At 45.8% G+C, this 57,671-nt stretch carries 36 protein-coding genes and 2 pseudogenes; 25 read left to right on the top strand and 13 right to left on the bottom strand.

What is annotated here, in order from left to right; all coding sequences use genetic code 11:
• Window positions 1-101: 101 nt before the first annotated feature.
• The 3 genes from FHS60_RS08395 (at window position 102) to FHS60_RS08385 (ending at window position 1,633) form a co-directional block, all read left to right on the top strand.
• Window positions 102-1,169: a hypothetical protein gene (locus FHS60_RS08395; RefSeq protein WP_183697610.1), complete on the top strand. Its 1,068-nt coding sequence runs from the start codon at window positions 102-104 to the stop codon at window positions 1,167-1,169.
• Window positions 1,170-1,200: 31 nt separating this feature from the next.
• A complete protein-coding gene (locus FHS60_RS08390; protein WP_183697607.1) occupies window positions 1,201-1,353 on the top strand; it encodes a hypothetical protein in 153 nt (50 codons plus the stop codon).
• A gap of 124 nt (window positions 1,354-1,477) precedes the next feature.
• The gene (locus tag FHS60_RS08385; protein ID WP_183697604.1) at window positions 1,478-1,633 is read left to right on the top strand and encodes a hypothetical protein; all 156 of its coding nucleotides are present in this window, start codon (window positions 1,478-1,480) and stop codon (window positions 1,631-1,633) included.
• A 570-nt stretch (window positions 1,634-2,203) separates the two neighbouring features.
• Here FHS60_RS08385 and FHS60_RS08380 read toward each other — a convergent pair.
• From FHS60_RS08380 to FHS60_RS08365, 4 genes are all read right to left on the bottom strand, one after another.
• Window positions 2,204-3,754: a peptide MFS transporter gene (locus FHS60_RS08380; protein ID WP_183697600.1), complete on the bottom strand. Its 1,551-nt coding sequence runs from the start codon at window positions 3,752-3,754 to the stop codon at window positions 2,204-2,206.
• Between the two features lie 189 nt (window positions 3,755-3,943).
• Entirely contained in the window at window positions 3,944-4,324 is a 381-nt protein-coding gene (locus FHS60_RS08375; RefSeq protein ID WP_183697597.1) for a GxxExxY protein, read from the bottom strand.
• Between the two features lie 38 nt (window positions 4,325-4,362).
• A complete protein-coding gene (uvrA, locus tag FHS60_RS08370) occupies window positions 4,363-7,224 on the bottom strand; it encodes an excinuclease ABC subunit UvrA (protein ID WP_183697594.1) in 2,862 nt (953 codons plus the stop codon).
• A 100-nt stretch (window positions 7,225-7,324) separates the two neighbouring features.
• Window positions 7,325-8,032, bottom strand: a complete 708-nt coding sequence (locus tag FHS60_RS08365; protein ID WP_183697590.1) for a T9SS type B sorting domain-containing protein — start codon at window positions 8,030-8,032, stop codon at window positions 7,325-7,327.
• Window positions 8,033-9,042: 1,010 nt separating this feature from the next.
• On the opposite strand from FHS60_RS08365, the gene FHS60_RS08360 reads away from it, so the two are divergent.
• Window positions 9,043-14,592: an alpha-2-macroglobulin family protein gene (locus tag FHS60_RS08360; RefSeq protein WP_183697587.1), complete on the top strand. Its 5,550-nt coding sequence runs from the start codon at window positions 9,043-9,045 to the stop codon at window positions 14,590-14,592.
• Between the two features lie 766 nt (window positions 14,593-15,358).
• Here the strand turns inward: FHS60_RS08360 and FHS60_RS08355 are convergent.
• Window positions 15,359-15,946, bottom strand: a complete 588-nt coding sequence (locus FHS60_RS08355) for a septal ring lytic transglycosylase RlpA family protein (protein ID WP_157575317.1) — start codon at window positions 15,944-15,946, stop codon at window positions 15,359-15,361.
• 467 nt (window positions 15,947-16,413) lie between these two features.
• On the opposite strand from FHS60_RS08355, the gene FHS60_RS08350 reads away from it, so the two are divergent.
• The 8 genes from FHS60_RS08350 (at window position 16,414) to FHS60_RS08315 (ending at window position 33,329) form a co-directional block, all read left to right on the top strand.
• On the top strand, window positions 16,414-17,331 hold the full coding sequence (locus FHS60_RS08350; protein WP_183697584.1) for a helix-turn-helix transcriptional regulator: 918 nt from the start codon (window positions 16,414-16,416) through the stop codon (window positions 17,329-17,331).
• Window positions 17,332-17,541: 210 nt separating this feature from the next.
• Window positions 17,542-17,823 (top strand): hypothetical protein, encoded by a 282-nt coding sequence (locus tag FHS60_RS08345; protein WP_183697581.1) that lies wholly within the window; start codon window positions 17,542-17,544, stop codon window positions 17,821-17,823.
• Window positions 17,824-17,929: 106 nt separating this feature from the next.
• Window positions 17,930-19,465 carry a 2,3-bisphosphoglycerate-independent phosphoglycerate mutase gene (gene gpmI, locus FHS60_RS08340; RefSeq protein ID WP_183697579.1) on the top strand — a complete coding sequence of 512 codons (1,536 nt, stop codon included), beginning with the start codon at window positions 17,930-17,932 and terminating at the stop codon, window positions 19,463-19,465.
• Window positions 19,466-19,636: 171 nt separating this feature from the next.
• On the top strand, window positions 19,637-22,681 hold the full coding sequence (locus FHS60_RS08335) for a beta-N-acetylhexosaminidase (protein ID WP_183697575.1): 3,045 nt from the start codon (window positions 19,637-19,639) through the stop codon (window positions 22,679-22,681).
• Window positions 22,682-23,906: 1,225 nt separating this feature from the next.
• A complete protein-coding gene (locus FHS60_RS08330; protein WP_183697573.1) occupies window positions 23,907-26,885 on the top strand; it encodes a SusC/RagA family TonB-linked outer membrane protein in 2,979 nt (992 codons plus the stop codon).
• A gap of 20 nt (window positions 26,886-26,905) precedes the next feature.
• A complete protein-coding gene (locus tag FHS60_RS08325; RefSeq protein WP_183697570.1) occupies window positions 26,906-28,390 on the top strand; it encodes a RagB/SusD family nutrient uptake outer membrane protein in 1,485 nt (494 codons plus the stop codon).
• Between the two features lie 30 nt (window positions 28,391-28,420).
• Entirely contained in the window at window positions 28,421-29,680 is a 1,260-nt protein-coding gene (locus FHS60_RS08320; RefSeq protein ID WP_183697567.1) for a hypothetical protein, read from the top strand.
• Window positions 29,681-30,512: 832 nt separating this feature from the next.
• Window positions 30,513-33,329, top strand: a complete 2,817-nt coding sequence (locus FHS60_RS08315; RefSeq protein ID WP_183697564.1) for a M6 family metalloprotease domain-containing protein — start codon at window positions 30,513-30,515, stop codon at window positions 33,327-33,329.
• 101 nt (window positions 33,330-33,430) lie between these two features.
• On the opposite strand, the gene kbl is transcribed toward FHS60_RS08315, so the two are convergent.
• Window positions 33,431-34,618, bottom strand: coding sequence for a glycine C-acetyltransferase (kbl, locus tag FHS60_RS08310; protein WP_009347762.1), 1,188 nt, complete (start codon window positions 34,616-34,618; stop codon window positions 33,431-33,433).
• 209 nt (window positions 34,619-34,827) lie between these two features.
• Here kbl and FHS60_RS08305 point away from each other — a divergent pair, with 209 nt between their 5' ends.
• The 13 genes from FHS60_RS08305 to FHS60_RS08245 all read left to right on the top strand — a co-directional run bounded on the left by FHS60_RS08305 (window position 34,828) and on the right by FHS60_RS08245 (window position 51,117).
• A complete protein-coding gene (locus FHS60_RS08305; protein WP_183697561.1) occupies window positions 34,828-35,784 on the top strand; it encodes an NAD-dependent epimerase/dehydratase family protein in 957 nt (318 codons plus the stop codon).
• Between the two features lie 432 nt (window positions 35,785-36,216).
• Entirely contained in the window at window positions 36,217-36,669 is a 453-nt protein-coding gene (locus FHS60_RS08300) for a division/cell wall cluster transcriptional repressor MraZ (protein WP_183697558.1), read from the top strand.
• Window positions 36,666-37,592, top strand: coding sequence for a 16S rRNA (cytosine(1402)-N(4))-methyltransferase RsmH (rsmH, locus tag FHS60_RS08295; RefSeq protein ID WP_183697555.1), 927 nt, complete (start codon window positions 36,666-36,668; stop codon window positions 37,590-37,592). Before FHS60_RS08300 ends, rsmH begins: the two co-directional genes overlap by 4 nt.
• 81 nt (window positions 37,593-37,673) lie before the next feature.
• Window positions 37,674-38,162 (top strand): FtsL-like putative cell division protein, encoded by a 489-nt coding sequence (locus FHS60_RS08290; protein ID WP_009347767.1) that lies wholly within the window; start codon window positions 37,674-37,676, stop codon window positions 38,160-38,162.
• On the top strand, window positions 38,159-40,774 hold the full coding sequence (locus FHS60_RS08285; protein ID WP_183697552.1) for a penicillin-binding transpeptidase domain-containing protein: 2,616 nt from the start codon (window positions 38,159-38,161) through the stop codon (window positions 40,772-40,774). The genes FHS60_RS08290 and FHS60_RS08285 overlap by 4 nt, the downstream gene beginning before the upstream one ends.
• A gap of 6 nt (window positions 40,775-40,780) precedes the next feature.
• Window positions 40,781-42,238 carry a UDP-N-acetylmuramoyl-L-alanyl-D-glutamate--2,6-diaminopimelate ligase gene (locus tag FHS60_RS08280; RefSeq protein ID WP_183697550.1) on the top strand — a complete coding sequence of 486 codons (1,458 nt, stop codon included), beginning with the start codon at window positions 40,781-40,783 and terminating at the stop codon, window positions 42,236-42,238.
• A gap of 35 nt (window positions 42,239-42,273) precedes the next feature.
• Window positions 42,274-43,545 (top strand): phospho-N-acetylmuramoyl-pentapeptide-transferase, encoded by a 1,272-nt coding sequence (locus FHS60_RS08275; protein WP_183697547.1) that lies wholly within the window; start codon window positions 42,274-42,276, stop codon window positions 43,543-43,545.
• Window positions 43,546-43,576: 31 nt separating this feature from the next.
• Window positions 43,577-44,908, top strand: a complete 1,332-nt coding sequence (murD, locus tag FHS60_RS08270) for a UDP-N-acetylmuramoyl-L-alanine--D-glutamate ligase (RefSeq protein WP_183697544.1) — start codon at window positions 43,577-43,579, stop codon at window positions 44,906-44,908.
• Window positions 44,909-44,937: 29 nt separating this feature from the next.
• Window positions 44,938-46,194: an FtsW/RodA/SpoVE family cell cycle protein gene (locus FHS60_RS08265; RefSeq protein WP_009347772.1), complete on the top strand. Its 1,257-nt coding sequence runs from the start codon at window positions 44,938-44,940 to the stop codon at window positions 46,192-46,194.
• A gap of 30 nt (window positions 46,195-46,224) precedes the next feature.
• Window positions 46,225-46,929, top strand: a complete 705-nt coding sequence (locus FHS60_RS08260) for a peptidylprolyl isomerase (RefSeq protein ID WP_183697541.1) — start codon at window positions 46,225-46,227, stop codon at window positions 46,927-46,929.
• A gap of 504 nt (window positions 46,930-47,433) precedes the next feature.
• Complete coding sequence (locus FHS60_RS08255; protein ID WP_183697538.1) at window positions 47,434-49,263, top strand: AMP-dependent synthetase/ligase; 1,830 nt, start codon at window positions 47,434-47,436, stop codon at window positions 49,261-49,263.
• Window positions 49,264-49,336: 73 nt separating this feature from the next.
• Window positions 49,337-50,458 (top strand): peptide chain release factor 2, encoded by a 1,122-nt coding sequence (gene prfB / locus FHS60_RS08250; protein WP_183697535.1) that lies wholly within the window; start codon window positions 49,337-49,339, stop codon window positions 50,456-50,458.
• Between the two features lie 185 nt (window positions 50,459-50,643).
• Window positions 50,644-51,117: a CYTH domain-containing protein gene (locus FHS60_RS08245; RefSeq protein WP_183697531.1), complete on the top strand. Its 474-nt coding sequence runs from the start codon at window positions 50,644-50,646 to the stop codon at window positions 51,115-51,117.
• A 42-nt stretch (window positions 51,118-51,159) separates the two neighbouring features.
• On the opposite strand, the pseudogene FHS60_RS08240 reads toward FHS60_RS08245, so the two are convergent.
• The 7 genes and pseudogenes from FHS60_RS08240 to FHS60_RS08210 form a co-directional block, all read right to left on the bottom strand.
• Window positions 51,160-51,351, bottom strand: a pseudogene (locus FHS60_RS08240) (transposase); the annotation flags it as partial.
• Window positions 51,352-51,409: 58 nt separating this feature from the next.
• Window positions 51,410-51,781 (bottom strand): annotated as a pseudogene (locus FHS60_RS10370) (cysteine peptidase family C39 domain-containing protein); the annotation flags it as partial.
• A gap of 116 nt (window positions 51,782-51,897) precedes the next feature.
• Complete coding sequence (locus tag FHS60_RS08230; protein WP_183697525.1) at window positions 51,898-54,780, bottom strand: porin family protein; 2,883 nt, start codon at window positions 54,778-54,780, stop codon at window positions 51,898-51,900.
• A complete protein-coding gene (locus tag FHS60_RS08225) occupies window positions 54,731-54,958 on the bottom strand; it encodes a glycosyltransferase family 2 protein (RefSeq protein ID WP_183697522.1) in 228 nt (75 codons plus the stop codon). The genes FHS60_RS08230 and FHS60_RS08225 overlap by 50 nt, the downstream gene beginning before the upstream one ends.
• Window positions 54,959-55,309: 351 nt before the next feature.
• Complete coding sequence (locus tag FHS60_RS08220) at window positions 55,310-55,987, bottom strand: hypothetical protein (RefSeq protein WP_183697519.1); 678 nt, start codon at window positions 55,985-55,987, stop codon at window positions 55,310-55,312.
• Between the two features lie 223 nt (window positions 55,988-56,210).
• A complete protein-coding gene (locus tag FHS60_RS08215; RefSeq protein WP_183697516.1) occupies window positions 56,211-56,606 on the bottom strand; it encodes a membrane lipoprotein lipid attachment site-containing protein in 396 nt (131 codons plus the stop codon).
• The gene (locus FHS60_RS08210; protein WP_183697513.1) at window positions 56,603-57,205 is read right to left on the bottom strand and encodes a DUF4840 domain-containing protein; all 603 of its coding nucleotides are present in this window, start codon (window positions 57,203-57,205) and stop codon (window positions 56,603-56,605) included. The genes FHS60_RS08215 and FHS60_RS08210 overlap by 4 nt, the downstream gene beginning before the upstream one ends.
• Window positions 57,206-57,671 lie beyond the last annotated feature (466 nt).

The raw sequence follows: 57,671 nt of genomic DNA, 5'->3' as shown, positions 1-57,671 counted from the left end.
TCCTTACATTTGCAAATAGATAATGCTTTATCTTGTTTATACAACTCATTGGATTGGAACAAAAAAAGAAAACTATTTAAACCTAATAAATAAAACCGATTATGAAGAAGTTTTACAACTTAAAGATGATGCTCCTTGTTGCTCTTTTGAGCCTCGTTGGAGTGAGTGCTAATGCTCAAGAAGCAAAAATGACATTTGAGCAAACGTCTGATACAGCGGGAACTTTGACAGATGCTCCAGAAGGTGTTACAGCAACTTTTAAAAATACTTACAAAAGCAATAAGATTCAGGTGACATCAGGTAAAAAAATGACCTTGACCATAAAAGGCTTGTCTGCTGAGTACACTGTTTCTGGAATATCTGTACATGTTCGTACGAATAAGGAGACAGGCAAAGGTTCTGTAACAGCTACATTGGGAGGTACTACTATTGGTACTCTTTCTATTACTCCGATGGGAAAAGCTTGGCAACGTAAGAGCCTTAACGTAACTCCTACAATAGCAGGTGCAGATTTGGTAATTGAAATTAAAGCTACTCAAAATTCTGTCTACTGTGATGAGTTTGTTATTACTTATTCAAAAAAGGAAAAATCAGTCTCTGTAAACATCGGTGCAACAGGTTATTCAACTCTCTATTATAGCGATCGTGCACTCGTTGTTCCTGCAAATGTAGAAGCATACACTTATAAAGTAGTAGGTGACAAGCTGGAAGAAAGCTATGTTTACAATGCTGGTGAAACAATTCCTGCAGCTACTGGCGTAGTGCTCAAGGCTGCTGCGGGCGAATATACTTTTGCTGCTTCTCAGAAAGCTGGCGATGTAGATGCAGATAACCTGCTCAAGGGTTCTGACGAAGCTGAGCAGACAACAGGTGGTGCTGTTTACTACAAGCTCTCTCTGAATAAGGCTGGCGATGCTAATTCTGTAGGTTTCTACTATGGTGCTGCAGATGGTGCTGCTTTCACTAATGGTGCTCATAAGGCTTATCTCGCCCTCCCTGCAGCAAGTGGTGTACGCGCTTTCCTCTTCAATGAAGGCACCATTACCGGCATCCAAAACGCAACAACTAACAGTGCTGCTACGCAGGTTTACGACCTCCAAGGTCGCCGCGTTCAGAGCGCACAAAAGGGCCTCTATATTATCAATGGTAAGAAGGTTCTCGTTAAGTAAGAAGTATAAATAGCTAAATCTTATAAAGAATATGAAGGTATATATCAAACCAACATCTGTTGAATACAGTATTTTTGTAGAAACTAGTCTGATGCTCTCTAAGCATGAAGAAGAAGGTGGCGAACAGCTCACTCGCGACTATGGTTCATGGGGTGATGAAGACTGGAGCGAAGACGAATACTAAGCTCTAAAGTCTCTACAACTTTAGCTTGTAGGACATCTTTACAAATATTCTAAGAAAGGAGACGCATCATTGATGCGCCTCCTTTTTGCATGATAGTACTCCCCTAAACGAACGATAAAGTGGGATGGTAGCAATATATCGAGGAGGCGAGGAGCAAACCGAATTAGCTGCTGTGCGACACCGCCGGTGTCGGAAGATGGGGGAGAGTCACTTCTCCACTTCTCCACGGGTGATGCCCAAGCAGAGCGAGGGTGAACCCGTGGGTAAAGGACTACATTAACTTCCGACGCAGGAAGCGTCGCACTGAAAGCGTTGATGGAGTGTTCTCTATCTCTCCCCACCAGGAAAAAACTCGTTTTTTGTTGTCACGTTGTCACAGCGGAGGGAATACGTTGATAGATAGGTAGTTAGCGGTGTGACAATGAAAAATTTTGTTGTCACACTGTTGTCACTTGTCGTCACGCGCGTAACAGTTATGTTTTCAGTGAGTTATGCTTAAAGTGTGACAACGTGACGGCGTGACAACGGAAAAATATAAACTGGGGAGGAGCGTTTCTTTTTATTCTTCTCTTTTTTCCTTATTGCGTTTGAATGTGCAATAAGGATGTCAGCTCACGCCCTTATTGTATTCTCAAACGCAATAAGGGTATTTACAGTTTTCAGTATCTCTGTGTTTGTTCCTCCAGCGGATGTTTCAGAGAAGCTTCATTAGTCAAGCTTCTTAACAAATCTATCCGCAAAACCTATATTCAGATTTTGCGGATAGAGAGTTTTATGCAGCCGTGGATTCACGGCGAAAGCACGACAGATAGAGATGCTGCTTTGTGGGCAGCATTCTCTATGACCTTTATTAAGCCGTCATTTTGTTGAGTTTCTTCAAGAGCGCGAACATCACGAGGGCGCTGATAAGACAGAGTGCAATCAGAATGCCCCAGTTGTACATCAGAGGGATGCGATTCCAAAGCATGGAGGGGATAGAGCTTAGGTAGTTACCAATGGCTGTTGCCACAAACCAGCCGCCCATCATCATACCCTTGTATTTGGGAGGAGCCACCTTGCTCACAAAGGAGATACCCATGGGGGAGAGTAGCAACTCGGCCAGAGTGAGGGTGAAGTAGGTAGAAATCAACCAGCTCGGTGAGAGGATGCTTTGTGTCTTGTCGCCCAAGTCCATCGGAGAAATCAAGTTGGTAGACGCCAATGTGATGACAGCGAAGCCCACTGCTGCCACGAACATACCCAAAGCAATACGTGCGGGAGCGCTCACCTCGTGACCCTTCTTTGCCAAGAAACCGAAGAAGAGCATGCTAAAGGGTGTCAGTGCAACGACGAAGAAGGGGTTGAACTGTTGGAAGTCGGACGGCTGCGACATGGTGGGATCTTCCATGTTCATGAAGAGAGCGATAGCTCCAGCCCATGCTGCCAGCGTGACAACACCGCAAAGCACCTTGTTCTTTCCCGTCTTCGCTTGGAAGGTACCGATACCTGTGTACACAGAAAGCGCAATCAAGGCCAAGCTGAAGATGTTGAACCAGATACGCATCGAGCCAGATACGGAGAGGTTGGTGTATTTCTTAGCAAAGAAAGTCAGTGCAGAACCGTTCTGGTGGAATGCCATCCAGAAGAAGATAACCACGCCGAAGACAAGCAGGAGGGCAACAATGCGGTCTCTGGTTTGTTTCGGAGTGAGTTCTTCCACTTCCTGCTTAGATTCCTTAGCCTGTTTAGCAGTGATGTCAGCATGTTTGAACCAGCCGCGGAAGGCAAAGTACACAACGGCGGAGAAAATCAGCGAAATACAAGCCACACCGAAGCAAAGACCGTAGGCACCATATAACGCCTTGAGATAAGCCGGATTCTGGTTCGCTGCATCATAAACGAAGCCATACTGACCTAAATAGAGATTCGTAATCCATTTGGCCATTGAGGGGGCAAACATAGAGCCGAGGTTGATTGCCATATAGAAGAGGCTAAAAGCTGAATCGCGGCTGGATGCGTACTGCGGGCTGTCGTAAAGATTACCTACTAAGACTTGGAGATTACCTTTGAAAAGACCCGTACCCAGCGACACGCAAGCGAGACCTGCAAACATCGCAATTTTGCCCATTTCATCGGCGCCTGTCGGGATTGCCAGTCCGAGATATCCAAGGAACATAGTGGCGAAACCGAGGGTGACACACTTGCCGTAACCAATCTTATCGGCCAGCATACCTCCGAGGAGTGGAGCGAAATACACTACAGCGAGGAAGATGGCGTAGACTTGTCCTGCTTCTGACTCTGTCCATCCAAACTTGGCCTGCATGAAAAGCGCGAAGATGGCAAGCATCGTGTAATAGCCGAAGCGCTCGCCTGTGTTGGCCAAAGCCAACGCATACAATCCTTTTGGTTGATTTTCAAACATACTTTGTTTTGTTGTGGTTAGTAATTATTTTGAGTTGATTTGTTATTGCTAAAGTGAGGCTTTTTAGCCCACGAATTTTCACGAAAATAACGAAAGTTTACGAATGCAGTATATTTTTTTACGAATGTACTTGATTTTTGTGGATTTACACAAGAGTTCAAGGGGATTTGAAGGAGAATAGGCGAAATATTAGTTTAGAATTTTTTTGAAGTGAAGGCGACTTTCTCCGAAGTTTATAAGTAATCCACATTTGCAATGAGTTGCTTTTAAGTAGTTGATGACTTGGGCTGTATGTTCTGGGCACAATTCTTCTGTAGCTTTAATCTCAACTATGATTTTGTCAAAGCAAAAGAAATCGGCGATGTAGTGTTTTTGAAGAATAAATCCGTCGTAATCAATGCTTAGTCCTTTTTGAGCTTCAAATGGAAGTTCTAACTTCGTGAATTCAATGGAGAGAGCTTCTTGATAAACAGCTTCTAAGAAGCCATTACCTAATTTGTTGTGAACATTATAGGCATCTCCTATAATCTGGTGGCATTCATTCCAGAATATTTTATCGTTTTCCTCCATTTCTTATCTTTTGTATCAGAATTTCGTGTTGTTTCGCCTTATTTGTGTCCTTTCGTGGGCTTCGATAAGAGCAGGGTAGCCTCCAATTCCTCCTTCAGAAACTTCGCGGTGTACCCTTTACCTTGTTTCACGACTTTTTCGGGAGTGCCGGTAGCCACTACACTGCCACCGCCACGGCCGCCATCGGGGCCCATGTCTATGAGGTAGTCCGCTGCCTTGATAACGTCCAAGTTGTGCTCAATCACGATGACCGTATTTCCACGCTCCACGAGGCGATTCAATACATCGAGCAGTACGCGGATGTCCTCGAAATGAAGCCCCGTAGTAGGCTCGTCGAGGATGTAAATGGTCTGCCCCGTGTCGCGCTTGCTCAGTTCTGTTGCCAGTTTAACACGCTGACTCTCGCCACCAGAGAGCGTCGTGCTGCTCTGCCCCAGTTTGATGTAGCCAAGGCCTACGTCCTGCAACACCTTTATCTTGTGCAGAATCGTGGGTACGTTCTCGAAGAACTCCACCGCGTTGTTGATTGTCATGTCCAGCACATCGGCAATGCTCTTACCTTTGTAGCGCACTTCAAGCGTTTCGCGGTTGTATCTCTTACCATGACACTCCTCGCAGGGCACGTAAACGTCCGGTAGGAAGTTCATCTCGATGGTTTTGTAGCCGTTGCCCTTACATGTTTCGCAGCGACCGCCCTTCACATTAAAGGAAAAACGCCCCGGCTTGTAGCCACGCATCTTTGCCTCGGGCAGTTCCACGAATAAGTTGCGAATGTCGGAGAATACACCCGTATAGGTTGCCGGATTAGAGCGTGGCGTGCGTCCCAGCGGACTCTGATCCACTGCCACCACCTTATCCACATTCTCGATACCCACCAGTTTTTCGTACTCCAGCGGGTTGCGCAGAGAGCGGTAGAAGTGTTGCGAGAGGATAGGTAGGAGCGTATCGTTGATGAGCGTAGATTTTCCAGAACCAGAAACGCCCGTCACGCAGATTAGCGTACCCAGCGGAAAATCTACTTTGACGCCTTTCAGATTGTTACCCTTCGCCCCGATGAGGCGCAACGTCTTTCCATTGCCTTTCCTGCGCTTAGCAGGAATTTCTATGGCGCGTTGACCGTTCAGATAGTCCGCCGTCATGGTGTTGCGGTGCAACATTTCTTTCGGTGTACCTTGGTAAACCACTTCTCCACCCAGTCGGCCAGCGCGTGGCCCCATGTCTACGATATAGTCTGCCGCCAGCATCATATCCTTATCGTGTTCAACGACAACTACCGTGTTGCCGATATCGCGCAGCTCTTTCAGCGAATCAATCAAGCGCACATTGTCGCGCTGATGCAAACCGATGCTCGGTTCGTCAAGGATGTAAAGCACATTGACCAGTTGCGACCCGATTTGCGTAGCCAAACGGATGCGTTGACTCTCTCCGCCCGACAGCGTCATCGTGGCGCGCGACAGCGAGAGGTAGTCAAGTCCCACGTTGAGTAAGAACTTGAGGCGCGTGCGTAGTTCTTTGCAGATTTCGTGCGCAATGGACGCATTGCGTGTGTCCAAGCGTTCTTCCACACCTTCCAGCCATTCGTAGAGCTGACTGATGTCCATGTGGCTCAGTTCTGAAATGTTCTTGCCGTCGATGCGGTAGGAGAGCGCCTCCTGGTTGAGGCGCTGGCCGTGGCAGGTTGGGCACACAGCTTCGCGGGAGAACTGCTCCGCCCATTTCTGTGCGGCCGCCGTCATTTCCGCATCGGCCATTTGGCGGATGTATTTCACCAATCCATCGAAGTCTACATAATGATCGTCCGTTGTATGCATGATGGAGCCTGGAATATGTAAGCGCTCCGTTGTCCCATTGAAGATGTCGTCCATTGCCTCGTCGGGAATCTTCTCGATGGGAGTTTTTAGTGTGCAGTCGTATTTCAGCAGTAGCGCTTCTATTTCCCAGAATATAAGTGCATTACGGTATTTCCCCAGCGGAGCCAGACCGCCATCGCGAATACTGAGTTTCGGGTTGGGCACTACTTTTTCGCGGTCGATCACACTGATGTAGCCCAGTCCCTTACACTTCGGGCAAGCACCCTGTGTAGAGTTGAACGAGAAGTTGTTAGGAGCAGGTTCACGATAGGAGATACCCGAAACAGGATCCATCAAGAGTTTGGAATAGTAGCGTGCTTCGTTCGTGGCGTTGTCCAGCACCTGGATGAGGCCTTGTCCTTGTTGCATCGTGGCGCGAACACTCTTTTCCAATCGCTCACGATCCTTTTCTTGCACCGCCAGTTTGTCCACCACCACTTCTATATCGTGGTTTTTGTAGCGGTCCACTTTCATGCCGCTCACCACCTCCTTCAGTTCGCCATCTACGCGCACCGTGAGAAAGCCCTTTTTGCGGACGCTCTCGAAGAGTTCGCGATAGTGTCCCTTACGGCTGCGTACGAGCGGAGCAAGTAGGTACACCTTGTGCCCTTCGTAGCGTTCGAGGATAAGGTCCACTACTTTCTCCTCCGTATATTTCACCATTTTCTCACCACTCACATAGGAGTAGGCCGTACCCGCTCGTGCAAAGAGCAGACGCAGAAAATCGTAGATTTCCGTCACCGTTCCCACCGTAGAGCGGGGATTCTTGTTCGTCGTCTTCTGTTCGATAGAGATAACTGGGCTGAGTCCCGTGATTTTGTCCACATCTGGGCGTTCCAGATTGTCGAGGAAATTGCGAGCATAAGCCGAGAACGTCTCGATATAACGCCGCTGACCTTCGGCGTACAACGTATCGAAAGCCAGCGAACTCTTGCCCGAACCGCTCAGGCCTGTGATGACACTGAGCGAGTGGCGCGGGATGCGCGCATCTATATTTTTCAGATTGTGGACGCGAGCGCCCCATACTTCTATCCAATCTTGTTGATCCATGTCTTAGGATTGTTTTCTCTTTGTTTTAGTTTGCTGTTTGGCAGAATCGTCCGCCCGTTGTGTTTCTCAAAGCTATTTGACTCTTTACTGTTTCTGCCCCTTATGGGGTTATGCCGCTTGTTCCCTCTTGGTAGCCGCGCAGCAGGTTGATGGTCTTTCGGATGTTGTAGTTGCGGCCGTCCGCTCCCTTAGCTTGAATATGGAGGAAGTAAGCCCCATCGGGCACATCGTTGCCATTGCTCCTGCCATCCCATCCCTGTGTGATGTCCGTCCATTCAAACAGCTTTTTGCCCCAGCGATTGAAGATCATTCCTTTGAAAGAAACGATACTCTGGTAGCCATCCTTCACCTTGAAAATATCGTTAATATTGTCGCCGTTGGGAGAAAAGGCATTGGGAACTTCTAACTTAGATTCTGAAATGGAAATCTTGAAAGGCGAATCCATCTTATACTCGATGGTGTCAGTGCCCTGCACAAAGGAAACAATCAGTTCCACCGAGTAAGACCCACTCTTATTGAACGTATATTCCGTATTTTCATCGTAACGAATCAAGAAAGGAGCTTGTTCTCCTTCCTTTGTGAAGCGCCATTCATAGAGCGCGGTGTAGCCTCCTAAGTTCTGCGGCTGTGCCAAGAATTTGGCTTGCATCGGAGCATTGCCGTTATAGTCAGTAGCTTCTTCGTTTTCCATTTTGTCACCCGTCACTCGCATGATAGGGTTTGCTGTAGGCTGAGAATTATCTGCAAAAACAGTCATTGGGAGACAGCAGAAAATGGTCAACAGAGCAAAAAAGATGTTTAGTACCATAACCTAAATGATTTATCTTGCAAAGATACTAAAAAACTTTGTCCGTTCCGAGTATTCCCTTTCCCTGCAATAGTAGTCCCTCTTTTTCTTAGATTTTTTAAGAAGTTTGGGGTAAACGTGCCTACACTGTTTGCCCTGCTGAATCTTTCCAATGTTTTCGTGTATATTTATGGTTCTAATAAACTGTCCGATAATTTTACAATCACTTTTCTCCTTCTAACGCACAGAAATGCACCTTCCAATTTTCTCTTCCCTTATTTCCCAACTTCTTTTCTTGTTTCTCTCCAAAAAACTCTTTGTTTTGTGCTTGATTTTGTACTGAAACGCCATTTTTCTCCTAAAAGTGCTCTGTATTTTTCCCCTTTTCATCGAAAAATACAATAAGGAAATTCTGCGACTTCCTTATTGCGTCAACCGATACAATAAGCGCGTCAGCTGACAGCCTTATTGTGTTGAGGGACATTATAAGAATGTCCCTCTTCAGTTGGGTAAGATTCTCTGAATTTCTATTTTGTTTTTGAATTTCAAACGATTCTCGGGGTCGAAAAGTAGGATATAACTTGACATTGTTGTTTTTTTCAAATGAGTATAAAGCACCGTTGCTTCTTAAGCCAATTTGCTCCGTCCGGTTCGCTTTATATCCTTGCAGTTCTGTTAAAGAAAAAGAGCACAAAGTTCTATGTAGAAGTTTGTGCCCTTGACTAATTGTCTGTTACAATGTTTGTGTTGGTTAATGGAGACAAAGGCTCGTGCCTTTGACGCGCTGCAAAAGTAAACAAATTTAATTGAAAAACCAAAAATGATTTTTGAGTTTAGCGAAAGGAGGAACGAAAAGGAGTGTAACCACTTCTTGCTGATGCGAGGCATAAAGAGAGTTGACTCTCAGCAGGCTCTGATAATCGATGCAAAATGAATGCTTTTTGTTTTTTTTATAAGTCAAAAGTTGCAGGAAAGGTGTAATAATTGTTAGGTTTGCATTATTAAAGCGAAAAAACAATCTACTCACTATAATGAAAAAGATTCTATTACTTATGTTTTGTTCATTCTTCTCTCTCTCCATCATGGCTCAAACTTATGAAAAGATGTGGGCCAATGTGGAAGCGTATGGGAAGAAAGACTTGCCTAAATCCGCGCTGGCAGAAGTCGATAAAATCCGACAGAAAGCCACGGCGGAAAAGAATGATGGGCAACTGCTCAAAGCCATGCTTACAGCACGAATGTTCCACGAGGAGATTTCTCCCGATTCGGGGAAAGTTGCTGTAGAGCAGATGGAGACTGCGCTCGCCCGCGAAACTCGTCCGCTCCAGCGCGCAATGTGGCAAAATGCTTTGGCGCGTTATTTCGCTGAAATCACGGGCTATGATGAGAGCGACACAGTGGCCGTTCGCAAGCGCGCCGAATATCTTAGAGCATCGTTGGCGGATATAGATCTCTTGGCACGTGCTGATTATCGGCCCTATCTTCCTGTGCTGGAAGAGGGAAAAGATAGCAAGTACTATCACTATGACCTCCTTCATGTGCTTTCCAATATTCAGGGACGCCTTTCGCTGGCTATTCCTGAGGAAGAATCTGCACAACTCTTGCAGCGCATTGCCGACTACTACACTGCGGCTGGCAATCGAGAGGCTGCATTGCTGACGCGTTTGAATCGCTTAGACTTTGTTGCTACCAATTCGTCTGAATCGCTGACAAAGAACCTCCATTTCATCGAGCTTGTGAAGATGAAGGAAGAGTATAAGGATTTGCCGCTGAATGTGGAGACCTACAAAAGACTCATATCGCTTACGGGCTACAATAGTACTGATGACCGAGACTCCATCTTTTATGATTTGGCGCAAGAAGGTATCAAATGCTATGGCAAGATGAAAGAAGCGAACGAGCTGCGCAACGTAATCGGGGAGATGATAACTCCATTTTTCTCTATAGAGAACATAAAAGGCGTAGTATACCCCGATGAAACCGTTAAAATAAAGCTTTCTGTCCGCAATCGTACAACTGCAAAAGTTTGTATGTATCGTTTGAATAAAACGGCCAAAGATGTTTATAATAACGATGTAGAGACAAAGGATCTGAAAGGTTTGCAGGCTCTGAAAACCTATAATCTGACTTTCCCCAAAGCTGCGCCTTACAGGGAAGTGAAGGACTCTCTTTCTTTTAGTTTTTCTGAACCGGGCATCTATGCACTTGCGCTGGTGGAGAAGAATAAGCCCGTCGAGACGAAGTTAATCCATGTTTCGCGCGTGTTCCCTGTGAAGTTGCCCTTGCCTGATGGCCGCCAACGCATCACTTTTGTCGATCGCAAAAGCGGTACGCCGCTCTTGGGTGGAAAGCTCGTAATCTTCACGGAAAATAATGATGTATTGCAACAGAAAGAGGCTTTTTCTCCCGATGAAAAGGGAAATTTCTATGTATCACGTCGTACTCATTATAATGACTTATATTTTGCACAATATAAAGATGATGCCTATTATCCACTCTCTAATCTCTATGGGTTTGTACGATATGAGAAAGGAAAAGTAGAAAAAATCAACACCCATGTCTTCACCGATCGAGCTATTTATCGGCCAGGACAAGAAGTGAGTGTTGGCGTGTTGGCTTATCAGCGTGATGAAGACTCCACCAAAGTGCTTGCAGATGCAGAAGTGCATATCACATTGAGCGATGCCAACTGGAAAGAGTTGGAAACACTGAAGCTAAAGACGGATGCAATGGGTGTTGTCAATGGCACGTTCCGCCTACCGGAAAATACCTTGTCTGGTTGGTTCCATATCAATACAGTTATCAATGGACATGGTTGTGACTCGCAGGAGTTCCGTGTGGAAGAATACAAACGCCCGACCTTTGAAGTGAAAATCGAAAGCCCACAAACGAAGTACGCTTTGGGAGATTCCGTTCGGTTAGAAGGCACGGCACTCACCTATACCGGACTTCCTGTGCGAAACGCCCTCGTCCAATTTACGGTGAAACCATGGTCGTGGATGTATGATAACCTCGAGGAACAAACTGATACCGTAAAAACCGATGAATACGGCCGTTTTGTCTTACCCGTTGTGCTTACCTGTGAACCAGCTTCTCGGCAAAAGGGTTACTTCAACTACTATCACTACACCGTTGAAGCCAATGTGACCGCTGAAAATGGCGAGACTGAAACGGGCACAGAAACACTCTATGCGTCCACGCGCGCCAGTTGGCTCGAATCAGATTGGCCTTCTTCCATCTGCAAAGAGCATTTGAAGAATGTGAAGATTGATCTGCTGAATGCTGCGCGTAAGACATTAGATGGTGAAGGTACTGTAGATATTGCTGGTATTGCGGGAAATGTGGCTCACTTCTCCTTTAAGTCAGGTCAGAAATTTACGCCCAATGATTTGCTCAATCTTCCTTCGGGCGAATATAAGCTCACGGCAAAAATGGAGGGAGCTGAGGATTTGAATGTTCAATTCCTTCTCTTCTCCGAAAAGGACACTCGCCCAGTGGGTAAGGATGTTTGTTGGTGGTACGTTCGTCCCAACGAAGACGGCAGTGAAGCTTTCGTTATGCTGGGTTCTCCTCGCAAGGATGTTACGGTCTTCTATGACGTAGTAGCTGGTTCGAAATTGTTAGAAACTCGCCGTATTAAAATCGACGATTCTATCGAGCATTTCAACCTAAAATATAAATCAGAATATGACGAGGGTGCGCAGGTCAGTTTCTTCTTTGTGCAGGATGGCGAACTCTATTCTCATAGTCTCCGTTTGAGCAAACCAGCGCCTAATAAGCAACTCAATCTCCAATGGTCCACTTTCCGCAGCCAGTTGTTGGCAGGACAGAAAGAAACCTGGAAGCTCAAGATTACACGTCCCAACGGAGCGCCCGCTGATGCTTCGTTGATGGCTTGCCTTTATGACGCCAGTCTCGATAAGTTCCAGCCCAACGAGTGGGACTTTGACTTGGATTTCTTCCGCAATATTCCGACGCCTAAGTGGACATCAGCTTACGAAGGAACGAAAGATCTTTATTTTACCAAGTACGTTGCTCGTTTGAAAGAGAAAGATCTTGATTTCACAGTATGGAATCAAAATCTTTTCGATGAGTATGTAACTTATGTGGAGCATCATCTAGCAGGTCGTGTAGCTGGAGTGCAAAAGGTTAGGTTGATGAAAATGGAAGAGCCTGTTATGGAGCTGAAAGAAGTTGCAGTTGTGGGCTATAGTGCATCTAAGAAGAACGCTGATATGGCTGAGGCAGACTCTGTGGCTGTTGATTCTGTTGATGAAGGCAAAGATCCAAGCATTCGCTCCAATTTTGCTGAGACGGCCTTCTTCAAGCCTGCACTTCGCACGGATAAGAACGGTGAGGTGGTGCTCACCTTTACGCTACCGCAGAGCTTGACAACGTGGAACTTCATGGGCTTTGCTCATGATGCCGCAGTGAACTACGGCTTGCTCACGGATGAGATTGTGGCACGCAAGGACTTTATGGTGGAGAGTAATACGCCGCGCTTTGTTCGCGAAGGCGACCGCTTCACGATTCCAGTTACTGTACGAAATCTTTCCGAACAGGAAGAACGTGGAAAGGTAATGTGCGAGCTACTCGATGCGCGCACGGAGAAAGTTGTGGCTACTAAAAAGGCCGATTTCATCGTAGAAAAAGATGGTGAAAAAGCACTTTCTTTCACGTTTGATGCTACGAATGATTATCCCGTTTTGCTCTGCCGCATCATAGGCGAAGGCAAGAAGTTTAGTGATGGCGAAGAAAAATTAATACCTGTCTTGGCCGATCGCGAGCAAGTGATAGAGACCGTGCCGTTCTCTATGACGGAGGCAGGCACGAAGACGCTGCGACTCGACACGATTTGGTCCAATTCATCGAAGATTTCAGATCGCCGTCTGACGATAGAACTTAGTTCTAACCCCACATGGTATGCCGTTTCGGCTCTGCCAGTGCTCACTAAAAATTTATGCTTCAGTTCTCCATCATGGGCAGAACGTTACTACGCTCTCTCCTTGGCAAAATATATTGCAGAAAAGAATCCAGAGATTCGCAAGGCTGCAGAAACGTCCACCTCAACGGCGTGGGCAGAGGTGCTAAAGAAAAATCCGGATCTCAAGCAGATGTTGCTCAACGAAACGCCGTGGGTGAATGCTGCTGATGAGGAAGCCGAGCGCGCCTCTCAACTCGCTACGCTCTTTGATGAGAAAGCCAACGCCGACAAAATAGCTTCGGCGATGGATATTCTTTCCGATATGCAGCGCAGCGACGGCGGTTGGGGCTGGTTTGCAGGAATGCCGTCCAACCCCTTTATCACCTCGGAAGTTGCCACACTCTTGGCGCGTGTTCAAGTACTTAATAATGTTTTTCCAGCACAAAGCAATCTGCAGCGCGCTATGAGCTATCTGAAAAACGAGATGGCAAAGCGTGTGAAAGAAATGAAGGCGGAAGAAAAGAGAACCAAGCAAACTGTGGAGGCTGACGAGCTGACATATCGCTATCTCTATTTGTGTGCGATATTAGGTATGGACATCGATGCCGATGCAAAGTATCTGCTCGATAAGATAGCTCGCCCCGATTTCAACCTTACGATGTACGGCAAAGCGATGTCGGCTATTACTCTGGCGAAGTTGGGAAAATTTGCAGCCGCTAATGATAATATGGAGAGTTTGCTCGAACATACCGTTCACAAAGAGGGAATGGGTACTTATTTCGATACAGATCGTGCCCAGATGAGTTGGAACGCCTATCGCATTCCTACGCAAGCTGCCGCCATAGAAGCGATGGTTCAGTTCTATCCTTCAACAGACGAACAACTGCAACAAATGTGCTTGTGGCTGATGCAGGCCAAACGTACGCAGATGTGGCCCACCAGTCGCGCCACAACTGACGCGCTCTTCGCTCTTCTTCTCAACGCGAAAAAGACTTCAACTGTGCGCAATCTTTCCGAAGATACTCCGCTATATTATACGCTTCGAAAAGGGAACAATATCTTGGCTGTCAACGCTAAGAGTCAAGCTACTGAGCCACGGGGCGTAGGCTACTTCCGCGAGAGCTTTGACAGTCCAAAACAACTCAGTGCCGACAATATCCAGATTCGTAAAACGGGTTCAGGATTAGCATGGGGCGCAGTCTTCGCACAGTACACAGTGCCCGCTTCCGATGTGAAAGCTACCGGCAAAGGCCTTTTCGTAGAACGCCGCTTTGAGGTGCAGCGTGGCAAGCAGTGGCAACCCATTGCTGAAGGAATGATATTGAAGAAGGGTGACCGCATGCGCCAAGTCTTCACGCTCCGCGCCGATCGCGATTACGACTTTGTTTCGCTGAAATCGTCTCGTTCTGCCAATCTCGAACCCGTAGAGCAGCGGAGTGGTTATACCTATCGTGATGGCGAATGGTTCTACCGCGTTTCGCGCGATGCCTCCAACGAGTTTTTCTTTGAGAAGTTCACCAAGGGAACACACACGTTCACCGAAGAGTTCTTCGTAGACCGTTCTGGTACTTATCACGCTGGAGTTGCTCGCATACAGAGTCAGTACGCTCCCGAGTTTACGGGAACATCAACAGGAGCAACGCTCGTGTCAGAATAGTGCGTGAAAGTCACGCACTCGATTGCAGATTGCGCAGATAATAGGAGAAATTTTCTTTTCAGAAATCTCTAAATCTGCGCAGTCTGCTTTTTTGTGCTCATGCCTCCGGCGGAGGCGCACCATGCTTAACCGCGGGTAATACCCGAGCGCAGCGAGGGAGAACCCGTGGATAGGAGGCAGCACTATATACCGACGCAGGAGGCGTCGCACTGAAATCGTTGAGGGGATATTTACTCCTTTCTCTCTTCCCTACAAAAACTCTATTTTTGTTGTCACGTTGTCACAAAAGGGAGAACGCACTGATAGATAATGAGTTATATGCGTGACAACAAAAAATTTGTTGTCACACCGTTGTCACTCGTCGTCACGCACGTAACAGATACGTTTTCAGCGAGTTGTACTCAAAGCGTGACAACGTGACGACGTGACAACGGAAAAATGAAAAGCAGGAGAGAGGGAGAGGTGTATAATGTTCAACTCTGTTGGTGAGGGTGTAGATACAATAAGGGCGCGGGCTGACAGAATAAGGATGTCGGCTGATAGGCTTATTGTATTTGAAAACGGAATAAGGATATTTGCGATGGCATATATAGTACTTTTCCTTTTTCTTCATGATTTTTCTCAAAAAGGCTTCTGAAGCTTCACTGAAACTTCATTGAGTGATGCTTTAGTGGAATGTTTCATTATATGTACAGTGTTCCATCAAAAAAAGCCGCCGAGGATAGCTCCTCAGCGGCTTTGCTTTTGTGGGTTGAATAATGTTCTTTTACTTTTTAGCCTTAGCGGTCAGTTTGTTGTCAAGCACTCGCCAGCGTGGCTGCTGTTGCTTGGCTTTGGCCAGATAGGCTGCGCGGCGCTTTTCAGCTTCGCGCTGTTGTGCTAATTGCTTAGCAGCTTTTTCTTTTTCGTTCCATTCTGACATACTGTAGTAGTTGCCAGTTTTAGGATCGAGAAGTTGGAGTTCTGGTAGGGTGTATTCTTCTACCACTCCGCCTCCTACTTTTGTTACTTCTACGCTGGCTGTTCCTTGTCCTACCATGTCGATTTGCTTGGCAGCAGCTAAGGAGAGATCCACGACACGTCCCCTTACAAATGGGCCGCGATCCGTTACCTTTACAACGACTTCTTTACCATTGCTCAAGTTGCGTACTTTCAGCATAGTTCCGAAAGGAAGAGTGCGATGCGCGCAGGTGAGGCTGTCTTTGTGGTAGACAGAACCATCGCTGGTGCGGTGTCCATGGAGTGAATTAGCGTAGTAGCTCGCTCTACCGCTATTATCCGTTTGTGCCTTCGCGGTGAAGACCAAAGCCGAAAGAGAGCAGCATGCGATAAGTAGTAAGTTTTTTAAACGCATATTTATTTTTTTGTCACGAGGAAAGGGATAGGGGAACAGAGGTAATGAGAATGAAGCAAAGGCTTCGAATAAAATAAATGGATGATTACGCTCGTGGTGTTCCTTCTTCGACCTATGGACTGACTTAGCTCTTTTCAAGCTGCAAGTGAAGAGTCTTACCATGCTCTTGCGCTGCTTTGCACCAGAATCTTCGGTTGAAATTTCAACCTTAGTGAAGAAGGTGTCATCAGTACCTCGTGAGGTTTCACGGGTGCAAAGGTACATCTTTTTGTTATAAAACCAACACTTTTGCTTATTTAATTGCTCTACACATCCTTTGTAAGGGGCGAAATAGTGTTAAAATGAAACTTTTGCTAAATCCGCTATCGAGCACTCCGTGGGGCTTTCAGTGATGTGAGTAGAGATATTTTTCGGTGAAACAAAAAAAGAGTTAATTTCGCAGGCGTAACTAATTGTAGTAGTTTGAAATGAAGCAAGAAAAGTTTGATAGGCAATTACGCTTGATGGTTCTTTTGGCTCGAAACACAGAGCTAAGTGTGGATGATTTGAGCGAACAGACGGGAATGAGTCGTCGCACTATTTATCGTTACCTGGAGGCTTTTAAGGATATGGGTTTTGAGGTGGAAAAGAACGGTACGCACTATCGGCTCGGTCCTTCCTCTCCTTTCTTCCTCGAAATCTCCAGTTTGATACATTTCACCACCGATGAGGCTGTCACTATCAATCAAGTGCTCAATTCGGTCTACAATAATTCGCCCCAGGTGCGCCATTTGCGCGATAAGTTGGCCGCTCTCTACGATTTTGACATTTTGGCCAATCACGGTATTGACGCCCACATTGCGCGCAATCTCCAAACGCTCTATCAGGCAGCACGCGAAGAACGCCTCTGCTTGTTGCGCGGATACATCTCACACCACAGCGGCCGCACGGACGATCGCCTGGTGGAACCTTATATCTTTCTTTCGGGCAATAGTGAGGTGAGGTGCTTTGAAGTGCAGACGAGGCAGAACAAAACTTTCAAAATCAGTAGGGCCAAAAGCGTTGAACTCCTCGATCTCAAATGGTCACATAAGCGTGAGCACACGCCCTTCTATACAGACCTCTTTCATTTCAGCGGAGAGAATCGCAAGCGTGTGCGTCTACTTCTTGGCGCTTTGTCCGCAAGTTTGTTGCGCGAAGAGTTTCCTTATTCCGAACAACAAATGACACTTCAAGACGATGGGCGTTATTTGCTCGATACGCAGGTGTGTAGTTATAAAGGTATCGCTCGTTTCGTTTTGGGACTCTATGACGACATAGAAATCTATCGAACTCCCGAATTCAAAAAATACCTAGAGGCGCGCGTGGCTGAACTGGCTGAAAAAATTGCTCTCAAGAAGAGGTGAACCATCAGTCTTGTCTTATTGATTCCTTTATATATATAAGGAGTAGATGGAAGGGAGGATGAAATCTTGCCGATAAGAGGGGCGAAATCCAACTCCGATCTCTTCTTCAAAAAAAACTTCTAACTTTTAACATTCTAAATTTTGGAGTGTCACAGGCTGTCACGATTTAGTTGTTCCTTTGCAGCAGAAAACAATAACACAGTATTCGTTATGAGCAAAAAGGAAATGGCTTTGAACGCCTCACAAACAAATTTAGAAAAGTCACTCGTTGTTAGAAGTTTGGAGTTTTTAGTAGCTCTCTATAGTTGGGCACTCGGAGAAGATATCAGTGTGAAGCAAATGCTCCACCTTCTCAATGTTCAGTTGGCGGTTTTTGCCCTGTTGGTTCCCGTGTGTGCCCACCCGCTCTATTATGTTGTAGCGCTCGCTTGGCTTGCTACTGCTTGGCACGGTTGTAAACACGCCTTGTCAAATCTGCTTAACGAGGATTAAAAACGTTGTGAGCTGCAACTTTCCAGATTATTTAATTGGTAGTCCATTCAGAATGAAGTACTTTTGCCGTTCAGAAAACAACAACTTAAAAATATAAGATATCATTATGGCAAAAAAAGCTCTTTTGATGATTCTCGACGGCTGGGGCATTGGTCACCACGACAAAGGCGATGTTATTTTCCAAACCCCGACGCCGTTTCTCGACAGTTTGAATGCCCACTATCCTCACAGCGAATTGCTCGCCAGTGGCGAGAATGTAGGTTTGCCCGATGGTCAGATGGGCAACAGTGAGGTGGGGCACCTCAATATCGGTGCTGGACGTATTGTGTTCCAAGATCTCGTGAAGATCAACCGCGCCATTGCCGACAACTCCATCATGCAGAATGCTGAAATCGTTCGTGCCTACTCTTACGCGAAGGAGAAAGGTTGCGGTCTCCACATCATGGGTCTGACATCCACCGGCGGTGTTCACTCTTCTCTCGATCATCTCTTCAAACTTGTTGAGATTTCAAAAGAATATGGCGTTGCTGATAAGACTTACGTTCACTGCTTCATGGATGGTCGTGATACCGACCCAAAGAGCGGTGTGACATATATTGATGCGCTCACGAAGGAGTGTGAGAAAAATGGTGCACACGTGGCTAGCATCATCGGCCGTTTCTATGCGATGGATCGCGACAAGCGTTGGGATCGTGTAAAGGTGGCTTACGATCAGCTCGTCAATGGAGAGGGGCGTAAGGAAACCGATATGGTGAAAGCCGTTGAGGATTGCTACGCTCGCGACACTGAAGATTTCAAAGACACCGATGAGTTCATGGAGCCGCTCGTTAATGCCAATGTCGACGGCCGTATAAAAGAAGGTGATGTTGTTATTTTCTTCAACTATCGCAACGACCGTGCAAAGGAACTCACGCAGGTTCTCACACAAGAGGATATTCCTGAGGCAGGAATGAAGACGATTCCTGGTTTGCAGTTCTATTGTATGACTCCCTACGATGCAAGTTTCAAGAACGTGCATATTATCTTCCCCAAAGAGAACGTGACCAATACGCTCGGCGAATACCTCAGTGCAAAAGGACTCAAGCAGCTCCATACGGCAGAGACTGAGAAGTATGCTCATGTGACGTTCTTCTTCAACGGTGGACGCGAAACGCCGTTCGATGGTGAAGACCGCATCCTCGTTCCCTCCCCCAAAGTGGCCACTTACGACCTCAAACCAGAGATGAGCGCCTACGAAGTGAAAGATAAACTCGTTGCTGCGATCAAAGAAAACAAGTACGACTTCATCGTGGTAAACTTCGCCAATGGCGACATGGTGGGACATACTGGTGTTTATGAAGCTATTGAGAAAGCCGTTAAGGCTGTTGATGCTTGCGTGAAAGAAGTGGTGGAAGCTGCCAACGCCACCGACTACGAGACTATTATCATTGCCGACCACGGTAATGCGGATCACGCCATCAATGATGACGGCACTCCGAACACGGCACACTCTCTCAATCCCGTACCTTTCATTTATGTCACGAAGAATCAGAATGCCAAAGTCACCAATGGCGTTTTGGCCGATGTGGCTCCGAGCATTCTCCATATCATGGGTCTCGAGCAGCCCGCAGAGATGACAGGTAAGGATCTCATTGAAGGCTAATCATTGAACTTTTGCTCTTTTGAGCATCTCTATAAAGGGAATTTCCTGTAGGATTCTATCCACGGAAGTTCCCTTTTCTTTTTATCTGTAGGCGTTTCGTGTCACTTTGCTTTGTATGGTTTGAGGAAAGATTTAACTTTGTGGGGAAATAATACCTAAACTATATTTTTCATGAAACGTATTCTATTGTTGTTTTTCGCACTGATGCTATTGTGCCCCTTTGGCGCAGGTGCAGAAAATTTTGTCAACCTGACGCCGAAGCCTAAGCAGATGACAGTGGGCACTGGGACACTGTCGGTCCCTACCAATTTCCGCATTTGCGTGGCAGGTTTGCCCGATAGCATCAAAGCCGAAGCTACTAATTTTGTTGAATTCCTCAACGGCAAGTCGGGGCTGAAGGTGAAGACCACTACCAAAACCTCTGGCGCGCAAATTGTGCTGTCGCGCTATGCGGGCACACTCGATCCCGAAGGCTACAAGCTCGACATCACAACCAGCGGGGTGAAACTTCAGAGTAATACTACCGCAGGTTTCTTCTATGGCCTGACCACGTTGAAGAAACTTATGCCCGCTTCGGTTCGTGCAGGTGTAGCCGATGCCAATCTGACCGCTCTGCCGCTCCCCGTTGTCAGCATCACGGATAGTCCTCGCTTTGGCTATCGCGGTTTTATGCTCGATGTTTCTCGTCATTTCTTCGACGTTGATGAGATTAAGAAAATACTCAACGTGATGGCCGACTACAAGCTCAATCGCTTCCACTGGCACATCACCGACGACCAAGGTTGGCGTTTGGAAATCAAGAAATATCCCAAACTCACCACCATTGGTGCTACGCGCGAAAACTCCTATCTCACCGATTTGAAGCATGGCCCTTATTGGACTAATAAGCAGGATGGGCCTTTCTTCTACACGCAGGAACAAGTGCGCGAGGTGGTGGCTTATGCCAAAGCGCGCCATATAGAAATCCTTCCGGAAGTCGATATGCCTGGTCATATTGTTTCGGCATTGGCGGCCTATCCCGAATTTAGCTGCTGGCCTGATGGAGAACACAAGATTCCTCTCCAAGGTGGTGTTTATACGGACATTCTCAATGTGGCCAATCCCAAAGCCGTTCAGTTCGCCAAGGACGTTATGAAAGAAGTGATGGAACTCTTCCCCTTCGAGATGGTTTCTATTGGTGGCGACGAATGCCCCACCAACGCTTGGGAGCAGAACGTCGAGTGTCAGGCTTTGTATCAGCGTGAGGGCCTCAAGAGCTATCGTTGGTTGCAGAGTCGTTTCATCAAGGAGATGGCAGATTTCATCAAGCAGCACGGACATAAAACGGCGGTGTGGAATGAAGCCATCACAGCCAAAGATTCTGAACTCGATAGCATCAAAGCTGCCGATGTCACTGTTATGTGCTGGCATCCCGCTGCGGCTTCTGCCATTCAGGCTGCCAATATGAGACTCAACAATATCGTGACTTTCTACGGGCCTTATTATATCAATCGTAAGCAGAGCAAAGCGCCAGATGAACCCAGTGCTGCAGGTGATGGTTCCGACAATCTGGCAGCTACCTACAATGCAGAAGCTGCTCCCAATAGCCTTACTACCGCTCAACGCAAATATTACACCGGTATTCAAGGTTCTTTCTGGACGGAACACGTTGGTACGAACGACTATCTCGAATATCTCGCTCTGCCGCGCTTGCTGGCGATTGCCGAAGCCGGTTGGACAGAGCCGAGCGCAAAGAACTACAATAATTTTGTGCGTCGCATCCAGGCTGATACAACTTATTTGAATTTAGCAGGATTCACCTACTGCCGCCGCGATCTCACTACGAGTTCTGCCACTGATATGGTGCTGCCGCGCGTGTCGAACGATACAGTGCGCCACTACTACCAGTTGCAGACACGCGCCACGGATGCTTCTCGCAAGGGGCGCAGCATCGAACTCCTTCGCGCTGGTTCTTCGCTCATCTCAACCTATGCAGCAAAAGGTGCGCAGGCAAATCGTCTTTGGACAGCCCCAACAGCAGCAAAAGGCGATGCCAACTACGACTACCAGCTTTGGGCTTTCGAGCAAAGCCCTACAGCTCCTGGCAAATACGCCTTGGTTTGTAAGGCTTTTCCCAAAGGCAGTTTGAAACAGACCCCAACGCAGCAGAGCAACGCGGGGCGTTGGGACTACGACACCAATGCAAAACACTATTGCTTCGAACTGGGCAAAGCAGGCTACGGCAAAGATGGCAATAGCTATTACTACACCATTAGTTCTGACAAAGTGGGCGGATGGTATCTCAATGCCAGTATGCTGGGACAAGGTTTTGCTGTTAATCTTTGGACGGATGCCGCTTCGGGCAATGGTGGTCTGTGGAAATTTGTGGCAGTGGATGCTGTTCAGGGTATGGAAGCTCTGACGGATGCCCTCTCCGATGCTTCCAGTCTGCTCAACAAAGTGCAGACTTATGCAGCAAAGAAAGAAACCGGAAAGTTCAGTGCAGCCGCTAAGGCTGCGCTGGCTGCCGGCATTGCTGAAGTGGAGAGCGAACTGGCGCGTGGAAACACCGATGTGACGGCTCTCAGCAAGCGTCTCTCCGATGCTGTCAATGCTTTGTGGGCTTCTTTCGGTTATCTGGAAGAGGGACAGCAATACAGAATACACAATAATGTTGAGGCTTTTAGCGGATTGGCCTTGGCCGACCTCAACACGGATGCTTACCTGCGCTACTCCTTTCTTCCGACTGATACCGTAGGCACCAAATGGCAGATCGTTTCGTCTACGATCAATGCCGACCATAGTCAAACGGTTCGCTTGCAGAATGTCACCACTGGGCGTTGGTTGCTCTCAGCTTCTGCCACAAATCTCGGTAAGATAGGCTATGCTGTGCGTATGGCTTCAGGGCGTGCTGGTGTTACGTTCGCTTTCAACCCCGCTACGCAGGATTATCAAATCAGCATGAGCGGCCACAATTTTTATCCCGTCCCGCAAGCCTCCACTGCCTTGCCAGGTATCATTGGTGCAGGTTCGGTTTTGGAGAATAAGCCGCAACCCATCCGCCCACAAGGCGCAGCGTGGGTTATCGAGCAAGTCGACAACAATACTACAGTCATCCTTACTCCCTCTGTGGCAACTCCTGAGCGCAAGACTGTTTACGACCTCGCAGGGCGTCGCGTTCAGCATCCTCAAAAAGGCCTTTATATAGAAGGAAATAAGAAAACACTACATCTTTAAGTTAAAGCAGACAACATTATGACTCCTTAATTGCCTTCAGCCATTCACGGTTGAAGGTTTTTTATTTCTTTCTATCATTAAACCATTGCTGGATATTCAGGAGAGAATTGCGTTTTTCCTTCTTGTATTCTCAATAATCATTATAGTTGTCCGCTAATATCCTTATTGCGTTTTCAGATACAATAGGCCTGTTAGCCGACATCCTTATTCTGTCAGCTCACACCCTTATTGTATTTGCAGCTGCAATGCGAAACGCTGAATATATGCGAAACTCTCGCCGCTCCCTATATCTTATTTTTTGTTGTCACGTCGTCACGTTGTCACACTTTGAGTACAACTCGCTGAAAACGTATCTGTTACGTGCGTGACGACAGGTGACAACGGTGTGACAACAAATTTTTTTTGTTGTCACGCATATAACTCATTATTTATCAGCGCGTTTTCTCCGCTGTGACAACGTGACAACAAAAAAAGAGTTTTTGTAGGGAGGAGAGAAAGGAATAAATACTTCCTTGACGGTTTCAGTGCGGCGCTTCCTGCGTCGGTATATGTGTTGCCTCCTATCCACGGGTTCTCTTTACCCTCCGACACCGGCGGTGTCGCACAGCAGCCACTTTTACTGCATGAATTGTGTTATAGAATAGTCTTTTTTGCTTCTGTTTTTGTATTTTTTTATTGTTAGAAAATTCTCCTTATTGTTCTTGCTAAAGATAGAGTTAAGTCTAAGTTTTTTTGACGAAAGTAGAATAAATGCAAAACTGAAAACTATGCATTTGTAAAGCTTTTAAGCTGAAAGATCTGTTAAAAGGTAGTATAAAACTATCAAAAGGGTACTTTGTGGGAGAGATAGAAAGTAGAGAATAAAAATTTTCTAACTTTGGAAATGCCAAGTGAACCTTTCAATGTAGGTTGTTTGAAAAGTCGGAAATAAAGGAAAAAAGGGGGCAGTGTTAAAAAAATGCTCAAAAAACTAATTTTTATTTGGAAGTTAACGAAAAAGGTGTACATTTGCAAAAAGTCACTTTTACTTCGACTTTGCTTCCACTCTGTTTTAGGCGTGTGTTGCACCGGGGTGATAGATGAATATTCTAAGTGAGTGTATTTTTGGAAAATGAAACGTAGTAGGGAGAAAGTAAACACCTGGCTTCCTTGCTTCAATTCTTTATCTTAAGATACTAATACATTAACAAAATCGTATATTATTGTTTAATTTAATGGTTATATTATGAACAAGAAGTTAGTGCTTTTGTCTGCGTGCTTGCTTACGGCAGGTTCCATGACTGCGCAGAAGCGCGTGACTGGTCATGTTGCGGACGCACACGGAGAACCCGTAGCCGGAGCAACTGTTCGAGTTCAAGGAACTAAGATTTGGACGCAAACCGACGCCAATGGTAATTTTACGCTGTCCAGTGTTCCTTCTTCTGCAAAACAGCTTGAGGTTTCTTACGTTGGTATGGAAAAGCAAAGCGTGAGCGTTGCTGGCAATATGAAAATTGTTCTCAAGGACAAGCAAATGCTTGAGGAAGCTGTTGTCGTAGGTTATGGTACTGCTAAGAAGTTAGGTACGGTTGTTGGTTCTGTAACGAAAGTAGGCTCCGATAAGATCGAAAATAAACCTGTGACCACTGCTCTTGATGCTTTGCAAGGTAAGGTTGCTGGTGTTCAGATTCTCAGCAGCACGGGTGATGCTGGTTCTGTTACTGGTATGAGTACTACCGTGCGTGGTAACGGTTCTCTGAATGGAGGCAATGAGCCTTTGTTCGTGATTGATGGTTCTCCTGTTGCTGCAGATGTTTTCTATATGATGAACCAAAACGATATCGCTAGCTACACGGTGCTTCGTGATGCTTCTGCAACATCTATCTATGGTTCTCGTGCAGCCAATGGTGTTATCTATGTAACTACTAAGAAAGGTCACGCCAACGAACGCGCCGTTGTTAAGGTGGGTCAGAGCATTGGTTGGAGCCAGTTGGCACGTCGTCAGGGTAACCCGATGAACTCTGCTGAGTTGCTCGAGTATCAGCTCAAAAACGCTATTATTTCTGGTGCTGATTATGCAAAATATAAGAAACAAGGCTATAACACCGATTGGTTGAAGTATTACTATAGAGATTCTGCACCTATTTATAATACAACGTTCAGTGTGCAGGGTGGTGGTGAAAAGACTGTTTATTATACTTCTGCTTCTTTCATGAAGAAAGAGGGTCTGACACCGACCTCTAAGTTTAAGCGCTACACCGTACGTACGAACATCGAGTCACAAGCTCTCGATTGGTTCCGTTATGGTATGAATGTGGGTTTGAACTACGACGAGCGTAATGTTGACTCTAATGCCGCTCAGGGCTCTCTCTATATCTGGGAAAATCCAGTGCTGGGTTCTATTCTTCTGCCGCCTTATTGGAATCCGTATGATGAAAATGGCAAAAAGAAGGAATATTTTACGGAATTAGGTGCTAATAGTTCAGAAGCGTATAATAAGTATCGTCCTCGTCTTATCAATGAAGCTCGTATCACGGGTACTGCCTTCGTTCAGCTCACCCCGTTGCGCGGTCTGACACTGCGCTCACAGCTCGGTGTGGATGCTGCTGATACGCGACAGACTACTAAGTTGCTCCCCAATGCTCCTTGGTTGAAAACAAAGGATGGTGGTCAGGCTAATGAATTTTTCGACCGTTTCGCCAACTTTACTATCACGAATACTGCGGAATATAAGTTTAATGTCAAAGAAGATCATCATCTGACATTCCTCCTTGGTCAAGAAGGTATCAAGGGTACAAGCAGTGCTTTCAATAGCTATACTCGTGGTCATAGCGATCCTCGCTTGATGGAAGTGGGTTCTGGTACGAAAGCCGAACTTCCCAATCTCTATGGTCATACAAAGTATGAATATCTTTCTTTCTTCGGTCGTGTAGACTATAACTTGAACGATAAATACTTTGCTAATGTTACGGTTCGTAACGACCGCAGTTCTCGCTTCGGTAAGAACAACCGTTCTGCAACCTTTGCTTCAGGTGGTTTGATGTGGGACATGAAGGCGGAAGACTTCTTGAAGGGCGTTGCTTGGCTCAACGATCTGAAGTTCAAAGCCAGCGTAGGTTCTACGGGTAACTCTTCTGGTATCGGTAACTATTCAAGTCTTGGAAAGACCGGAACTACGCGCTACAATGGACATTCTGGTTGGGTGTTGAGTTCTCCTGCTAACGAACAACTCGGTTGGGAAACACAAATCCAAGCCAACGTTGGTTTCTCTACTCGTCTCTTCGATCGCGTGAATCTCGAATTGGACTACTACCATCGCACCACTAAGGACATGTTGATGAGTGTACCTCTTCCTTACACCACAGGTTTCTCTTCACAGACGATGAACGTGGGTACTATGGTGAACCAAGGTATCGAAATGCAGTTCAATGTAGACGCTGTTAAGAACTGGAACGGTCTGAATATGAACGTTTACGGTAACTTCTCTTACAATGCCAATAAGGTGACAAAACTCTTCTACGGCTTGCAAGAATGGGGACAAGAAGATACTGGTATTCGCTACTTCGTAGGTAAGTCTGTTAACTACTATATGCCTATTCGTGCTGGTGTTGACAAGAAAGATGGTAACATCATGTGGTATAAGAAAGGCTACTCTGGCGACGGCAATGCTCACGAGTTTGATTCAAACACTATGACGAAGGATTTTGATCAGTCAAATCTCAGTCAAGATACAGGTAAGAAGTATTGGGCACCTGTTACGGGTGGTTTTGGTCTTACTGCAACATGGAAGGGCTTCACGCTGAATGCAGACTTTGCATACGTTCTTGGTAAGTATATGCAAGATAATATCGAGTTCTTCGCTATGGGTGGTGGCAATATGCCCTCTTCTGGTATGAACCTTGACCGTGCATTGCTCAAACAGTGGACACAGCCTGGCGATATCACCAATGTGCCGAAGTTTGGTTATACCAATCAGTTTGATACCTCTCTCCTCCACAATGCTTCTTTCTGCCGTCTGAAGAATCTCTCTCTCTCTTACGATTTACCGAAGTATTGGATGGAAGCAACGAACTTTATCCGCAATGTCCGCCTAACGGCTGCTGCACGCAACCTGCTCACCATCACGAAGTGGAAGGGTGCAGATCCTGAAACCGATGCAAACGTTGCTCAAGGTGCATATCCCAATACGCGTGAGTTCTCTCTCGGCGTAGAGGTTACATTCTAACATTAAAAGCATTGACAATTATGAAAAAGAGCATATTTAAAGCCGCAATGTTGGCTGTTCTGGTTGCGCCAGTATTCACAGCTTGCGAGTTTGATCAATATCCTACCACGTCAATCCCTAACGAACAGTCTTGGGTAAAGTTTAGCGATGCTACCAACTTCAATATCGGTATTCATTCCTATATCCGTGGTATCTGTGGTGTGGGATGGTACACTTCTGATCTTCAAGCTGATTACTATCAGCCAGGTAAGGGCTACCTCAACAATGGTGGTACAACTTACGACTGGTCGTTCACTTCAAGAGATATGGGCGGTATGTGGAACACGATGTTTGTTGCTATCAACCAAGCCAATAACTTCTTGAACAACTGCGATAAAATACCTGTTGCTACGTCCGATTCTCTGACTATGGCACAGTACAAGGCAGAGGCTTACTTCTTGCGTGCATTTGCTTATTCACAGTTGGCCATTCGCTATTGCGCCGACTATGATCCCGCCACGGCCGACACTCAGTTGGGCCTGCCGCTCATCACGACTGTTGATGTCAACGCTCGTCCGGCTCGCGCAAGTCTCAAAGCCACTTTTGAGTTCATTAAGTCCGACTTGGCTTCAGCCCGTCAGTACATTCAGAATACCAATCCTGCTTCTCGTGAGTTGGTATCTACTCAAATGCTGAATGCGCTCGAAGCACGCGTTGATCTCTACCGAGAAGATTATGCAAATGCTGTTGCGATGGCTAAGTCGCTCATCGACGATTCCCATTTCGGTTTGGAAACAACACCAGAAGGGCTCTTCTCTGAGTTTGAGAGCGATGAAGGTAAAGAGTTTATCTTTGTTCCAGCAGCTACTCCTGAAGATGGTGCTTCCAACTATGGCATCTACCACAGTTGGAGTTCTTCGGACAATGCGTACTCTCCTTTTTTCCTTTTGAGTCAGAGCACTATTGATGCTTACGAAGCTTCCGATATCCGTCGTAAAGCTTTCTTCGAGAAAGGTACTGTAAAGCAAATCAATACCGTTGTTAATGACATCTACCTGCTCAATAAGTTCCCAGGAAATGATGCATTGACTAAGACCGGCGCTGATAAAGAACACACTTATCTTAACATTGATAAGCCCTTCCGTATTGCAGAGCAGTTTTTGATTGCTGCAGAAGCGTCTTACCGTTTGGGTAACACGAGCGATGCTCAAAACTATCTCAACACGCTTCGTGAAGCTCGTGGTCTTGTTGCCACAGCTTATACAGGTGATGCTCTCTTCAAGTTGATCAAGGACGAATGGTTCCGTGAGTTTATTGGTGAAGGTCAGCGTCTGGATGGCCTGAAGCGTTGGGGCGAAGGTTTCACTCGTAAGGGACAAGCTATGCAGAATGGCGACCTTATCATGCAGGCAAACAAAGAACGTAATATCGAGTTGACAGTAGAAAACTCTGATCAGCGCTTTGTTTGGGAAATTCCGTACAACGACTTGCTGGCTAATCCTAATCTCCAGAAGAACTGGAAGTAATCAGCGAAAATCAATAAAAACGATACAACAATGAAACAGTATATCAAAACATTAGCTTTAATGCTATTGGTCGGATTGGGACTCACTTCCTGTCTGAACGATGACCGCTTCGATGAAGGTGTTCAGAAGTATCAGAAGAGTCTTCCCTACGGTGTGTGGAAATCTGTCTCCAACTCACCAGGTAACTACGATTATACAGGTATCTTGACAAAGGATGTAGCAGGTAAGGATCTCTTCTATGTGATCCGTACAGCTCGCCCAACAGCTCCTGATAGTGGCGAAGTAAAGATACTTATGGTTTCTCACGATGTGCAGTATTCCGACTCTACGGGTATGCTTCAGGCTTCTGCTCCTTCTTGCTACTTCGGCGATGGAGAAAACGGAACAAAGAAGCTGACTGCAGCGGCTAACCTTGCAATTCTTCACAGCTCTAATAACCTGATCTTCCAAATGGTTACGAGTGATGGTACTACACAATTCCATCTGCAAGCAGCGCGTGTAGAAGCTAAGCCAACAAGTATCGCTGGTATGTGGGAGGGCTATTCTTCCGACTCTACCAAGTACTTCACGGCAGAGCTCAAGCCTGCTGATGCACAAGGTAATGGTACTGGCGTTGCTGTTTTCAACGACAACGATGTGGAAGAAGTGGCTTATACATTTGCTAACAATGCTGCTACAGTGACGGGTAAAATCACGCAGAAGAAGGCTGAATTTGCCTATAACGACAACTATCAGTTAGTAGCTACTTTAGACGGCGCAACTTTTGTTGTAGACCCCATGGCAAGCACTTCTGAACCTGAAAACTTTACGCCAGCTTATACAGGTAAGTTTACTTCAAAACTTTTCGGAGAATCATCAGATGTAGTCATCTATAAGGGCGATAAGGGTACAGGAAACTATCTCTTCACGCCGTTTATTATGAATTCTACTACAGGCTTCGTCTTTAATTGGGCAAACGACAACACACTATCTTTCGATGCTAAGAAAGGTAACGCTACGGGCTATACGCACAAACAAAACGGTCGTACTTTAGGTCCTGTTTATGCACTTGATGCTTATGCTTTGGGTGAGTCAAAAACTCAAAGTTCATTCGCAAATAATGTGTTCACTTTCTATTGCTTCTATTCTATTCCTGGTGTTGGCGACTTTGGAGTCTTCAAAGAAACACTTCAGATTACAGGTTCGGCAGCTCCCGCTCAAGTAGCGAAGTTTAACCTCAAGCTCCGCAGTAGTAAGCCTTTCGGCTTCAACGGAACACTACAACGCAACGTTCAGTTGTTTGCGAAGTAAAACGATTAGAAAGTAAATATCTATAATCCCTCTTCAAAGGGCAGCTACCGCGCGGTAGCCGCCCTTTTTATATCTCCATATATTTAGCTGTACACTTTTTCGGACATTACCATGCTTATTGCGTTGCGGAATACAATAAGCTTGTCAGTTGGTTTCCTTATTGTATCAGCTGACGCGCTTATTGTAGTTGCAGCTGCAATGCACAAAGCGAAATGTGTGTATGCTCTCACCTCTCCCTGCATCTTATTTTTTGTTGTCACGTTGTCACGTTGTCACACTTTGGGTGTAACTCTTTGAAAACATGCTTGTTATATGCGTGACGACATGTGACAACAGTGTGACAACAAATATTTTTGTTGTCACACACTTAACTCTTTGTTTATTAATTGGTTATCATCGCTGTGACAACGTGACAACAAAAATCGAGTTTTTTCTTAGGAGGAGAGATGGAGAATACTTTCTCCACGCTTTCAGTGCGACACAGCTGGCGTCGGAAATTTGTGCTGTTGTCTGTCCGCGAGTTCACCCTCACTATCATTTGGGCATCACCCGCGGTTAAGCATGGTGCGTCTCCGCCGGAGGCGTTAGTTGCTCTGCTCTGTTCTGCTGCGTTTGCGGTGGCTGAATTGTGTGATAGGGTGGCCGTCAGCTCACGCATATCAGTGATTGGATTTGTGGACTTTTAGAAGAAAGTTGGAATTGTATTTTTTGAGGTGTTAAATCACAATAAATTTTTCGTGTGATAGGGGAAAAATGAATAAAAAGTCAGGAAGATATTATATCTTTGTATTTTAGTCCTCTATAATAGATAAGTATAAATTTAAAATTTGATATGAAAAGAGTATTGACATTGTTCGTCCTTTTGTTGACGCTCACTGTTGGTGCTTGGGCTGTTCAGCCTTTGTACCAGCTGGAGTATATCACACAAAGTGACGGTTCGATTGTTGCCGTTTATCGTCACGGCTCTCGCATGACCGACTTCTTTACCACCCCCGATGGTGCAGTCTTGGTGCGTAATGCGAATAAAGATTTGTGTTATGCCGTTGTGGGCGAAAGCGGTCTGTTGCCTTCCAACGTCTTGGCTCATAATGAGTCGGTACGTTCGATTGCCGAAAAGGCTTTCTTACTTCAGAATCGTCTGACGGAAGAAGATGCTATGCGCATCATCCGTCGCCAAAATCCAGAAGAGCACCGTGCTCCCAATCATGTTATCTATAGTTCTACCTCAGATGGTTTAGGCGAATACGGTAAGAGTGGTATGGGATCGGTCAATAGTATTGGCGATGTGACGATTCCGGTTATTATGGTGGAATTTTCCGACTTGAAATTCAAGTCTACCACGACGATTGAAAAGATGAATCGCTTTTTCAACGAACAAGGTTATAGCGATGAGGAGGGTTGTAAAGGTTCTGCCCGCGACTATTTCATCAGCCAGTCCAACGGTATGTTCCGCCCCACGTTTAAGATTGTAGCAAAGGTGACGCTCAATTCTGGTTATGCCACCTATGGTAGTAATACCAACAAGGGCGGCACAACACAATGTGTGCGCGATGCAGTTGCTGCTGCTGTGAGAGAAGGGGTTAACTTTAGAAACTATACAGTGGATGGTGCAGTGCCCCTCGTGAGTATTCTCTATGCAGGCGGAGGCGAAGCCACTGGCGGTGGTGAAGATACGCTTTGGCCACAGGAGATGGACATCAACACTTCTATGAGTGGTGTACATTTTAATTCCTACTTTGTGGGAAATGAGCTGTATGGTAGTAATAACAGTGATGTATTGATGGGTATGGGTGTGTTCTGCCATGAATTTGGCCATGCACTCGGTTTGCCCGACTTCTATGTGACCAACTATGGACATAGGGATGTGACGATGGGTAAGTGGTCCATTATGTGTCAGGGATGCTATCTTCCCTCTGGTTCTGCCCGCGCACCAATAGGCTTTACGGCTTATGAACGTAGCTACCTGGGCTGGGAGAAAATTCCCGAACTCACTGAAGCTGATAATATCACCCTCTACAAAGTGGGGTCTACAGAAGGTTCTAATGCTGCACTCATTCGCAATGATGCTGATAATAAGGAGTATTTCATTCTTGAACAGCGCGAACCCGGTACATGGTATCCTGCTTCTTTTGGTAGTGGAATGTTTGTTCAGCACGTAGCCTATGATAAGCAATCTTGGTACTACAATCAGCTTAATAATGAAGCTGATAGACTGCGTTGTACCTATCTCTCCGCCGTTATTACTAAAATGGGTGGTACGGCTGCTGAACTCTTCCCCGGACGTTCGGGTACGAAGACCGAAATTAGCAAAAATACCAATCCTTCCTTCAGACTCCTGAATGGCGATGATTTGGGTAAACCTATCTATAAGATAGCCATACAAAATGATGGTTCGGTTAATTTCAACTATCTCGATGCCGACTATGTGGGGCATGTTGTGGGCGATGAAGTGACAGATGGAAGTTTGAAATATCGTTTTGTGACCAAATCACAAGTAGAAGTTGTGGCAAAGGATAATGGTTCTTATGCTGGAGCTGTTAGTATTCCAACTGCTTATGTTGAAGGTGCACATCAGTACACGGTAGTGGGAATTGCCTCTGGAGCTTTTGCTAACTGCGCCGATCTCGTTTCTGTTTCGATTCCTTCTACAGTGAAAAAAATCGCCACAGATGCTTTCCGCAATAGCTTGAAATTGCAAACGATAACAGTGGATGCCGCCAACACTAAGTTCTACGGTATGAATGGTGTGCTCTATACGAATAGCGAAATTATCTATTCGCCAGAGACGGCATCGCAGCCTATTGTTGCGAATAACGACTTTGACTTTGCTAGCAACACATGGGGACTCGACACTACCGATAGTCCGCTGAAAGCTGCTAATGGCGAGTTGACACAAGACCTCATTTCAGGTCCAGTGACGATGAAACATACCAATGGCGGTACGGTAACCTATATGTATAAGAAAGGTACGAATCCAGCCGAGTTGCGTATGTCGAAAGATGCAACGCTCTCCTTTGAAGTGCCCGACAATACGCGTATCACAAAAATTGCTGTGACTGCTACTTTGTGGAATGCTACTTCGGATGTTGCTACGCTTACAGATAAGACATGGGAAGGACAAACACGAAAGGTGACGCTGACTGCTACGGGTAGTTGCCGTATCAGCGATATTGTTGTGACTACTTCACAGAAGCACGACTACAACGAGCCTGTTCTCATTTACTATCCAGCAGCTCTCACGGGGAGCTTCACAGTGCCTGCAGGTGTGACACGTATTGGCGATTATGCTTTCGAGAATGCTGCTGTTTCTCAAATTGTTTTGTCCGACTCTTTGCAGACGCTCGGTACTTCATCTCTCGGTACTGCTTCGCTGAGAGCTCTGACATCAAAGACAGCGAAACCTGCTGCCACTACGGGTAATCCTTTCACCTCTGTGGATCAAGCAACTTGTACGCTTACTGTTCCTGCTGGAGCAGAAGCTGCTTATAAGGCTGCAAACTATTGGCAAGGATTCTATGGTATTCATAGTGGTATTCAGGGAGTGGAAGTGGACTTGAAGAATGCCGTTATCTACGACCTGCAAGGCCGTCGTCGCACTACGTTGCAAAAGGGCGTGAACATTGTAAATGGTAAGAAAGTTGCCTTCTAACGCCATATGTAATTTGGTGATGTAAAAATAAGGGCTGCTCCTTGTGGGGCAGCCCTTGTTATTTGGATTTTGAGAATGCGTTTGCACCTCAGTCGGTCAGTTTATTTCAGCACATTGAGTTCTTTACCAATTTTGATGAAAGCATTGATACATTTGTCGAGCTGTTCGCGAGTGTGACCCGCTGAAATCTGAACGCGGATACGTGCTTCGCCCTTCGGCACTACGGGATAGAAGAAGCCCGTTACGAAGATACCTTCTTCCTGCAATGCAGCAGCAAATTTCTGGCTTAGTGGAGCATCGTAGAGCATCACTGCACAAATGGCACTTTGTGTGGGCTTGATGTCGAAACCTGCAGCGAGCATTTTGTCGCGGAAGTAGTTGACGTTCTCCACGAGGTGGTCGTGAATCTCATTGCTCTCCTTGAGCATCTTGAAAGTCTCAATACCTGCACCTACCACTGAAGGAGGAATAGAGTTGGAGAAAAGATACGGACGACTGCTCTGGCGGAGCATATCAATGATTTCTTTACGACCCGTAGTGAAACCACCCACAGCGCCACCGAAGCTCTTGCCCAGTGTGCCTGTGTAGATGTCTACACGTCCGTAAGTGTCGTAGAACTCGCTCACGCCGTGACCCGTTTTGCCCACAACGCCAGCCGAGTGGCTTTCGTCCACCATAACGAGTGCGTCATACTTTTCAGCCAAGTCGCAGATCTTATCCATCGGAGCTACATTACCGTCCATGGAGAATACGCCATCGGTGCAGATGATGCGGAAGCGTTGAGCTTGAGCTTCTTTCAAGCAGTTTTCCAATTCTTCCATATTGCCGTTGGCGTAGCGATAGCGCACAGCCTTGCAGAGGCGCACACCGTCAATGATGGAAGCGTGGTTGAGAGCGTCGGAGATAATAGCGTCCTCTTGCGTGAGGAAACTACCAAAGAGTCCGCCGTTAGCATCGAAGCAAGCAGCGTAGAGGATAGTGTCTTCTGTTTTGAAGAAGTCGCTAATAGCAGCTTCGAGTTCTTTGTGAACATCCTGCGTACCACAGATGAAGCGCACGCTAGACATACCGTAGCCGCGGCGATCCATCATATCCTTTGCAGCCTGAATGAGACGCGGATGATTGCTCAAACCCAGATAGTTGTTAGCGCAGAAGTTGAGCACTTCTTTTCCGCCCACCTGAATAGCAGCTGCCTGCGGGCTTTCAATGAGACGTTCAGTCTTGTAGAGGCCAGCGTCCTTAAGATTCTGCAAAGACTTTTGCAGATGTTCTTGAAGTTTACCGTACATAGTAATTTGGAATTTATATGTTAGATGATTTGTTCCAACAGTGTTTCTATTTTCGACACAAAGTAAATAAGTTTTTCCGAATTTATCAAGTGCTTAGTTGCTAATTTCAGAAAAAAAGATTTCCTTTGCATGGCAAAATGTAAGTAGTAATACTTCTTTCTGTTAGAAAACATATAACTCAAACAAACCAAATATAAGTATTCGTAATCATGAAGAATATTCTCGTGATTGGAGCAACGGGCCAAATTGGCTCAGAACTCACAATGAAGTTGCGTAGCATCTATGGCAACGACCACGTTGTGGCTGGCTATATCGTAGGTGCAGAACCTAAGGGCGAACTGGCTGAAAGCGGCCCCGCCGAAGTTTGCGACGTTACGGACGGAGAAGCCATTGAGCGCATCGTGACGAAGTATAACATCGACGCGATCTATAACCTTGCAGCTCTGCTCTCTGTTGTGGCTGAACACAAGCCCCTCTTGGCGTGGCATATCGGTATCGATGGTCTCATAAAGGTGCTCGAAGTGGCGCGTCAGCACAACTGCTTCGTCTTCACTCCTAGTTCTATTGGTAGCTTCGGCCCTGAAACTCCTGCAGATCAAACTCCGCAGGATACTATTCAACGTCCGCGCACCATCTACGGCGTGAGTAAAGTTACTACTGAATTGCTCAGCGACTACTACCATCGCAAGTATGGCATCGAAACCCGCAGCGTTCGCTTCCCGGGCTTGATTTCCAACGTGACTCCTCCAGGAGGTGGCACTACCGACTATGCCGTTGATATCTACTACAGTGCTGTGCGCGGCGAGAAGTTTGTTTGTCCCATCGCACAAGGCACTTATATGGACATGATGTACATGCCCGATGCCCTCAACGCCTGCGTTCAGTTGATGGAAGCTGATGGCAGTCGCCTTGTCCACTACAACGGCTTCAATATTGCCTCAATGAGTTTCGCACCCGAAGAGATTTTTGCAGCAATCAAGAAGTATCGTCCGGCGTTTGAGATAGAGTACAATGTAGATCCGCTCAAGCAGAGTATTGCCAATAGCTGGCCCAACAGCCTCGACGATTCAGCTGCGCGCACAGAGTGGGATTGGAACCCCTCTTTCGATCTCGATTCGATGACGCAGGATATGCTGGAGAAACTCTCTGCTCGTCTTCTCAAATAAAAGACTCCTTTGGGAATCTCCCCATAATAAGCCTCCTTACCTTCAAAAGTAAGGAGGCTTTTCTGTGCTTTCTCTTTTCATAGCGCCTCCTAAAAAGCTTCAGAAGCATCATCTCTTGTTGTGTCCTCTTGTACATTTGTTGTTGTCCGTATCCTTATTGCGTTTGAGAATACAATAAGAGGCTATCAGCTGACAGCCTTATTCTGTCAGCTCGCACCCTTATTGTAGTGGCATGCACGATGAGGAACCTGAACAATGAGCATACACTTCTTCTTTACCTTTTTTAGTGATTTTGTAGCCTCTATATTGAAAAGTAGGGCTTTAATGGTGAGAGGCTAAGATTTTAATTATTAGCTTGATAAAAGATTTTTTAAGATAAAGTGGGGAAATGTGGGGAAAAGTCCTTACTTTTGCGGAAAGATTCATTCAGTCATGCAATTCTCTGGGAAAATTCAGGCAAAGATGGACGCAAAAGGGCGTCTGTTCTTTCCCGCCGAATTCCGCCGTCAGGCCGAAGCCGAGGGGGGAGAGCAGCGTTATGTGCTCAAGCAGGATGTTTACCAGCCCTGCTTAGTCATCTATCCCTATAGCTCCTGGGAACAAGAAGTGGCTGAGTTGCGCAATCGTTTGAATCGTTGGAATCCGAAAGAGGCAATGCTGTTTCGGCAATTTCTGAGCGATGTCGAGGTGTTTAGTCTCGATGCTAATGGGCGCTTCATTGTGCCACGTCGTTTTCAGGCTTTGCTGGGCGAAGAGCGTAAAGCTGTCTTTTTAGGTCTTGACGATCGCATCGAACTTTGGGATGCTGCTCGCACTGTCGAGCCGTTTCTCAGTGCGGACAATTTCACAGAGTCTTTACAGCAATTAATGTCTACACCGCTATGATAGTTACGGCTCCTGGATATCATGTCCCTGTTCTCTTAAAAGAGAGTGTTGACGGACTTCAAATCAGCCCCGAAGGCATCTATGTAGATGTTACTTTTGGTGGCGGTGGACACAGTCGCGAGATTCTCAGCCGGCTGGGTCCTAAAGGTCATTTGTATGGTTTCGACCAAGATGCGGATGCCGAGCAAAATATCCCTGCGGATGAGCAAAAGTTTACTTTCGTTCGTAGTAATTTCCGCTATCTTCGTAATTGGATGCGCTATTATGGCGTGGAGGGCATTGATGGTTTGTTGGCCGATTTGGGCGTTTCTTCTCATCATTTCGATGATGAATCCCGCGGTTTTTCGTTTCGCTTCGATGCTCCGCTCGATATGCGTATGAATGGGCGCGACGGAATGACAGCTGCCGATATTTGTAATCGCTATTCGGAAGAAGAACTTGCTCGCCTGTTCTGGCTGTATGGCGAACTGAAAAATGGTCGCCGCTTGGCCAATGCCATAGCAAAGAGTAGGGCGGACCATCCCATAGTCACTGTGAATGATCTTATCACACTGGTGCGTCCACTCATTGGAATCAATCGTGAGAAAAAAGATTTGGCAAAAGTGTTTCAAGCACTGCGCATCGAGGTGAACCACGAGATGGAAGCTCTCCACGAAATGCTGGATGCAGCTATCAGTTGCCTTAACCCCGGCGGTCGTCTTGTGGTGTTGACGTACCACTCGTTGGAAGATCGTATGGTGAAGAACTATATGCGCTCGGGCAATGCCGAAGGAAAGGTGGAAGAGGATTTCTTTGGTAATCGCCTTTCTCCTCTTCGTCCCGTCAATAATAAAGTTATCATCCCCGATACTGACGAGCAAGAGCGCAATCCCCGCAGCCGTAGTGCTAAATTGAGAATAGCTGAAAAAGTGGAACTGGAGTAAAAAAGCGAAAAAACTGATTTCTTGTTAGCTCTACTCAACTTTTCTACACCGTACTATTCTCTCATAAAAAACGAAAAATCTATGTCTAACGATAAAGACATGCAGCAGAAAAAAGAACAAAGCCTCGATGCTGAAACGCTTCGCGAAGAAAGAAAACAACGCGAAGAGAAAGAAGATCGTGCTGCTGATGTTGAAGCGCGCAAAGTTTTGCGTACCCTCACTTCTGAGAAAGACGATGAGCACACCAATGTGTCGTTGCGCACAGTGTTGGGCGGTGATATTTTAGCCAGTGGCTGGTTTCGCCGTCAGTTTTGGTTTATCGTGCTGATTGTGGTGATGTGTATCTTCTATATTAGCAATCGTTATGCCTGTCAAAAAGAGATGATTGAATCTACCAAACTGGAAGACACCTTGCTTGATCGCCGCTACAAGGCACTGACCATCTCCAGTCAGCTCAAAGAATTGACACGTCCAAGTGTTGTCGAAGAGCATCTCTCTGACACTACTCTAAAAGTATCTACTGATCCCATCTATTCCTTGCCCGTAACAGGAGAGGACACAGCACAATGAATTTTCCAAAAGATAAAGTGATTCCGCGTTATTCCGCGATAGCCATTATTCTGACGTTGGTAGGTCTGCTTATTATAGGTAAGGCCACTTATATCATGACCGTCAAGAAGCCCTATTGGATGGCTGTAGCAGAACGTTTTAGGAAGGAAAATAAAGTGCTGCGTCCTACGCGTGGTGATATTCTCTCTGACAATGGGGAGCTCCTTGCGGCTTCTATTCCAGAATATAAGATGTTTTTCGACTTTATGTCGTCCGAAAAGGATTCGGCACGCCGCATCAAAGACCAGTTTCGTCGAGATACATTACTGCAGAATCACATTGATGAAATTTGTCAAGGCTTACACGAAATTTTTCCCGATGTAGAGCCTGCTAAGATGAAAAAACATCTGGCGGAAGGGCGAGAAAAACAGCGCATGAATTGGCCTGTGCTGAAACGTCGTGTTTCTTATATCGAATATCGTCGTGTGAAGCAATTACCCGTATTCTGTAAGCCAGATTATTACGGCGGTTTTCATGTAGAAAAAATTGAGACACGTAAGAATCCTTATGGAAATCTGGCCATTCGCACAGTGGGCGACCTTTATAAAGGGAAAGATTCGGCGCGCAGTGGTTTGGAACTTTATTTTGATAAGACTTTGCGCGGAGTTCCAGGGCGTTATCATCGACAGAAAGTGCTCGATCGCTATTTGAGTATTGTGGATCAGCCAGCTCAAAACGGCTATGATGTGCAAACCACACTCAATGTGCACATGCAGGATATTTGTGAAACAGCTCTTCGCGACCAGCTCAAGCATATCAAAGCACAAAATAACGGCAAAGTGCATTTTGGCGTTTGCATCTTGATGGAAGTAGCCACGGGCGATGTGAAAGCCATTAGTAGTTTGACGCAACTTGGCGACGGCTCATTTATGGAGATACAGAACAAAGCCGTTAGTAACCTCATGGAGCCAGGTTCTGTATTTAAGCCGATGTCCTTTCTCGTGGCGTTCAATGATGGCTACCTCCATATCAATGACCCCGTTTATGTGGGAGGAGGCGTTGTTGAGATGTATGGTCGTAAGATGAAAGACCACAACTGGCGCTCTGGCGGATACGGCAGTATGGTGGCGCGTCAGTGTATCCAATACTCCTCCAATGTTGGTGTGAGTTATTTTATTGATAAGTTCTATCGCAACCAGCCAGAGAAGTTTGTAGACGGTATTATGAATACGGGCGTGGGCGATGACCTGCACCTGCCTATTCCTGGCTATGCCAAACCGCGCATCGTAGGGCCGAGGCAGAAAGGAGAGTATTGGGCAAAGACTGACCTCCCTTGGATGAGTATCGGCTATGTAACGCAAATTCCCCCCATCTCCACCCTGGCTTTCTATAATGGTATTGCCAACAATGGTAAGATGATGAGGCCGCGTTTTGTGAAAGCGATTCTTAATAATGGCGAACCCGTACAAACTTTTGAGCCCATTGTGCAGCGAGAGCACATGGCCAAAGACGAGGCGGTGCGTGATGTGCAAACCTGTTTGCGCGAAGTTGTGACGCTCGGTGTGGGTAAGAAAGCTGCATCAAAGCTTGTGTCTATAGCTGGAAAAACGGGTACGGCACAGGTCTGGACATCCAACGGAAGAACAACGGCTTATCTCGTTTCTTTTGCCGGTTTCTTCCCCTTTGAGAATCCTAAGTATTCCATGATTGTTTGTGTGAATAAGGATGGCGTTGCAGGTGGAGCTATCGATTGTTGCCCTGTCTTTAAACGAGTGGCTGAAAGTGTGATGGCGCTCGACCGTAAGTCCGACTATAGAACCGCGCGCGATACAAACAATGTAGCTTCCCCCGTTGTATGTTCTGGCGATATTGTTGCCGCCCAGCACGTGTTGGATGAGCTGAAAGTGAAGGCGCGTAATAGTTTTGCCAGAGAAAATGAAAGTATAGTATGGGGTACTTCTAATACGCTGCATGATGGTGTTGCGCTCGACCGCACAGTAACAGCTTCCAACGCTATCCCTGACCTGCGCGGCTATGGTTTGCGCGATGCCCTCTTCCGCTTGGAGCAAATGGGCTTGAAAGTGCGTGTTGTTGGAGTGGGGCGTGTAACTGGTCAAAGTCTGCTTCCTGGTTATAATTTCAAGAAGGGCGAAACCATTTCTCTAGTACTGGGTGATGAAAAGGATAATGTGGCGCAGATTGATAGTCTGCGTAAGCTCGATGAGCTGCACGCTCAGCAAGAACAGAGTGAACAAGACAGTGTGCAACGCTCTAGTCAAACAGAACAAACGCCTGCTACAACGTCTTCCTCTGTGAAGAAACCGATTTCTCCTACAGAGAAGCCTACGCCATCTGCCCCCAAGAAGGAACAAAGCAATAAGAAAGAAAAAAAAGAGGCTATTGTTAAGCCCAAAGAGAAGAATCAGCCCGACAGCTCTTCCAAGGATAAGAACAAGAAAAATAAGCCTAAGGAGCAAGCGTTGAAGCCGAAAGACAATACGGCAAAGACAAAGGAGCAGACTGCAAATCCAAAAGGCAAAACAAATCAATCGAAGGAAACGACAACTAAGTCGAAAACTTCTACAACCTCCTCTTCGAAAGATAAGAAGACAACCGACAAAAAGAAAAAATAAGAAGATATGAAACTTACCGACGTTTTAGTAAAAGTTCAGCCTCTTGAAACGAAGGGGAATATGGACATAGAGATTACTGGCGTACAGATGGACTCTCGCAAAGTGAAGAAAGGAGATCTCTTCATTGCTGTGAAAGGAACGCAGACTGATGGTCACGTCTTTATATCTAAGGCTCTCGAGTTGGGAGCTGTTGCCGTATTGCAAAGCAATGAGTTATCTGCTGAACTGTTGGAGGGCGTGACTTACGTTCGCGTTGCTGACACAGAATATGCCGTCGGAAAAGTGGCTACGCAGTTTTTCGGCGACCCTAGTCGCAAGTTGCAACTGGTTGGTGTGACGGGAACAAATGGCAAGACGACTATTGCCACGGTTCTCTATAATATGTATCGAGCTTTCGGTCATAAGGTGGGACTTTGCTCTACTGTATGCAATTATATCGACGACCAAGCAGTGCCTGCCGACCATACCACGCCTGACCCTATTACGCTCAACGAACTTTTGGCGAGTATGGTTGAGGCTGGATGCGAATATGCTTTTATGGAGTGCTCTTCTCACGCCATTCAGCAGAAGCGTATCGGCGGACTTCACTTTGTGGGAGCACTCTTTACCAATCTTACGCGCGATCATCTGGATTATCACAAAACCTTCGAGAACTATCGCGATGCAAAGAAAATGTTCTTCGACGGACTTGATAAAGACGCTTTTGCTATTACCAATGCTGACGACCGCAATGGTATGGTGATGGTTCAGAACACTAAAGCTATCATTAAAACTTATTCCACTCGCACAGTTGCCGACTTCAAGGGGCGCATCCTCGAGGAATCCCTTGAGGGGATGCTTCTCGATATTGATGGTCGCGAAGTAAGCGTGCGCTTCATTGGTCGTTTCAACGTGAGCAACCTGCTGGCTGTTTATGGTGCTGCCGTTATGCTGGGCAAAGAGCCGCAAGAGGTGCTGCGCGTGATGTCTACTCTTCATCCTGTCAATGGTCGTTTCGAAGCCATCCGCTCAAAGGAGGGTGTCAGCGCAATTGTCGATTATGCTCATACGCCCGATGCACTTATCAATGTGCTTACTACCATTAACGAAATAGTAAAGGGCAAAGCCAGCGTCATTACTGTGTGTGGAGCTGGAGGTAATCGCGATGCAGGCAAACGTCCCTTGATGGCGCAAGAAGCAGCCAACCGAAGCGACAGAGTTATCATCACGAGCGACAATCCCCGCTTTGAAGATCCGCAAGTTATCATCAACGATATGCTTGCTGGCCTTGATGCGGAACAGAAGAAGAAAGTGATCTCTATCGTAGATCGCCGCGAAGCCATTCGTGCCGCAGCTATGATGGCGCAACCGGGGGATGTTATCCTCGTGGCAGGAAAAGGTCACGAACCCTATCAAGAAATCAAAGGCGTGAAGCATCATTTCGATGATCACGAGGAGATCCGTGCCGCTTTTGGTTTAGAATAAATCTATGAAAAAACCGCAAAAAGAATAGAATCATTATGTTGTACTATCTCTTTCGCTTTTTAGAAAATTATGGTGTCCCAGGTTCAGCCATGTGGGGCTACATCTCCTTCCGCTCCCTGCTAGCTCTGATGTTGGCTTTGGTTATCTCTGCTTGGTTTGGAGAATACTTCATTCGTTGGATGAAGCGCCACAATATCAGTGAGACGCAGCGCGACGCCAGCATCGACCCCTTCGGTGTGCAGAAGCTCAATGTACCCTCAATGGGAGGTATCATAATCATCGTTGCGACGCTTGTACCCGCTTTACTATTAGGGCGTTTGCGCAATATTTATATGATAATGATGATCGTTTCCCTCGTATGGTTCGGCCTATTGGGATTTTGGGACGATTACATCAAAATTTTCAAGAAAAACAAGGAAGGGTTATCTGGTCGCTATAAGATAGTGGGGCAGGTGTTGGTTAGTCTTGCCATTGGTCTTACGCTCTATTTTAGTCCGGATGCCGTAATACACGAAAATGTAGAGACGCGCACCGTTAATAATGTAACAGTTGTCACCCATAAGAGTCAGCCCGTAAAATCTACGCAAACCACCATTCCGTTTGTCAAAGGCAATAACTTCGACTATGCGCAGGTCACTTCTTTCTTGGGAGAACACAAGCAGGCTGCAGGTTGGATTCTTTTCGTTATCATTACTGTTTTTGTGATAACGGCAGTTTCCAACGGCGCGAATCTTAATGATGGCATGGACGGTATGGCTGCTGGAAACTCCGCCATTATCTGTATCGCATTGGGCATATTAGCTTATGTGTCCAGTCATATTCAGTTAGCCGGCTACTTAAATATCATGTTCATTCCTGGCTCGGAAGAATTGGTGGTGTTCATTTGCGCCATGGTTGGAGCGCTTATCGGTTTCCTTTGGTACAATGCTTATCCCGCTCAAGTCTTTATGGGCGACACAGGCTCGCTTGCCATAGGCGGAGTCATTGGTGTGATGGCCATTATCATTCACAAGGAACTATTACTCCCCATTCTGTGCTTCATTTTCTTTGTGGAAAGTTTGAGCGTCATTCTGCAAGTGGAGTATTTCAAGCTGGGAAAACGGAAAGGGCTTGTTCAGCGCATCTTCAAGCGTACACCCATTCACGACAATTTCCGTGTATTGCCCTCACAGCTTGATCCGAAATGTTCTTATGTGTTCAAAAATTGGCCGCACGGAGCTTGGCACGAAAGCAAAATCACGGTGCGCTTCTGGATTACAACAATCCTATTAGCTGCTGCCACTATCATTACTTTGAAGATTCGATAAAAACTGCAACAAGTATAAATTGTTTACGACGATGCGTTTAGTTGTATTGGGAGCCGCCGAAAGTGGCGTGGGTGCTGCCGTATTGGCCCAAAAGAAAGGATACGACGTTTTTGTTTCCGATATGGGAACGATAAAAGATAGTTATAAGAAACTCCTCGACAGCTATGGTCTGCCTTGGGAAGAAGGGCATCATACCGAAGCGTTGATACTGAACGCCGACGAAGTGGTAAAGAGTCCTGGTATTCCCGATACTGCACCAATGGTTCTGCAAGTAAAGGCTGCTGGCATTCCCGTTATTTCCGAGATAGAATTTGCTGGGCGCTATACCAACGCTAAAACGATATGTATCACGGGCTCAAACGGAAAGACCACTACCACCTCTCTCATCTATCACATCCTGCAGAAGGCTGGCTACAACGTAGGGTTGGCTGGCAACATTGGTAAGAGCTTTGCGCTGCAAGTGGCCGAGGGAAAACACGACTGGTATGTGATTGAACTTAGCTCTTTCCAGTTAGACAATATGTACGACTTCCGCGCCGATATTGCGGTTCTTCTTAATATTACGCCTGACCATCTCGATCGTTACGACTTTAAGATGCAAAACTATGTCAATTCTAAGATGCGCATCTTGCAGAATCAGCGGCCGGAAGATACTTTCATCTATTGGGCGCAGGACGAATGGATTCCCAACGAACTTCATAAATACAACTCGCCAGCGCGTATGCTTGAGTTTAGCGATATGCCGAAAGCAGAGGCTGTGGCTTATGAGGAAAATAACCTACTAAAAATCTCGCAACCTCTTTCTTTTCAGATGGATGTCGATGAACTCTCTTTGCCAGGTCTGCACAACCTCCGTAATTCTATGGCTGGAGCGCTTGCCACTCTCTCTGCCGGCGTAGCTCCTGAAGTGGTGCGCGAAGGTTTGAGTGATTTTCCTGGTGTGGAGCATCGTTTGGAGAAAGTTTGCGACGTTGATGGCGTACATTATATAAACGATTCCAAAGCTACCAACGTGGATGCTTGCTACTGGGCGCTTGCTGCTATGCGAACCCCTACGGTACTCATTATCGGAGGTAAGGATAAGGGCAACGACTACAATGAAATTGCCGAATTGGTCAAGACAAAATGTCGCGCCCTTGTTTATCTCGGTGCCGATAATAAGAAACTCCACGATTTCTTCGATGGTTTCGGTTTGCCCGTAGAAGATACCCATTCTATGGCCGATTGCGTGAAAGCCTGCGCCCGTTTGGCTCAAAAGGGTGATACGGTGTTGCTCTCCCCCTGTTGCGCTAGTTTCGATCTCTTCCGTAATATGGAAGACCGCGGCGAGCAATTCAAGGCACGCGTAAGAGAATTGACCTAACAAAGTTCAACCTTTAGTCATTACAGATTGTGAATAAAATCAAGAACCTCTTTAAGGGCGATCCCGTCATTTGGATTATATATTTCTTCCTCTGCGTCATTTCTTTGGTGGAAGTGTATAGTGCGGGTAGTTCGTTGGCATACAAAAACGGCAGCTTTTGGGTTCCGCTTACCAGCCAGGCCATGTTCCTGGCTGTTGGAACAATGGTGGTCATCTTTATCCACTCCATACCCTGCCGTTTCTTTCGTGCGTTCCCCATTTTTCTATATCCGTTGAGCGTTTTCTTCCTATTCCTCGTGTTGGTCATTGGTGCTACCACGAATGGGGCTCAACGTTGGATTGATTTGGGTTTCTTTCAGTTTCAGCCTTCGGAGTTAGCAAAGGGTTCAGTAATTCTGTCGGTAGCTTTGATATTAGCACAGACACAGCGCGAAAAAGGAGCACACAAAAATGCTTTCAAACTCATTGTTGGAATAACCATCCCCGTGGTTCTTCTGATTGCATCTGATAATATCTCAACCGGAGCGTTGCTTCTGGGTGTTGTCTTGTTGATGATGATTATTGGGCGCGTGCCGTGGAATCAGATAGGGAAATTTTTAGGCGTTTTGGCAATTTCTGTAGCTTTGATTGTAACTATTGTAGCAGTAGTTCCCTCCGATAGTGCCTTCTATAAGATGCCTGGTATGGGACGTATGAAAACAGCCAAGTCGCGTATTGAAACAAAACTCAGTCATAGCGACAGAGAGATTCTGCCCGAGGATTACGACATTGATAAGAATGCCCAGGTGGCCCATGCTAATATCGCCATTGCTTCTTCTAATTTTGTGGGCAAGATGCCTGGTAATAGTGTGGAGAGAGATTTCCTTAGTCAGGCTTATTCTGATTTCATCTATGCCATTATCATTGAGGAAACAGGCCTATGGGGTGGACTCTTGGTGGTGTTTCTCTATGTGGTTCTGCTTTATCGAGCGGGACGCATCGCCAAGCGCTGCGAAAGCAACTTCCCCGCTTTTCTGGCCATGGGACTTGCTTTGCTCTTAGTTTGTCAGGCTATTCTCAATATGCTGGTGGCTGTTGGGTTGTTCCCTGTCACAGGCCAGCCGCTGCCGATGATTAGTCGTGGTGGTACTTCCACGCTCATCAATAGCTTCTATATCGGTGTGCTTCTCAGTGTGAGCCGTTATTCTCGTAAGAACAACGTGAAAGCCACGCCTGCTGAACTCAGCGGGGAAACTCCTGAGAGGCGAAAGGTGAATCCTGGTCTCCAACCTGCTGCTGCCAAATAACAACAGAATCCTAACCATTCAGCATTTCCTATGCAACGCATTCTCTTTTTCCTACTCCTCCTGCCGCTCTTCTCTTTTGCGAGTGATAAGCGCGTAAAGGTGCGTTTCGAAACTACGGCAGGCCCGTTCACAGTGGTGCTTTTCAATGACACACCCCTTCATTGCGACAATTTCTTGAAACTCGTGAATGAGGGCTATTATAATGGAACAAAATTCCATCGCGTCATTGCCAATTTCATGGTGCAAGGTGGCGATCCGCAAACCCGCAACGAGGCGGAGGCTACACAAGAAATAGGGGAGGGAGGACCAGACTATACGCTACCGGCTGAAATATTCTCTACTGCCGATGCTGGACACCCGAAGCGTCCGCTCCACTATCATGTGCGCGGGGCACTGGCCATGGCGCGCGAAGGCGATGAGGTCAATCCCGAGCGCAGGAGTGCTGGTAGTCAGTTCTATATCGTTTGGGGTACAACCTTTACACCCGAAAATCTCATGAAGCGTTGGCAACGCGTCCAACAAGCCGTTGGCGACAGTGTAGCTTTGCCCGATTCCGTCCGCGACCTCTATTATTTCACGGGAGGTACTCCCCATCTCGATGGTCAGTACACCGTCTTCGGAGAGATATTCAGCGGCTTGCCTGTGATTGAGGATATCCAGGCTGTTCCTACCAACTCTGAAAACAATCGCCCGTTAGATGATATTATGATTATCCGAGCCTACATCAAGGACTGATAACTCATCATTCAGAGTGTTCAGCCACCACCGCAAAATATTTCGTTCAAACGCGACAGCCTCATGAGGCCTGTCGCGTTTCGTTTTTTCTTTCTCAAGATAGTCCTGTGCCTTGCTGGAAAGCTTTGGGTTGAGGCGTTCTTTGTTTCTTTTTAAGATTTGTATGTGCTTGTTTTTCAGTATAATAAGAATGGGTAAAAATACAATAAGGATGTCGGCGGATATCCTTATTGCGTCAGCTGACATCCTTATTGTATCAGCCAGCGCAATAAGGATATTTTTAGCTGCAATAATCTGCTTTTTTCTTCCTTAGGTTCTGTGCTTTATTACCTGTATTTTCGTGAATCAATTCTGTAAAGAAAAGTGGCAGTATTTCCGATGCGAGTACGGAGGTTATAATGCAGAAGAAGGTCACTTTTGATACTCTGATGAACTCTTTTTCTTTACTCCTTCTGCTCTTTTTCTAAAAAATATGTAACTTCGCATATAATAAATATAAGCGTTATGTTGAATAGACATCACCTTTCAGTTCTCATTCCTGAGCAAGCAAAGAAATATGGCGATCGTACGGCTATGACCTATCGCAGTTATGAGCAGAATCGCTGGCTGCCGATTACTTGGAATCAATTTTCGGCAAAAGTGGCAGCTGTTAGTCGTTCGCTATTGGCTCTCGGAGTGGAGCGGCAAGAGCGCATTGCTATCTTCTCGCAGAATAAGCCCGAGAGCCTATTTGTGGCTTTCGGCGGCTATGGCATCCGTGCTGTTACCATTCCTTTCTATGCCACCTCCAGTGGTGCTCAAGTCATCTATATGATGAACGATGCAGAAGTGCGCTATCTCTTTGTGGGAGAGCAACAGCAGTACGATACTGCGGCTGATGTTATTCATCAGTGTAATCACATTCAGCGTGTCATCATTTTTGACCGTCATGTGCGCCAACGCGAGGCAGATCGTTTTTCTATCTATTTTGATGAGTTCCTCCAGTTGGGAGAAGTGGGCGATTACGACAAGGAAGTAGAGCTACGCAAGAGTGAAGCTTCGTTCGACGATATGGCCGATATTCTCTATACCAGTGGCACAACGGGTAATTCCAAAGGAGTTATCATGACGTATGCTATGTATGATGAGGCTGCTATTCGTAATGACGAAAACCTACCTATTAGCGATAAGGACGTTGTGCTCAACTTTTTGCCTTTTACCCATATTTTTGAACGCGCATGGTCTTACTTGTGTCTGGGTGTAGGAGCACAATTGGCTATCAATCTCCGACCCATCGATGTGCAGCAGTCAATGCAGGAAGTTCACCCCACTTGTATGGCAGCAGTACCACGCTTCTGGGAGAAAGTGTATCAGGCTGTTCAAGAGAAGATTGCAAAAGCTTCTTTGGTCGAGCGTAAGTTGATGCAGAATGCTTTAGATACGGGCATGAAGTATTGGGCTGACTATGCTTCGCAAGGAAAAACAGCTCCGCTGGGACTTTCTTTGAAGTATAAGCTCTACGACCGTACGATTTATAAACTCGTTCGAAAAACGCTCGGGCTTGAAAATTCTAATTTCTTCCCCACAGCAGGGGCTGCTGTTAGTCCGGAGGTGGAGAAGTTTGCGCACGCTGTGGGCATCTATATGCTGGTGGGCTATGGCTTGACAGAGTCGACAGCCACGGTGAGCAACGACCACAAAGGCGAGCCTATGACCATCGGCTCAGTGGGAAAAATGATTAAAGGTCTTGAAATAAAGTTTGGCGAGAATGATGAGATTCTTCTGCGTGGCCGAACCATTACACCAGGCTATTATCGTAAGGATAATACAACGCGTGCTGCCATTGATGCAGATGGCTGGTTTCACACGGGTGATGCTGGCTACATGAAAAATGGTGAGCTCTATCTGAAAGAGCGCATAAAGGACCTCTTCAAAACAAGTAATGGCAAATATATAGCGCCGCAGATGATTGAGTCCAAAATGGCAATCGATCGTTATATTGAGCAATGTGTCATCGTAGCCGATAAGCGTAAGTTTGTGAGTGCACTGATTGTGCCTAATTATAAACTGTTGGAAGAATATGCCATTAAGGAAGGGCTTATCTACAATTCGCGGGCTGAACTGTGTAAGAATGCGAAAATCATGAAGTTTATAGCTGATCGCATCGATACGCTACAACAGGATTTGGCACATTATGAGCAAATCAAACATTTCGTACTGCTGCCCGAACCTTTCACGATGGAGAGTGGTGAACTCACAAATACGCTCAAGGTGAAACGTAATGTGGTTTATCAACGCTATGCGGAAAAGATAGAAGAGCTCTATCGTAGGGCCGAGTCGCAATACACCCACTAATGGCTTTTATTTATTAACTTTGCAGTCGATAAAAGAAAGAAAAATAGAATCTTATCCGACTTATAACTGAATAATGATTACTTCAGACCAACTCAAAGAAACTCAAGATCGTGTGGAAGCTCTCCACCGTTACCTCGATATCCCCGCTAAAGAAATGCAGCTGGCGGAGGAAAAAATCCGTACGCAAGACCCTGACTTCTGGAGCGATGCTAAGCGCGCAGAAGAGCAGATGAAAAAAGTCAAAAGTATCGAAAAATGGGTGACGGGCTACAAAGAAGTGAAAACGATGATCGATGAATTGGCCTTGGCGTTCGATTACTACAAGGAGGAGCTGGTCACGGAAGAAGAAGTGGACGCTACCTATGCTAAGACGATAGAATCAATCGAGGCGCTCGAACTCAAGAATATGCTTCGTGAGGAAGAGGACAGTATGGACTGCGTTCTGAAAATCAATTCTGGAGCGGGAGGCACAGAGGCGCAAGATTGGGCCAGTATGCTGATGCGTATGTATTTGCGCTATGCAGAAGCCAATGGCTACAAGGTGCGCATTTCCAACCTTCAAGACGGCGATGAAGCGGGTATCAAAACTTGCACCATCGAAATGGAAGGCGACTACGCCTATGGGTATTTGAAGAGTGAAAATGGTGTGCACCGCCTGGTGCGTGTTTCGCCCTACAATGCACAGGGGAAGCGTATGACCAGCTTTGCCAGCGTCTTCGTTACACCGTTAGTCGATGACAATATAGAGGTTGAAGTAGATCCTAGCAAAATCAGTTGGGACCTCTTCCGAAGCGGTGGTGCTGGTGGACAGAACGTCAACAAGGTGGAAACGGGTGTGCGCTTGCGTTACCAATACACCGACCCTGATACAGGCGAGACAGAGGAAATTCTCATTGAGAACACAGAGAGCCGAAAGCAGCTGGAGAACAGAGAAAACGCTATGCGACTCCTTCGCTCCCAGCTCTACGATCGCGCTCTTCAGAAAAGAAGAGAGGCGCAGGCTGCTATTGAGGCAGGGAAAAAGAAAATCGAATGGGGTAGCCAGATTCGAAGCTATGTATTCGATGATCGCCGTGTGAAAGACCATCGCACTGGTTTTCAGACTAGTGATGTGCAGGGCGTTATGGATGGTAAATTGGATGGCTTCATCAAGGCTTATCTCATGGAATATGCCAGCACAGAAAATAAAGACTGAAACATATCTAACAAATACTAACTATTATCCTTTATACTATGAGCGGAAAAAAGAAACTAAAGAAACGGGTTCGCGATGCGCAGCAAGAACGGCAAGCTCGCCGTGTTGTTAATGGCATCTTTATAGGTCTCATTGTTATAGTGGTACTATCTCTTGCTTTATTCTCAATTTTAGCAAAATGATGTATGCCGCTTGAGATTGAACGTAAATTCCTCGTGGCTGGCGACTACAAATCGTTGGCCACGAGTCATTCTCGAATCATTCAGGGATATATCTGTTCGGGGAAGGGTCGTACCGTGCGTGTGCGTTTGCGCAACGAACAGGGATTTCTAACGATTAAAGGTCCAAGCCGAAATAATGGATTGTCGCGCTACGAATTTGAAAAAGAAATTACAAAGGATGAAGCGCTCTCGCTGATGATGCTCTGTGAGCCGGGGATAGTAGATAAAACGCGCTGGCTTGTTCCAGTCGGCAATCATGTCTTTGAAGTCGATGAGTTTCATGGCGATAACGATGGATTGGTGGTGGCAGAGGTGGAACTAAAAAGCGAAACCGAATCCTTTGAATACCCTAGTTTTTTGGGAGCGGAAGTTACTGGCGATCGCAAGTATTATAATTCTTCGCTGCGTATCTATCCATATAAGGATTGGAAAAAGTAATTCTTTATAAGAGTTCTTCTAATTAACGTGAGTTCGACGAAATCAGAACAATGCAAGCTGTGTGTCAATGGTCCTTTGTACATTGATGCACGGCTTCTTTGGAAACAGACAATAGGCAGCAATTGCCCCTAATAAGTTGACGATGAAATTGTCAAAGCATCTATGTCTGGAGTGCTCCACTTGTGCAATGTTCTTAAGTTCATCATTCACCGTTTCTATAATGGCTCTTTTTCTGAACCCCAATTCGGTTTAAGAAACTCATGAAAGAGCGTTTCTTAAACCGAATTGGGGTAAATTCTTTCTGACCGTAGCATACAAGACGCGAGGCGGGGTCGGCTATGAAGAAAAACAGTTTTCCTTTTCGATTCCTTTTCACCTTGTAAAGTACGACAAAGTGGTTTTGGTGCCAATGAAGAATGCAGGGAAGTATCGCTTCCTCCACTAATTTCTCAGTCGAAATCTTGATACCGGCGGTGCGCATGCCGACGCTCTCGGCAGCGTCGCTGATACCGAGCATCGACACTCCCTCACGGGTAATGAACGAGCGGTCACGCAGTGTCTGCAAGGAGTAGTGACGACCGTAGAATTTCGCAATCATGCGAAGGCAGGCGGGGCCGCAGTCCATCACATCTAATTGGGTATAAAACGGAAACTTTTCCTTTATATTTTGAATAGTTTTAAATTGAACTATATTTAGCCAAGACCCCAAAAAACTATTTTTATCAAATTTATTCATTGGAATTAATGAGAAAGTACAAGACACCAATACGAGCGGCAATACTATTGATTAGCCTTTTTAGGCTGTATGCTTAAGCGATATGCAAGAGTAAGCATCACATAACGGGGAATAGTGTTATACCATGTTTCTGTACGACCTTGCGCATTCAGCGTGCGCAAGACGTTGTGGCGCTGGTGCAAAAGGTCATAACCAAGCAGACGGATCACAAGGCTTTTCTTTCTTAAAAACGATTTAGAAAGTTCGGCATTCCATATCCACTCATGGGTGTTCATGGTCTCGTCCGAGTAGCCTCCACGTGTGTACAGACTGCAGTCCGTATTGAGCGTTATACCCCACGGGAACGTAACGTTTGCCGTGAGTCCGTAGAGCATGTCAAGGCTGTTGATGGTCGTGAATCCCTCACGCTCACTCTCGGCATGCTGCCACTTGGCTGAAGTGACGAATGAAAGAGCTACTGCTTTCTGACGGTAGCGTAAGGCCAGGTTCCCGTCAAGTGCTTGATTATGGACTGAAGTGCGAGTCACGGCATCGATGTTGTTGGTTTGCAGGAAATCAACGCTGTTGTCGTATTTCCACACGGCATCTGCCGAAATGGTCCAATACTGCCTGGCATCGAGACTTCTTGCATAGCCTCCGTTGATGCTGACCGTCCAGTTTCCGTTGATGTTTCGTGGAGTATATGTTGTTACGCCCAAGGTGTTGTCATAGAGCCGCGACTGCCCCACTGCATGATGAAGGACATGGTATCCTGCACCTGTATAATAGTTTTGTGCATGCTTTGTAATCGTCTTGCTGAATTTGGTTGAAAGCGAATAGATGTCGGTGGCCTTGAGCGTAGGGTTCCCAAGATAGATTGCCAGCGGGCTGCTGTCATCACGGACATCAAGCAGATAGGTCATATCGGGTGCAACAAGCCGTTTATGCGCCTCAATGTTTAGTCCGCTCCAACTGAATTGTATTTTTGGATCAAAACCTACATAGTGCTTGCTGACATGGCTGCGCACATCTTTCATGCGTAAATCGCTTAGCACGTCATGCTCAAAATTAACTGGAAAAAGCAAAGTGAGTGCCGCACCTTTCTTGAAGGTCAGTTGCACTTGCAGCTCTGGGGTGTGACGGTAAAGGTGTCGGTTGCTGTTAAAGGTATTGGCATAGTCGATACAGCGTGTAAGAGAGTCGCCTGTCGAGGGGAGCATACCCAGGACATACCCGTTTGCAGAGGCCCATTGGCCGCCTAAATAATCCAAACGATAAAGATTACGGCTGTTGGAGTAGTATTCCTGGCGATAGGTGTAGGCTGCCACAAGCCTAACGATATTCTTCTCATAGATTGGAGCATTGGCGTAGGCCCACCACTGATATTCATGTTGCGGGGTCGTCTGATATTTATTCCGGTAGTCTCCATTCTCGGATGACCGAGGCATGAAAAGCGCGTACCGGGAAAACCACTTATCCGTTGCGTGGGAATAGCGGCCATTGAGCTGCAGCGTTATATAGCGTGAATGGGGCAAGCGGATATCAGCGTTGAACAGACTTATATAGGTCCAGTTGGTAGTGCTCTGCGTTGAGAGATCTCGGTTGTAATTCGTCAGGGCACCAGCCTTTGCGTAATTCTGCAGGACGAACAAACTGTCGAGCAGTGCCCCGCGATAGCTTTCGGTTGGCAATGCGGCCGACTCTACGCTGTAGTTGTTGGCTGCATCCTTTGAATGGTTATAGGAAAAGACGTTATCCCAACAAAAATAAGCCTTCTTTGCTGAATGCGAAAAAGAGGCATCCATGTTAAGAACAGTATTCCTAAGATGTTCCTGATTGCGTGAACGGACGTAGGAACTTCCGAACGCCTGAAATCTTTCCGTGGACTTCTCGGTCTGAATGTCGTCATTATTGTAGGCCAGAGTGAGGTTTGTAGAGAATGAGGTCTTACGGTTTTTGCTCTCTGTACCATACGAAAGGCCACCCGTCTTCGAAACTGAACGTCCGAAGACGGGTTCTATACTGCTCCACGATCCTTCTCTGCCGGGGCGGCCGTTGTCGTTCGTATTGTTGAAATTAGTGAAAAGAGAAAGCCGTGAATAGTCTGTGAACCGCAGACCGAACAGCCGTGCAAGATAGCGATTTCCGGTTCCGTAACCGGATTCAGCGTTGGCTATCCAGCCTTGTGCGTAGTCACGCTTCAGGTTGACATCAATCACCCAAGGGTCTGAAGCATTGGCCTTGAGGCTGTCGCGGATGATGTAAGCATTGTCGGGTGCCTTCTGATAAGCTTTAACCTTGTTGACCATGTATGCCGGCAGGTTTTCCAATGCGACAGTCGGGTCTCCCTTAAAGAAATCTTTACCGTTAATGAGCAGGCTGCTCACGAAGTTTCCATTGATGGTAATGCGTCCGCCTTTCTCCAGTTTCACACCCGGCAACTGACTGATGAGCGCGTCAAGCATTGACCCCTCTGCCAGTTGAAAGTAATCGGCATTATAGACGATGGTATCACCTTTATTAACCATCATAATTTTTGACGCTGTGACGGTGGCCTCTCTCAATGTTTTAGGCGCACGTCTAAGACGGACGGTTCCCTCAATATTAACAGGAGTCTCCTCGATCATTTTCTGCGTTATGACAAAGGGGGTCGTCTCCTCTTCATAATTCTCACAACGAGAGCGGACAAAAAGCGTGTCACCCACGGAAAGTTTCCTTTTCAATTCACCATAGTACATGTATTCCGGAGTAGCCTTCATAATCTTTATCATTGTAAGCGTATCCACCCCTTCCTTATTTTTGGAGAATGCGTAAGCCAATCCATTTCCCAGTTGCCGCTTTGTATCAGAGTCTTCCAAATGCAGCATAACGCAGATGTCACGATATTGGGAATGACTTTTAATCGGAAGTAATAAGGCAAAAAGTAATAAACAAAAATGAATCTTCATAATGATATTTTTTGATACAGATTGTGGTACTTCCATCTGATGAGCCATCGTCAATTACGACCACCTCAAAATTTGAATAGGTTTGAGCGAGGATGCTCTCCATGGCCTCGTAAAGATATTCTTCCGCATTATATACGGGTAACAGAACACTTACTAACGGTGATTTATCGTTGTTCATAAGCTTTTATCTTAAATGTTAGAGAGCAAGTTATAATAAAGTTCTCGCATTCGTGTGGTCGAATATTTTATCCTGACCAATTCCTTTCCTTTTTGGATATAGTCTTGCTTTTCCTCATCAGAAAGTCGTAAAGCCCTTTCTATGGCGATAATAGTATTCTCTACAAACGAATATACCTTGAATAATTAGGCACAGCGGATACCAGGTATGTGCTTTAAAGTGCTGATACCAAATACTCCAAACTACATAGAACAAAGAGCCAAAGCTGAAAAACATCAGATATGGGAGACTCTGAGGAGACAAAGCTAAAGCACAAAGATTGACGCTGAAGTAGGCAGCACCTACTTCGCTCTAACCGAACCTGCCTAATAATTTTGACGCATTACTTTCCAGTACATTATTACAACTGCTTTTCTTCATAGAGTTACAGATTCTGTCCGCAACGCTGCTGTCTATATGCAATTGTTTGAGAAGCAATAAATAAGTAATGTAAAGTCCCCCAAGGTTTGTTGCCGCCTCAAAAACGGACAGCAATAAATCAGTGAAATTAATATTATCTCTTATCAAAAATGAGCAAAGGAATAATGTCAGGAATGTAATCCAAATAAGCGCTATTATTCCTTTGCGCTCAAGTTCCTCTTTTTTATGTTTGTTGTAATCGGGTTCTATAGAATGTTTATTAGGATAAGCAAGCAGAACAACACCGGACCATCCCTGGATGAAATCCGGCTCAGACATAACGATGTCATGACCATACCAGTCATACGAAATCTTACCATGATCAATTGATTTTACAATCACAAAATCATCTGCAAGGTTAGCCAAAAAAGGCGGTGGAAGTTCATGAATCGTGGATTTGTCTTCTAGCCGCACACAATCATTATCTATTTTATATAGAGCCAGCAGCTTCGAAAGGCCATACAAGGTATACTTGTATGGATGCTTTTGGTAAATTTCTTCCGTAAAAGATGATGTATGAGGCACATCTAAATAATTTAACCAGTGCAAGAAAATATTTTTAGCTTCCATTTTTTTGGTTTTGTTGCAAAGTTAATGAATATGGAAATAAATTAAAAAAATACATAGCAAATATTTGTTAACCCCAATTCGGTTTAAGAAACTCATGAAAGAGCGTTTCTTAAACCGAATTGGGGTTATTATGTAGTCGCCGAACTCACGTTAATATAAGAAATCCGCAATTTTCCAATGAGGAGAATTGCGGATTTTTAGGCAAGAATACAGCTCTTTGCTTCTACTTTTGCGTGCTTTTAGTGTAGGTGTAATTCTTTACAAAAACGCTAGTTACACCATTGTTGATGCGTACGTTCTCAGTACCTTTTCGAGACAGCCATAGGTTGTGCTGTGTCTTATCACGCTTGCAGAGAATTTTATTTGTATCTGTGAAAATTTCAGCATACGCTGAGTCGCCATCAAAAACAAGAAAAATGTGTTTTTGTCCAGCCTCAAAACGTTCACCTACTTCCCAAATTCGGATACATTGATGAAGGGCGTCACTCCATGTATAGCCTGCTGAAGCTATACAGTCGTGTTCGTCCCGATCTGCACCCATAAGTTTTTCCATGTTCTTGCTGGATCCGCAAGCCGTAAGTGTGGCGATAGCAATCAAGGCAAAAACAATTTTTTTCATCTTTTCTGTAGTGAAATGGGAAAGCGAAATTCAACTTTCATTGTAGTGTCGGGCTTGGATGCAAAATGAGTAACTTCCTTGCCGTCCATAGAAATCTGTTTAGAAAATAAAGTCATATCTAAACGATTCTTTTTAGGGAAATACCAGAAAAAACCTGTCGTTTCACTCGAAGAATGAAAGTCTATCTTGATAGTATGTGTCTGTCCGTCCTTCTCTACGTTCATAGAAATAGAAGAGGAGCTATAGGTCATCGGAAAGTATTCGTTGTTGGCTGCATTAGCATTGTATAATTTGTAGGATAGTTGCACCGGTTTCTGCGAGATTCCTTGTGCTGCTGCTGTGCCGCGTCCAAATATGGAATCTACTACAGATGATACCACGATGCCTTCTACCTGTATCTTGTCACTATTAACAAGAGCCGTACTATATATACTTAATGTGTCTGCTATTCCTTTTTTAACATAAAATACTCCTGAATTACCATAGTAATTGCCTTGGATACTTGCTTTTACGCTTTCGGGGACAGCTTCGTCTTCTGTTTTTGTGCAGCTTGTAATGGCTACGATTACTGCAAGAAGGATGAAAAATGCTTTCTTCATAAGTAGGGATGATTTTATTCTTTTCTAAATGCAAATATAAGCCTTTTTATAATAATAATGTCTGTGGGACAATGTGCTTTTATTATAAGTGTTAGAAAAAACGAGTATTACAATGATTGCAGAAAAGAATATGTAAAATGTAACATTTGATATGAATTTGCAAAACACTATTAGCAAAACGCATATCTAAATAATTTTTTATGAAAAAAGATTTTAAAAGGCTTGTGGAATTAAAAAGTCTACCGTATCTTTGCATTCGCTTTCGAAAAGAAAAAGACTTTCGATTAGCACAACTGTGATCTTTGAAAGAATTGACATAAACTTTTAAGAAGAGAAGTACAAGAAAAAAGAGAACAAGATGCAGAAATGTATCATGTTCGGGTAGAATTGTAGAAATCAACCGTTAATTTTCTTATAGATACGGCGTTCTGAGTAAAACAGAAAAAAGAACAAAATCATACTTACA

The organism is Alloprevotella rava, assembly GCF_014195585.1.
GTDB classification, from domain to species: domain Bacteria; phylum Bacteroidota; class Bacteroidia; order Bacteroidales; family Bacteroidaceae; genus Alloprevotella; species Alloprevotella rava.
The sequence above is the reverse complement of the archived record's forward strand: the minus strand, read 5'-3'. Positions and strand labels throughout refer to the sequence as shown.

Coding starts and splice junctions, on each gene's coding strand:
- FHS60_RS08395 (WP_183697610.1), top strand. CDS start 102: ATGAAGAAGTTTTACAACTTAAAGATGATGCTCCTTGTTGCTCTTTTG.
- FHS60_RS08390 (WP_183697607.1), top strand. CDS start 1,201: ATGAAGGTATATATCAAACCAACATCTGTTGAATACAGTATTTTTGTA.
- FHS60_RS08385 (WP_183697604.1), top strand. CDS start 1,478: ATGGTAGCAATATATCGAGGAGGCGAGGAGCAAACCGAATTAGCTGCT.
- FHS60_RS08380 (WP_183697600.1), bottom strand. CDS start 3,754: ATGTTTGAAAATCAACCAAAAGGATTGTATGCGTTGGCTTTGGCCAAC.
- FHS60_RS08375 (WP_183697597.1), bottom strand. CDS start 4,324: ATGGAGGAAAACGATAAAATATTCTGGAATGAATGCCACCAGATTATA.
- uvrA (WP_183697594.1), bottom strand. CDS start 7,224: ATGGATCAACAAGATTGGATAGAAGTATGGGGCGCTCGCGTCCACAAT.
- FHS60_RS08365 (WP_183697590.1), bottom strand. CDS start 8,032: ATGGTACTAAACATCTTTTTTGCTCTGTTGACCATTTTCTGCTGTCTC.
- FHS60_RS08360 (WP_183697587.1), top strand. CDS start 9,043: ATGAAAAAGATTCTATTACTTATGTTTTGTTCATTCTTCTCTCTCTCC.
- FHS60_RS08355 (WP_157575317.1), bottom strand. CDS start 15,946: ATGCGTTTAAAAAACTTACTACTTATCGCATGCTGCTCTCTTTCGGCT.
- FHS60_RS08350 (WP_183697584.1), top strand. CDS start 16,414: ATGAAGCAAGAAAAGTTTGATAGGCAATTACGCTTGATGGTTCTTTTG.
- FHS60_RS08345 (WP_183697581.1), top strand. CDS start 17,542: ATGAGCAAAAAGGAAATGGCTTTGAACGCCTCACAAACAAATTTAGAA.
- gpmI (WP_183697579.1), top strand. CDS start 17,930: ATGGCAAAAAAAGCTCTTTTGATGATTCTCGACGGCTGGGGCATTGGT.
- FHS60_RS08335 (WP_183697575.1), top strand. CDS start 19,637: ATGAAACGTATTCTATTGTTGTTTTTCGCACTGATGCTATTGTGCCCC.
- FHS60_RS08330 (WP_183697573.1), top strand. CDS start 23,907: ATGAACAAGAAGTTAGTGCTTTTGTCTGCGTGCTTGCTTACGGCAGGT.
- FHS60_RS08325 (WP_183697570.1), top strand. CDS start 26,906: ATGAAAAAGAGCATATTTAAAGCCGCAATGTTGGCTGTTCTGGTTGCG.
- FHS60_RS08320 (WP_183697567.1), top strand. CDS start 28,421: ATGAAACAGTATATCAAAACATTAGCTTTAATGCTATTGGTCGGATTG.
- FHS60_RS08315 (WP_183697564.1), top strand. CDS start 30,513: ATGAAAAGAGTATTGACATTGTTCGTCCTTTTGTTGACGCTCACTGTT.
- kbl (WP_009347762.1), bottom strand. CDS start 34,618: ATGTACGGTAAACTTCAAGAACATCTGCAAAAGTCTTTGCAGAATCTT.
- FHS60_RS08305 (WP_183697561.1), top strand. CDS start 34,828: ATGAAGAATATTCTCGTGATTGGAGCAACGGGCCAAATTGGCTCAGAA.
- FHS60_RS08300 (WP_183697558.1), top strand. CDS start 36,217: ATGCAATTCTCTGGGAAAATTCAGGCAAAGATGGACGCAAAAGGGCGT.
- rsmH (WP_183697555.1), top strand. CDS start 36,666: ATGATAGTTACGGCTCCTGGATATCATGTCCCTGTTCTCTTAAAAGAG.
- FHS60_RS08290 (WP_009347767.1), top strand. CDS start 37,674: ATGTCTAACGATAAAGACATGCAGCAGAAAAAAGAACAAAGCCTCGAT.
- FHS60_RS08285 (WP_183697552.1), top strand. CDS start 38,159: ATGAATTTTCCAAAAGATAAAGTGATTCCGCGTTATTCCGCGATAGCC.
- FHS60_RS08280 (WP_183697550.1), top strand. CDS start 40,781: ATGAAACTTACCGACGTTTTAGTAAAAGTTCAGCCTCTTGAAACGAAG.
- FHS60_RS08275 (WP_183697547.1), top strand. CDS start 42,274: ATGTTGTACTATCTCTTTCGCTTTTTAGAAAATTATGGTGTCCCAGGT.
- murD (WP_183697544.1), top strand. CDS start 43,577: ATGCGTTTAGTTGTATTGGGAGCCGCCGAAAGTGGCGTGGGTGCTGCC.
- FHS60_RS08260 (WP_183697541.1), top strand. CDS start 46,225: ATGCAACGCATTCTCTTTTTCCTACTCCTCCTGCCGCTCTTCTCTTTT.
- FHS60_RS08255 (WP_183697538.1), top strand. CDS start 47,434: ATGTTGAATAGACATCACCTTTCAGTTCTCATTCCTGAGCAAGCAAAG.
- prfB (WP_183697535.1), top strand. CDS start 49,337: ATGATTACTTCAGACCAACTCAAAGAAACTCAAGATCGTGTGGAAGCT.
- FHS60_RS08245 (WP_183697531.1), top strand. CDS start 50,644: ATGCCGCTTGAGATTGAACGTAAATTCCTCGTGGCTGGCGACTACAAA.
- FHS60_RS08230 (WP_183697525.1), bottom strand. CDS start 54,780: ATGAAGATTCATTTTTGTTTATTACTTTTTGCCTTATTACTTCCGATT.
- FHS60_RS08225 (WP_183697522.1), bottom strand. CDS start 54,958: ATGAACAACGATAAATCACCGTTAGTAAGTGTTCTGTTACCCGTATAT.
- FHS60_RS08220 (WP_183697519.1), bottom strand. CDS start 55,987: ATGGAAGCTAAAAATATTTTCTTGCACTGGTTAAATTATTTAGATGTG.
- FHS60_RS08215 (WP_183697516.1), bottom strand. CDS start 56,606: ATGAAAAAAATTGTTTTTGCCTTGATTGCTATCGCCACACTTACGGCT.
- FHS60_RS08210 (WP_183697513.1), bottom strand. CDS start 57,205: ATGAAGAAAGCATTTTTCATCCTTCTTGCAGTAATCGTAGCCATTACA.